Annotated in this window: 54 protein-coding genes, 1 tRNA gene and 3 pseudogenes; 35 read left to right on the forward strand and 23 right to left on the reverse strand. The window is 65.4% G+C overall.

Features of this window, described 5'->3' with window-relative positions:
- Positions 1–255: 255 nt before the first annotated feature.
- Positions 256–1,068, forward strand: coding sequence for a DUF72 domain-containing protein (locus AX750_RS04195; protein ID WP_066718619.1), 813 nt, complete (start codon positions 256–258; stop codon positions 1,066–1,068).
- Between the two features lie 6 nt (positions 1,069–1,074).
- On the opposite strand, the gene AX750_RS04200 is transcribed toward AX750_RS04195, so the two are convergent.
- From AX750_RS04200 to htpX, 6 genes are all read right to left on the reverse strand, one after another.
- Positions 1,075–1,554, reverse strand: a complete 480-nt coding sequence (locus tag AX750_RS04200; RefSeq protein WP_066718540.1) for a YbaK/EbsC family protein — start codon at positions 1,552–1,554, stop codon at positions 1,075–1,077.
- A gap of 4 nt (positions 1,555–1,558) precedes the next feature.
- Positions 1,559–1,825 carry a hypothetical protein gene (locus tag AX750_RS04205; RefSeq protein WP_066718543.1) on the reverse strand — a complete coding sequence of 89 codons (267 nt, stop codon included), beginning with the start codon at positions 1,823–1,825 and terminating at the stop codon, positions 1,559–1,561.
- A 27-nt stretch (positions 1,826–1,852) separates the two neighbouring features.
- The gene (purH, locus tag AX750_RS04210; RefSeq protein ID WP_066718545.1) at positions 1,853–3,445 is read right to left on the reverse strand and encodes a bifunctional phosphoribosylaminoimidazolecarboxamide formyltransferase/IMP cyclohydrolase; all 1,593 of its coding nucleotides are present in this window, start codon (positions 3,443–3,445) and stop codon (positions 1,853–1,855) included.
- 77 nt (positions 3,446–3,522) lie between these two features.
- Positions 3,523–5,265, reverse strand: coding sequence for a heparinase II/III family protein (locus AX750_RS04215; protein ID WP_156446466.1), 1,743 nt, complete (start codon positions 5,263–5,265; stop codon positions 3,523–3,525).
- 63 nt (positions 5,266–5,328) lie between these two features.
- A complete protein-coding gene (locus AX750_RS04220) occupies positions 5,329–6,699 on the reverse strand; it encodes an RsmB/NOP family class I SAM-dependent RNA methyltransferase (RefSeq protein WP_082734944.1) in 1,371 nt (456 codons plus the stop codon).
- Positions 6,700–6,703: 4 nt separating this feature from the next.
- Complete coding sequence (htpX, locus tag AX750_RS04225) at positions 6,704–7,630, reverse strand: zinc metalloprotease HtpX (RefSeq protein WP_066718622.1); 927 nt, start codon at positions 7,628–7,630, stop codon at positions 6,704–6,706.
- A gap of 120 nt (positions 7,631–7,750) precedes the next feature.
- Between htpX and AX750_RS04230 the strand changes: the two genes are divergently transcribed.
- The 10 genes from AX750_RS04230 to AX750_RS04275 all read left to right on the forward strand — a co-directional run bounded on the left by AX750_RS04230 (position 7,751) and on the right by AX750_RS04275 (position 16,238).
- A complete protein-coding gene (locus tag AX750_RS04230; RefSeq protein ID WP_066718547.1) occupies positions 7,751–7,981 on the forward strand; it encodes a DUF1674 domain-containing protein in 231 nt (76 codons plus the stop codon).
- Positions 7,982–8,065: 84 nt separating this feature from the next.
- Positions 8,066–8,794 carry a GntR family transcriptional regulator gene (locus AX750_RS04235; protein ID WP_066718555.1) on the forward strand — a complete coding sequence of 243 codons (729 nt, stop codon included), beginning with the start codon at positions 8,066–8,068 and terminating at the stop codon, positions 8,792–8,794.
- Positions 8,791–10,329, forward strand: a complete 1,539-nt coding sequence (locus AX750_RS04240) for an FGGY-family carbohydrate kinase (RefSeq protein ID WP_066718558.1) — start codon at positions 8,791–8,793, stop codon at positions 10,327–10,329. The genes AX750_RS04235 and AX750_RS04240 overlap by 4 nt, the downstream gene beginning before the upstream one ends.
- Positions 10,330–10,335: 6 nt before the next feature.
- Complete coding sequence (locus AX750_RS04245; RefSeq protein ID WP_066718563.1) at positions 10,336–11,148, forward strand: BtpA/SgcQ family protein; 813 nt, start codon at positions 10,336–10,338, stop codon at positions 11,146–11,148.
- A gap of 4 nt (positions 11,149–11,152) precedes the next feature.
- The gene (locus AX750_RS04250; protein WP_066718565.1) at positions 11,153–11,932 is read left to right on the forward strand and encodes an SDR family NAD(P)-dependent oxidoreductase; all 780 of its coding nucleotides are present in this window, start codon (positions 11,153–11,155) and stop codon (positions 11,930–11,932) included.
- Between the two features lie 4 nt (positions 11,933–11,936).
- Positions 11,937–12,893, forward strand: a complete 957-nt coding sequence (locus AX750_RS04255; RefSeq protein WP_066718566.1) for an ABC transporter permease — start codon at positions 11,937–11,939, stop codon at positions 12,891–12,893.
- 31 nt (positions 12,894–12,924) lie between these two features.
- Positions 12,925–13,866: a substrate-binding domain-containing protein gene (locus tag AX750_RS04260; RefSeq protein ID WP_066718567.1), complete on the forward strand. Its 942-nt coding sequence runs from the start codon at positions 12,925–12,927 to the stop codon at positions 13,864–13,866.
- Positions 13,867–14,001: 135 nt separating this feature from the next.
- A complete protein-coding gene (locus tag AX750_RS04265; RefSeq protein WP_066718569.1) occupies positions 14,002–14,766 on the forward strand; it encodes an ATP-binding cassette domain-containing protein in 765 nt (254 codons plus the stop codon).
- A gap of 4 nt (positions 14,767–14,770) precedes the next feature.
- Positions 14,771–15,706 (forward strand): nucleoside hydrolase, encoded by a 936-nt coding sequence (locus tag AX750_RS04270; protein WP_066718573.1) that lies wholly within the window; start codon positions 14,771–14,773, stop codon positions 15,704–15,706.
- 10 nt (positions 15,707–15,716) lie between these two features.
- Positions 15,717–16,238, forward strand: a complete 522-nt coding sequence (locus AX750_RS04275) for a hypothetical protein (RefSeq protein WP_066718576.1) — start codon at positions 15,717–15,719, stop codon at positions 16,236–16,238.
- 6 nt (positions 16,239–16,244) lie between these two features.
- Here the strand turns inward: AX750_RS04275 and AX750_RS04280 are convergent, their stop codons facing one another.
- The 8 genes from AX750_RS04280 to AX750_RS04315 are packed head-to-tail and all read right to left on the reverse strand — an operon-like array spanning position 16,245 to position 22,714.
- Positions 16,245–17,009, reverse strand: a complete 765-nt coding sequence (locus AX750_RS04280) for an ABC transporter ATP-binding protein (protein WP_066718579.1) — start codon at positions 17,007–17,009, stop codon at positions 16,245–16,247.
- A complete protein-coding gene (locus AX750_RS04285; protein ID WP_066718581.1) occupies positions 17,006–18,019 on the reverse strand; it encodes an iron ABC transporter permease in 1,014 nt (337 codons plus the stop codon). Before AX750_RS04285 ends, AX750_RS04280 begins: the two co-directional genes overlap by 4 nt.
- Before the next feature lie 33 nt (positions 18,020–18,052).
- Positions 18,053–19,084 carry an iron ABC transporter substrate-binding protein gene (locus AX750_RS04290; RefSeq protein ID WP_066718583.1) on the reverse strand — a complete coding sequence of 344 codons (1,032 nt, stop codon included), beginning with the start codon at positions 19,082–19,084 and terminating at the stop codon, positions 18,053–18,055.
- Positions 19,071–19,550 (reverse strand): SAM-dependent methyltransferase, encoded by a 480-nt coding sequence (locus tag AX750_RS04295; RefSeq protein ID WP_066718585.1) that lies wholly within the window; start codon positions 19,548–19,550, stop codon positions 19,071–19,073. Before AX750_RS04295 ends, AX750_RS04290 begins: the two co-directional genes overlap by 14 nt.
- A 12-nt stretch (positions 19,551–19,562) precedes the next feature.
- Complete coding sequence (locus AX750_RS04300) at positions 19,563–20,381, reverse strand: molybdate ABC transporter substrate-binding protein (RefSeq protein ID WP_066718587.1); 819 nt, start codon at positions 20,379–20,381, stop codon at positions 19,563–19,565.
- 4 nt (positions 20,382–20,385) lie between these two features.
- Positions 20,386–21,264: an extracellular solute-binding protein gene (locus AX750_RS04305; RefSeq protein ID WP_082734948.1), complete on the reverse strand. Its 879-nt coding sequence runs from the start codon at positions 21,262–21,264 to the stop codon at positions 20,386–20,388.
- Between the two features lie 35 nt (positions 21,265–21,299).
- Positions 21,300–22,022, reverse strand: coding sequence for an ATP-binding cassette domain-containing protein (locus tag AX750_RS04310; RefSeq protein ID WP_066718589.1), 723 nt, complete (start codon positions 22,020–22,022; stop codon positions 21,300–21,302).
- Positions 22,023–22,027: 5 nt separating this feature from the next.
- Positions 22,028–22,714 carry an ABC transporter permease gene (locus tag AX750_RS04315; protein WP_066718630.1) on the reverse strand — a complete coding sequence of 229 codons (687 nt, stop codon included), beginning with the start codon at positions 22,712–22,714 and terminating at the stop codon, positions 22,028–22,030.
- A 112-nt stretch (positions 22,715–22,826) separates the two neighbouring features.
- Between AX750_RS04315 and AX750_RS04320 the strand changes: the two genes are divergently transcribed.
- Positions 22,827–23,723, forward strand: coding sequence for a helix-turn-helix transcriptional regulator (locus AX750_RS04320; protein ID WP_245282303.1), 897 nt, complete (start codon positions 22,827–22,829; stop codon positions 23,721–23,723).
- 24 nt (positions 23,724–23,747) lie between these two features.
- On the opposite strand, the gene AX750_RS04325 is transcribed toward AX750_RS04320, so the two are convergent.
- Positions 23,748–24,884, reverse strand: coding sequence for a DSD1 family PLP-dependent enzyme (locus AX750_RS04325; protein WP_066718593.1), 1,137 nt, complete (start codon positions 24,882–24,884; stop codon positions 23,748–23,750).
- A 112-nt stretch (positions 24,885–24,996) separates the two neighbouring features.
- Here AX750_RS04325 and AX750_RS04330 point away from each other — a divergent pair, with 112 nt between their 5' ends.
- The 4 genes from AX750_RS04330 (at position 24,997) to AX750_RS04345 (ending at position 29,297) form a co-directional block, all read left to right on the forward strand.
- A complete protein-coding gene (locus AX750_RS04330; protein WP_066718596.1) occupies positions 24,997–26,817 on the forward strand; it encodes an ATP-binding cassette domain-containing protein in 1,821 nt (606 codons plus the stop codon).
- A 63-nt stretch (positions 26,818–26,880) separates the two neighbouring features.
- Entirely contained in the window at positions 26,881–27,255 is a 375-nt protein-coding gene (gene hisE, locus AX750_RS04335; RefSeq protein WP_066718598.1) for a phosphoribosyl-ATP diphosphatase, read from the forward strand.
- 126 nt (positions 27,256–27,381) lie between these two features.
- Positions 27,382–27,458, forward strand: a tRNA-Arg gene (locus AX750_RS04340).
- A 96-nt stretch (positions 27,459–27,554) separates the two neighbouring features.
- Entirely contained in the window at positions 27,555–29,297 is a 1,743-nt protein-coding gene (locus tag AX750_RS04345; RefSeq protein WP_156446467.1) for a DUF6538 domain-containing protein, read from the forward strand.
- Positions 29,298–29,687: 390 nt separating this feature from the next.
- Here the strand turns inward: AX750_RS04345 and AX750_RS04350 are convergent, their stop codons facing one another.
- Positions 29,688–30,200 carry a hypothetical protein gene (locus AX750_RS04350; RefSeq protein ID WP_066718604.1) on the reverse strand — a complete coding sequence of 171 codons (513 nt, stop codon included), beginning with the start codon at positions 30,198–30,200 and terminating at the stop codon, positions 29,688–29,690.
- Positions 30,201–30,514: 314 nt separating this feature from the next.
- On the opposite strand from AX750_RS04350, the gene AX750_RS04355 reads away from it, so the two are divergent.
- The gene (locus AX750_RS04355; RefSeq protein WP_066718606.1) at positions 30,515–32,167 is read left to right on the forward strand and encodes a type IV secretory system conjugative DNA transfer family protein; all 1,653 of its coding nucleotides are present in this window, start codon (positions 30,515–30,517) and stop codon (positions 32,165–32,167) included.
- Positions 32,168–32,293: 126 nt separating this feature from the next.
- Here the strand turns inward: AX750_RS04355 and AX750_RS04360 are convergent, their stop codons facing one another.
- From AX750_RS04360 to AX750_RS04370, 3 genes are read right to left on the reverse strand one after another with little or no spacing between them, the layout of a single operon-like run.
- A complete protein-coding gene (locus AX750_RS04360) occupies positions 32,294–32,866 on the reverse strand; it encodes a hypothetical protein (RefSeq protein ID WP_066718609.1) in 573 nt (190 codons plus the stop codon).
- A gap of 10 nt (positions 32,867–32,876) precedes the next feature.
- A complete protein-coding gene (locus AX750_RS04365) occupies positions 32,877–33,596 on the reverse strand; it encodes a hypothetical protein (RefSeq protein WP_066718615.1) in 720 nt (239 codons plus the stop codon).
- A gap of 6 nt (positions 33,597–33,602) precedes the next feature.
- Positions 33,603–34,067, reverse strand: a complete 465-nt coding sequence (locus AX750_RS04370; protein ID WP_156449771.1) for a hypothetical protein — start codon at positions 34,065–34,067, stop codon at positions 33,603–33,605.
- 261 nt (positions 34,068–34,328) lie between these two features.
- On the opposite strand from AX750_RS04370, the gene AX750_RS04380 reads away from it, so the two are divergent.
- From AX750_RS04380 to AX750_RS04390, 3 genes are all read left to right on the forward strand, one after another.
- Positions 34,329–34,607: a hypothetical protein gene (locus AX750_RS04380; protein ID WP_066721429.1), complete on the forward strand. Its 279-nt coding sequence runs from the start codon at positions 34,329–34,331 to the stop codon at positions 34,605–34,607.
- On the forward strand, positions 34,604–37,483 hold the full coding sequence (gene mobF, locus AX750_RS04385; protein ID WP_068077853.1) for a MobF family relaxase: 2,880 nt from the start codon (positions 34,604–34,606) through the stop codon (positions 37,481–37,483). The genes AX750_RS04380 and mobF overlap by 4 nt, the downstream gene beginning before the upstream one ends.
- Positions 37,484–38,187: 704 nt before the next feature.
- Positions 38,188–39,144: an IS630 family transposase gene (locus AX750_RS04390; protein ID WP_082734949.1), complete on the forward strand. Its 957-nt coding sequence runs from the start codon at positions 38,188–38,190 to the stop codon at positions 39,142–39,144.
- On the opposite strand, the gene AX750_RS04395 is transcribed toward AX750_RS04390, so the two are convergent.
- Positions 39,116–40,039: a LysR family transcriptional regulator gene (locus AX750_RS04395; RefSeq protein ID WP_066725744.1), complete on the reverse strand. Its 924-nt coding sequence runs from the start codon at positions 40,037–40,039 to the stop codon at positions 39,116–39,118. The genes AX750_RS04390 and AX750_RS04395 overlap by 29 nt on opposite strands.
- A gap of 116 nt (positions 40,040–40,155) precedes the next feature.
- Between AX750_RS04395 and AX750_RS04400 the strand changes: the two genes are divergently transcribed.
- Both AX750_RS04400 and AX750_RS04405 read left to right on the forward strand, forming a co-directional pair.
- Positions 40,156–41,007 carry a carbon-nitrogen hydrolase family protein gene (locus AX750_RS04400; protein ID WP_066725747.1) on the forward strand — a complete coding sequence of 284 codons (852 nt, stop codon included), beginning with the start codon at positions 40,156–40,158 and terminating at the stop codon, positions 41,005–41,007.
- 56 nt (positions 41,008–41,063) lie between these two features.
- Complete coding sequence (locus AX750_RS04405) at positions 41,064–42,413, forward strand: MFS transporter (RefSeq protein ID WP_197426719.1); 1,350 nt, start codon at positions 41,064–41,066, stop codon at positions 42,411–42,413.
- A gap of 428 nt (positions 42,414–42,841) precedes the next feature.
- Here AX750_RS04405 and AX750_RS04410 read toward each other — a convergent pair.
- Positions 42,842–43,275: pseudogene (locus AX750_RS04410) on the reverse strand (transposase); the annotation flags it as partial.
- 110 nt (positions 43,276–43,385) lie between these two features.
- On the opposite strand from AX750_RS04410, the gene AX750_RS25350 reads away from it, so the two are divergent.
- The 3 genes and pseudogenes from AX750_RS25350 to AX750_RS04420 all read left to right on the forward strand — a co-directional run bounded on the left by AX750_RS25350 (position 43,386) and on the right by AX750_RS04420 (position 45,585).
- Positions 43,386–43,781, forward strand: a complete 396-nt coding sequence (locus AX750_RS25350) for a transposase (RefSeq protein WP_068075387.1) — start codon at positions 43,386–43,388, stop codon at positions 43,779–43,781.
- Complete coding sequence (tnpB, locus tag AX750_RS04415) at positions 43,778–43,996, forward strand: IS66 family insertion sequence element accessory protein TnpB (protein ID WP_066725750.1); 219 nt, start codon at positions 43,778–43,780, stop codon at positions 43,994–43,996. The genes AX750_RS25350 and tnpB overlap by 4 nt, the downstream gene beginning before the upstream one ends.
- A 95-nt stretch (positions 43,997–44,091) precedes the next feature.
- Positions 44,092–45,585: pseudogene (locus tag AX750_RS04420) on the forward strand (IS66 family transposase).
- 347 nt (positions 45,586–45,932) lie between these two features.
- On the opposite strand, the gene AX750_RS04425 reads toward AX750_RS04420, so the two are convergent.
- Positions 45,933–46,397, reverse strand: a complete 465-nt coding sequence (locus AX750_RS04425) for a hypothetical protein (RefSeq protein ID WP_197426720.1) — start codon at positions 46,395–46,397, stop codon at positions 45,933–45,935.
- A gap of 254 nt (positions 46,398–46,651) precedes the next feature.
- Between AX750_RS04425 and AX750_RS25355 the strand changes: the two genes are divergently transcribed.
- The 4 genes from AX750_RS25355 to AX750_RS04430 all read left to right on the forward strand — a co-directional run bounded on the left by AX750_RS25355 (position 46,652) and on the right by AX750_RS04430 (position 49,003).
- Positions 46,652–47,062, forward strand: a complete 411-nt coding sequence (locus AX750_RS25355) for a GreA/GreB family elongation factor (RefSeq protein WP_082735135.1) — start codon at positions 46,652–46,654, stop codon at positions 47,060–47,062.
- Between the two features lie 106 nt (positions 47,063–47,168).
- A complete protein-coding gene (locus AX750_RS25360; protein ID WP_082735134.1) occupies positions 47,169–47,702 on the forward strand; it encodes a PTS sugar transporter subunit IIA in 534 nt (177 codons plus the stop codon).
- 195 nt (positions 47,703–47,897) lie between these two features.
- Complete coding sequence (locus AX750_RS26395; RefSeq protein WP_082735133.1) at positions 47,898–48,392, forward strand: NUDIX hydrolase; 495 nt, start codon at positions 47,898–47,900, stop codon at positions 48,390–48,392.
- 38 nt (positions 48,393–48,430) lie between these two features.
- The gene (locus AX750_RS04430; protein WP_066725753.1) at positions 48,431–49,003 is read left to right on the forward strand and encodes a TetR/AcrR family transcriptional regulator; all 573 of its coding nucleotides are present in this window, start codon (positions 48,431–48,433) and stop codon (positions 49,001–49,003) included.
- Positions 49,004–49,083: 80 nt separating this feature from the next.
- On the opposite strand, the gene AX750_RS04435 is transcribed toward AX750_RS04430, so the two are convergent.
- Positions 49,084–50,112: a LysR family transcriptional regulator gene (locus AX750_RS04435; RefSeq protein ID WP_245282304.1), complete on the reverse strand. Its 1,029-nt coding sequence runs from the start codon at positions 50,110–50,112 to the stop codon at positions 49,084–49,086.
- A gap of 66 nt (positions 50,113–50,178) precedes the next feature.
- Between AX750_RS04435 and ggt the strand changes: the two genes are divergently transcribed.
- The 6 genes and pseudogenes from ggt to AX750_RS04465 all read left to right on the forward strand — a co-directional run.
- Positions 50,179–51,792 carry a gamma-glutamyltransferase gene (ggt, locus tag AX750_RS04440; protein WP_066725755.1) on the forward strand — a complete coding sequence of 538 codons (1,614 nt, stop codon included), beginning with the start codon at positions 50,179–50,181 and terminating at the stop codon, positions 51,790–51,792.
- Positions 51,793–51,824: 32 nt separating this feature from the next.
- Positions 51,825–53,036, forward strand: coding sequence for an ABC transporter substrate-binding protein (locus AX750_RS04445; RefSeq protein ID WP_066725761.1), 1,212 nt, complete (start codon positions 51,825–51,827; stop codon positions 53,034–53,036).
- 110 nt (positions 53,037–53,146) lie between these two features.
- On the forward strand, positions 53,147–53,968 hold the full coding sequence (locus tag AX750_RS04450; RefSeq protein ID WP_066725764.1) for an ABC transporter ATP-binding protein: 822 nt from the start codon (positions 53,147–53,149) through the stop codon (positions 53,966–53,968).
- Positions 53,958–54,701: an ABC transporter ATP-binding protein gene (locus AX750_RS04455; RefSeq protein WP_066725767.1), complete on the forward strand. Its 744-nt coding sequence runs from the start codon at positions 53,958–53,960 to the stop codon at positions 54,699–54,701. The genes AX750_RS04450 and AX750_RS04455 overlap by 11 nt, the downstream gene beginning before the upstream one ends.
- A gap of 5 nt (positions 54,702–54,706) precedes the next feature.
- A complete protein-coding gene (locus tag AX750_RS04460; RefSeq protein ID WP_066725769.1) occupies positions 54,707–55,594 on the forward strand; it encodes a branched-chain amino acid ABC transporter permease in 888 nt (295 codons plus the stop codon).
- A gap of 57 nt (positions 55,595–55,651) precedes the next feature.
- Positions 55,652–56,109 (forward strand): annotated as a pseudogene (locus AX750_RS04465) (branched-chain amino acid ABC transporter permease); the annotation flags it as partial.

The raw sequence follows: 56,109 nt of genomic DNA on the forward strand, positions 1-56,109 counted from the left end.
TCGTCAGTTCAAATCTGGCCCCCGCAACCAAAATCAAACGATCAAAACGCCCGCACGCTGAAAAGCGGCGGGCGTTTGCGTTCAGATGGGCCTCATGCCAGGTGGGGCTGTGTAAGACTCGTGCCGCTGCTGACACAGCCTGGCGCACAGCGCCTTCGGACCAGGTCGAACGCCTGCTAGGGTCGGAGACAGTGCTGGGCCGGCTTCACAGCCGCGCTCGCATCGGACCGAGACCTTGCCACGCTGGAGATGACGATGACCAAGCCGCAGGGCACGATCCGGGTCGGTATCGGCGGCTGGGTGTTCGAACCCTGGCGCGGCACATTCTATCCCGAGGGCCTGCCGCAGAAGCGGGAGCTCGAGCACGCGGCCGCGCATCTGGGCACGATCGAAATCAACGGCACCTATTACGGCTCGCAGAAGCCTGAGAGTTTTGCCCGCTGGCGGGCGGAGACGCCGGACGGCTTCGTCTTTGCCGTCAAAGGTTCGCGCTACATCACCAATCGCCGGGTGCTGGCGGAAGCGGGCGCGTCGATCGAGAAGTTCTTCGGCAGCGGCGTGACGGAGCTGAAGGAAAAGCTCGGGCCCATCAACTGGCAGTTCATGCCGACCAAGGCCTTCGACCCGGCTGATTTCGAGGCCTTCCTGAAGCTTCTGCCGCACAACGTCGACGGCCTCGCGATCCGCCATGCCGTCGAGGTCCGCCATGACAGCTTTCGTACACCGGACTTCATCGCTCTCCTGCGGGAGTATGGCGTGGCGGCGATCACCGCGGCGGATTCGGATTATCCGCAGATCGCCGATGCGACGGCGCCCTTCGTTTGTGCCCGGATCATGGGAACGCGCGAGGAGGAGCCGGAGGGCTATCCGGACGCCGATCTCGACCGATGGGTGCAGCGTGCGCGGCAATGGTCGAAGGGAGAGGCTCCCGGCGATCTGGAGTGCGTCGCCACGGAGCCAGCGCCGACCGTGGCGCGCGACGTCTTTCTCTACGTGATCAGCGGCGCCAAAATCCGCAATCCCGCCGCTGCCATGGCGCTGACGGGCCGGTTGGCGGATTCCGGCTGAGGTCCGTCAGCCGTCCGAGGCGACGACATCCTGGCAAACATCGACCCAGTCCGCGCCGGTCAGCGCTGCGATGCGATCGGGCGCGATCCGCACCGCGCTGTGCGTCGAACCGGCGGCGGGCACGACCTCTTCGAAGGCCTTCAGCGAGATGTCGCAATAGACCGGCAGCGGCGTCGCGAGCCCGAAAGGGCAGACGCCGCCGACGGGATGGCCGGTCAGCGCCTCGACCTCGGCCAGATCGAGCATGCGCGGCTTGGCGCCGAACGCCGCCTTGGCCTTGCGGTTGTCGAGCCGGGCATCGCCGCGCGCCACCACCAGGACGACGCGCTCGCCGACCCGCAGCGACAGCGTCTTGGCGATCCGTGCGGGCTCCACGCCATGGGCGGCGGCGGCCAGCTGGACCGTCGCGCTGCTCTCGGGCGTGACGATGACCGGGATGTCGGGGGCATGGGCGGCGAAGAAGGCGCGGACGGAATCGAGGCTCATCGCATCACCTGAACTTCAGGAAGAGCAGGATCGCGAACGCTGCCGGCAGGCCGAAGACCAGCGAGAAGAACGGCATCTCCTGCAGCAGCGTGTAGCCGGCGCGGTTGACGCCGACCCAGAGATTGACCAGCGCAGCCACGAGCCAGAGCGGCAGGAAGAGCTTGACGGCGAAGCCGGTCGGATCGCCGCCGCCGAGCTTCAGCCGGCGCGCCAGGAAATGCAGCGCGCCGAGCAGGGCGAAACCGGCGGCGATGAGTTTCAGCGTGTGCATCCGGCAGCCCTCCCTGCGCGGTTGGGCTCAGTGGCGAAAATGGCGATGGCCGGTGAAGACCATGGCGAGTCCGGCCTCGTCGGCGGCCTTGATCACCTCGTCGTCGCGCATCGAGCCGCCGGGCTGGATCACGGCCGTCGCACCGGCCTCGGCCGCGGCCAGCAGGCCGTCGGCGAAGGGGAAGAAGGCGTCGGAGGCGACGACCGAGCCCTTCGCGAGCGTCTCCGGCAAGCCAGCGGCCTTGGCGGCTTCGGCCGCCTTCCACGCGGCGATGCGCGAGGAATCGACACGGCTCATCTGGCCGGCACCGATGCCGACGGTGGCGCCGTCCTTCACATAGACGATGGCGTTCGACTTGACGTGCTTGGCGACGCGGAAGGCGAAGCGCAGATCGGCCAGCTCCCGCTCGCTCGGCTGGCGCTTGGTCACGACCTTCAGTTCCATGTCGTCGACCACGGCGTTGTCGCGCGCCTGGGCGAGGAAGCCGCCCGAGACGGTGCGCAGCGAGAGGCCGGGCGCGCGCACATCCGGCAGGCCGCCGGTGAGCAGGAGGCGCAGGTTCTTCTTGGCGGCGATCAGGGCGATCGCATCCTCGTCCGCCTCGGGCGCGATGATCACCTCGGTGAAGATCTCGACGATTTTCCGCGCGGCCTCGGCGTCGAGCCGGCGGTTGAGCGCGACGATGCCGCCGAAGGCCGAGACCGGGTCGCAGGCCAGCGCGCGCTCATAGGCGGCGAGCAGCGAGGGGCCCGTGGCGACGCCGCAAGGGTTGGCGTGCTTGACGATGACGCAGGCGGCCGCCGTCGCGGGGTCGAACTCGGCGACGCATTCGAAGGCGGCGTCGGTGTCGTTGATGTTGTTGAAGGAGAGCTGCTTGCCCTGGGCCTGGCGGGCCGTGGCGACGCCGGGCCGGGTACCGGGCGTCCGGTAGAAGGCCGCCCATTGATGCGGGTTCTCACCATAGCGCATCGTCTCGGCGAGCTGGCCGCCGAGCGCGCGATAGGCCGGGGCGGTGTCGCCCAGCTCATTGGCGAACCAGTTCGAGATCGCGGCGTCATAGGCCGCCGTGCGGGCATAGGCCTTCTGCGCGAGCCGGCGGCGCAGCGTCAGCGTGGTCGCGCCCTTCTGCGCCTCGAGATCGGCGAGGACCGCTGCGTAATCCGAGGGTTCGACGACGACGGCGACGTCGTGATGGTTCTTCGCGGCGGCGCGGATCATCGCGGGGCCGCCGATATCGATGTTCTCGATGCAGTCGTCATAGGGCTTGCCGGCCGCGACCGTCGCCTCGAAGGGGTAGAGATTGACGACGAGCAGGTCGATCGGCGCGATGCCGTGGCCGAGCATCGAGGCCTGATGCTCGGGGTGGGAGCGGATCGCGAGCAGACCGCCATGAACCTTCGGGTGAAGCGTCTTGACGCGCCCGTCCATCATCTCCGGGAAGCCGGTGAGGTCCGACACGTCGGAGACGGGCAGGCCGGCCTCGGCCAGCGCCTTCGCCGTGCCGCCCGTCGAGACGAGGGCGATGCCCAGCCGGTTCAGGGCGCGCGCGAACTCGACCAGCCCGGTCTTGTCGGAGACGGAAAGGAGGGCGCGTTCGACGCGGCGGAGCTCGGTCGGCATCGGAAAGGGTCCAGCACAGGAGACGGTCGGGCGCGAGCTATCATGCTGCGGCGCGCAAAGCAAAGTGAGCCGACCGTTCAGGGTTCCGCGGGCGATTCCGGCGGGGTCTCCTCCGGTGGTGGAGGGCGGAAGCGCGCGGATGCGGGGCCGGCCGCGCCGACGCGGCTGAAGCGCCAGGCGATCCGGGGCGTCGCCACAGCATCGAAGGTGGCGCTGATCTGCTCGGTTCGTCGCCGGCCGTCGGCCGCGGCCAGGAAGATGCTTTCCTCGACCGAAAGCGGCAGTCCCTGCGCCTCGAAGGACCAGACCTCGCCATTCGGCAGAGCCAGCATCACGGCCTCGCCATCGCGCACGAGACTCGCCCTGACCGCCGGGTGGAGGTGGAAACGCGCCACCGCCGGCATGTTGGGCGGCGGCTCGCTCAGCGTGACCTCGTCTTCTCCCGACAGCGCGGCGCCGTCGCGCGCGAGCAGAATGCGGCGGGTGTGCACGGCGCCGAGGCCGCGGCGATAGCCATCATGGCTGCCGACCCATTCGGGGCCGGTTTCCGTGTCCTGCCGCGCGACGCGCACATCGGCGGGGCCGGCGATGACTCGCATCTCGCCCAGCACGCGGCCGAAGGTGGCGCTCGAGCGATCGGCGAGGGTCAGCGTGGAATGGGCGGCCGTGCTGCGCGCCGCCTGGCGCAGCTCGGCCGAGCCGTAGCGGCTGGTTCCGCAATTGACGACGATGCGCTGGGCGCCGCTCGAGAACTCGAAGGAGAGGCAGCCGGCATGGGCCTCGACGGAATAGGCGCCCCGTGGCGCAGCGCCGGCCTCGATCACGACGAGGGCGCGCTCCCCGGTCAGGCGGCTGTAGCCGGAATAGCCGGCCTGCTCGATCGGCCGCGCCCGGGCGTCGTCATAGGCTGCCAGTGTCGCCATCAGGTCCGGCGGCGTCGTACCCATGCCGTTGAACAGGGCCAGCGCCCCGTCGCCGTGCCGGAACAGGCGCAAATGCGGCATCATCCGCTCGATCGCCATCAGCATGCCGCGTGGCGGCTCGATGCCGCGCGCCATGAAGGTCTCGCGCAAGGGCAGAAGATCGAGAAGCAGTTCGATCAGAACGCGCGGATTGCGGCTGAGATGGCCGCCATCCGGCAGGATCTGATGGTCGAGTTCGTCGGACAGTAGGTGATCGAGGCGGCGCCGGCGGCCGTCCTGTCCGTCGAGGCAGATGGCCGCGAAGCTCACCGCGATCAGGCAGTTGAGGCGTGCGCCGCCCTCCACCGCTCCGGCCAGCTCCAAATGCAGGCGGTCGGCCAGGCGCCAGACATGGCGCAGGAAGCGGTCGTAGAAGACATGGTCGGCACCCTCCAGCAGCAGGGGCGAATGCGAGAGCAGCGAGATCAGCCGGCGTGCCGCCACGGCCGGGCGGCGCGCGATCTCGCCGCGCTCGCGCTTGCGGGCGATGAAGTCCTCGACGAGCGCCCGGGCATTGGCGCGGGCGAGCGCCGTATTGGCGGCGTGCATGTGGCGCAGCCAGCCGAAGCCGAACAGCGCCTCGGCCCAGGCCTCGCTCGGCGGCGCGCTGTCGAAGGGGGATTCGCCATGGGTGCGCAGGGTGCGGCCGGCGAAGGCGTAGTAGCCGGCGTAGATGTCGGCCGCTGTGGTCGGATCTGCGGTCCGCAGATCATGGGGCGCGAAGAGGAGGCGCGTCGCGGCGGATCGCCCGAACGGCCAGAGCCGGCGCGCGATGCCGAAGAGCTGACCACGGGTTCGCCGGGCCGCCCGTCCGATCGCGGCCTGCGCCAAACCCCTGCGCTCAGACCAGCCGTTCAATGCCCCGATATGCCCCGTACTCACGACCCAAGGCGTCGATCGCCCGTCCGATTCCCCAGGCTGTCATAGCCTGATCAGGCGGGTTGCGTAAAATCCGCTCCATCCCGAGAGACGTGGCGTCTCGTTGCGGAGCTGCTGCGGCAGGGTCCGCATGTCGCCATTGCGGTCGATCGCCTCGGTGAGGCCGCCGATTTCCGCGGGCTCGACGGGCTTGCGGACGAAATCGGCATGGGCCTTCAGGAAGGCCTCGATCTGCGCCTCGCCTTCCTGCGGCTCGAGCGAGCAGGTGCAATAGACCAGCCGGCCACCCGGCTTCGTCAGACGCGCCGCGGCTTCGAGCAGCCGTGCCTGCAGCGCGACGAGCTTGTCGCGATCCTCGGGCGATTTCGTCCAGGCGACGTCGGGGTGGCGGCGGATCGTGCCGGTGGCGCTGCAGGGGGCGTCGAGCAGCACGGCGTCGAAGGGCTCGGCCTGCCATTGAGCGGCATCGGCGGTGACGATCTCGGCCGTGAGGGCAAGCCGCTCCAGATTGGCGCGGAGCCGGCGCAGGCGCGGTCCTGAACGATCGACGGCCGTGACCTGCGCGCCCATCGCCGCGAGCTGCGCGGTCTTGCCGCCGGGCGCGGCGCAGAGATCGACGATGCGCTCGCCCGGCTTCGGCGCGAGCAGGCGCACGGGCAGCGCCGCGGCGGCGTCCTGCACCCACCAGGCGCCGTCGTCGAAGCCGGGCAGGCCGGTGATGCCGCCGCGCTCGCGCAGGCGGATCGAGCCCGTCGGCAGCAGGAGGCCGTCCAGCTTCTCCGCCCAGCCCTCGGGATCGGATTTCACCGAGATGTCGAGCGGCGGCTCGTCGCGATGGCTCTCGGCGATGGCGGCGGCGACATTCTCGCCATAGCTCTCCATCCAGCTCTCGGCGAGCCATTCCGGCGTGTCGAGGAAGGGGTCGACCGCCTCGGCGAGGATGGCCTCGCGTTCACGGGCCAGCCGCCGCAGCAGCGCATTGCCGAGCGAGACATAGCGCGAAGAGCGCGCATCTTCGTGGAGCTGGCGGATCGCCAGATCGACGGCGGCATGGTCCGGCACGTCGAGGAACAGAATCTGCGCGGCGGCCGCGACCATGATCGGCTCAAAGGGCCCGGAATTGCGCGGGCTGCCGCGCTCCAGACGCGCGTTGATCGCCTCCTGGATCGTGCCCAGGCGCCGGAAGGCGGTGATTGCGATGGCGCGCGCCAGGGCGCTGTCGGCGGCGTCGAGCCCGTAGGACGGCGCCAGCCGCTCATGGGTGTCGTCGAGCGAGAGCTTCGCCCGCAGCACCTCGTCGATCACGGCCGCGGCGAGCTTGCGAGCCGGCAGGCCCGGCGCCGTTCCGCTGTTGCCGTCCTCTGTCGGTCCTGCTTCGGTGTGGAGAGCGTCCGCCTTGCGTCCCTTCGCCACCGGATCAGCCCCAGGGACCCGGCGCCCGGCCGGACCCGCCGCTCCAGGGGCTCTGGATCGCCTGGCTCATGAAGCCGCCGCCGCTGCGGCCGACGCCCATGGCGCGGGCCTGCTCCATCAGCGCGGCGATGCGGTTGCCGGTATCGGGGTGGGTCGAGAACAGGGAATCCATGCCGCCAGCCGTGAGGGGATTGATGATGAACATGTGCGCCGTAGCAGGCTTCGCCTCCGCCGTCTCGTTCGGCGTGTGCGCGACGCCGCCGGCGATCTTGGCCAGGGCATTGGCGAGCCAGACCGGATTGCCGCAGATCTCCCCGCCCAGCTTGTCGGCCTCGTATTCGCGCGAGCGCGAGATCGCCATCTGGATGATCATCGCGGCCATCGGCGCCAGGATCGAGAGCAGGATCTGGACGATGAGGTTGGGCCGGTTCTCGCGCGAGCCGAACATCATGCCGAAGGTCACGAGCGAGGAGATCGCGCCCGCCATGGTGGCGGTGATCGTCATCGTCAGCGTGTCGTGGTTCTTGATGTGGGCCAGCTCATGCGCCATCACGCCCGCCAGCTCCTCATAGCTCAGAGTGCGCAGGATGCCGGTGGTGGCCGCAACCGCCGCATTCTCCGGGTTGCGGCCGGTGGCGAAAGCGTTGGGCTGGTCCTCGTCGATCAGGTAGACGCGCGGCATCGGCATGTTGGCCCTCGCCGCGAGGTCGCGCACCATGCCGTACAGCTCCGGCGCGCTCCGCTCGTCGACCTCATGGGCGTTGTGGGCGGCGAGCGCCAGCCGGTCCGAGTTCCAGTAGCTGAACAGGTTGGTGACGGCGGCGAAGCCGAGCGCCATCAGCATGCCGCCGCCGCCGCCGAGCAGATAGCCGACCGCGCCGAAGAGCGCGGTGAGACCGGCCATCAGCATGCCGGTGCGGACATAGTTCATCGTCATCCCCTTGCTTCGCGGCCCGGCTCGCGGCGACATGCCTCTCCCCGGATGCGGTTCAGGCCCTTATGTGGTGAAGCGGACGGCGATCCTGCAAGGACTTTGCGAGAGACCGAGGCGATGAGCGAGCCCCATGACGTGACCCCCGCCCCGGCGGATGGCGCGCAGACCGCACCGAAGACCCTGTCGCCGGCGGCGCAGCGCGCGCTGGCCGAGGCGCAGGCCAGACGGGCCGAGATCGATGCGCGCGCGGCCGATGTCGCCAGCCGCAAGGAGATCGACGGGCGCGGCGGGCTCGAGCCGGTGCGCTACAATGACTGGGAGGTGAAGGGCCTGACCAGCGACTTCTGATCGCTCTCGCCTCCGCGGCTCCACTCCGCTTGACTTGTATTGGATTTGTATCTTTCATGGTGGCTCCTCAGCCGGGGCCGCCGCGTGATCCGCTATCAGGACATCGCCCGAAGTCTGGAACGCGGCCTCGCGGCGGGCGGCGACACGTCCCGCGCGATCCCCTCCGAGCATGAGCTCTGCGAGCGCTACGGCGCCAGCCGCACCACCATCCGCGCGGCGCTGAAGCAGCTGCAGGATCAGGGCCTGATCGAGCGCCGGCAGGGGCGGGGCACCTTCTACCGTCCGCGGCACATCGCCAAGAATCTCGGCAGCATCGTCGATTTTCACACCGAGGCGCGGATGGCGGGGCGCGTGCCGACCACGCGCGTGATCGCGCTCGTCGCGCGGCCCGCCGCCGCGGAGGAAGCGGCGCTGTTCGGGCCGGCCGCGGCCGACGGCCTCGTCGAACTGACCCGCCTGCGCTGCCTCGACGATCAACCGGCGGTTCTGCAGCGTTCGCGCGTCGGGCTCGTGACGCTGGGTGAAACCACGGCCGCCGATCTCGAGAATGCCTCGCTCTATCGCTATCTCGCCGAATGCCGCGGCGTGCAGGTCGCTACCGTCGAGGAAACCCTGGAGCCTTGGTCCGTCAGCGCCGAGGAGGCCGAGCCGCTGGCGATCGCGCCGGGCACGGCGGTGTTCCGTTCCCAGCGCGTGGCGCGGGACGCGACCGGTGCGGTGGTCGAGGTCAGCGACAACCTGATCCGCGGCGACATCTACCGCTTCACGATCCATCGCGACGTCACGGACTCGGCCCCGGGAGCCACCGTATGAGCGTCGTCCTCGCCTGCGATCTCGGCGGCACCAGCTTCCGCGCCGCGCTGATCGACGAGACCGGCGTGACCCGCGCGCAGGCGATGATCCTCGGCCCGACCGCGATCGACCGCATGGGCTGGTCGGAGATCGACGCGACCGCCTGGTGGCGCATCCTCGTCGAGGCGGCCGGACAGCTCGCCGAGGCCGAGCCCGCCTTGTTCGACGCAATCGAGGCCGTCGCGATCTGCGGTGTCACCCGCACGCAGGTCTTCCTCGGTCGCGACGGGCGCCAGCTGCGCCCGGCCATGACCTGGAAGGATACGCGCTCGGAGGCTGCCGCGGGGCGGTTGCGCGCGCGGCTGGGCGAGCACCCCGAGGCGCAGCGCATCAACGCCTTCCATCCGCTGGCGCGCCTCGCCTGGCTGCGGGAGGAGGAAGAGGCCTGCTTCCGCGCGCTCGCCTGCGTGCTCGAGCCCAAGGACTATCTGAACGCCCGCCTCACCGGCCGCCAAGCCGGCGACCCCGTCTCGATGGCGCGGCTGCTGGCCTCCCGCGAAGCCGTCGACGGCGTCGATCCCTTCGCCGCGATCGGGCTTGCCGCCGGCATCCTGCCGCCCATGCTGGAGCCCTGCGAGACGGTCGGGCCGGTGCAGCCGGGCCTGCCCGCGCCGCTCGATCGGTTGGCCGGCGTACCCGTGTTCTGTTCGTCGAGCGACACCTGGGTCGCGGTGGCGGGCCTCGGCGCGCTGCGGCCGGGCTATGCCTACAATATTTCGGGCACCACGGAGGTGCTGGGCGCCGTCGGTCTGGAGCCGGTCGAGGCCGAGGGCCTGCTGACGGTCGACTGGCGCGGCCTCTGGCAGATCGGCGGGCCGAGCCAGAACGGGGCCGACACGGTGTCCTGGCTGCTTTCGCTGTTGGCGCGGGAAGGCGCTGACCAGGGCTCGACCGGCCAGCGCATCGACGCGCTGCTGACCGGGCGCCGGCATCCGCAGCCGCTCATCTTCCTGCCCTATCTCCAGGGCGAGCGCGTGCCCTACTGGAATCCCGCCCTGCGCGGGGCGATCCTCGGGCTCGGCCGCCAGCATGGCGCGACCGACCTCGCCTATGCGGTGCTGGAGGGCGTCGCCTTCCTGAACCGGATCGTGCTGGAGCGGGCCGAGGCCGCGCTGGGGGCGCCCGTCGGCGAAATCCGTTTCGGTGGCGGCGCGGCGGCCAATCCGGTCTGGAGCCAGATCAAGGCGGATATCTGCGGGCGGCCCGTGGTGGTCGGTGCTTCGAAAGAGCCGGGCCTGCTCGGTGCCGCGATCGTCGCCTGGACCGGGCTCGGGCGCTTCACCTCGCTGGCGGAGGCCCAGGAGGCGCTGGTGCGGCCGGCGCGACGCTTCACGCCGGAACCGGAGCGGAGACCGGCCTATGACGCGCTGTTTTCGCTCTACCGGCGCAGCGAAGCGGCGCTCGCCCCCCTCTCCGCCGACCTCGCCACGCTCTCGCGCAGCGCCGGCGCCCTGCCCGGCATCCACGCCGCGCCCCTGACCGCCAGCAAGGACTGACCGCCCATGAAGACCCTCGTCCAGACCGATTTCGGCCGCGACCATCTCCTCATCGGCTGCGTCCACACGCTCGCCCTGCCGGGAACGCCGCTCTACGACCGTGCCGGCGGCATGCGGAAGATCGTGAAGCAGGCGAAGGAGGAGGCGAAGATCCTCGAGGAGGCCGGCTTCCACGCGCTGCTCTACACCAATGAATCCGACATGCCCTATGAGGGCACCATGCCGATCGAGGTCGTCGCCGCGATGACCGAGGTGATCGCCGAATGCCAGGCGCAGACGACCTTGCCGCACGGCGTCAACATGCTGATCGACCCGCCGGCCTCGATCGCGGTCGCCCATGCGACGGGCGGGCGCTTCGTGCGCGCCTTCCTCACCGGCGGGCTCGTCGGCGACATTGGCATGATGACGCCGGACGGTGCGAGGGCGCTTCGCCTGCGCGCCAATCTCGGGGCCGAGAACATCCGCATCATCTGCAACGTCACGCCGGGCTTCTCGATCAACCTCGACAACCGCCCCGTCGAGCAGAAGGCCTCGGGCGCGGTCTTCATCGGGCTCGCCGACATCGTCTGCGTCGGTGGCCCGGCCGCCGGCAAGGAGGCCGACATCGCGGTGATCGAGAGCGTCGCCCGTCAGGTGCCCGATACGCCTGTCGCGGTCGGCACCGGCGTGGCGGAGGAGAACATCGCGCGGCTGGCCGAGGTCGCCGAGCTGTTCATCGTCGGCACCTCGATCAAATACGACCGTCAGACGCTGAACCCGGTCGAGCCGCGCCGCGCCCAGGCGCTGGTGCGCGCCTATGAAAACCGCAAGGCGGCCTGAAGCCATGGCGGGACCGGTCACCCTCGTCACGGGCGCTTCGGGCGGCATCGGCGGCGCACTCGCTGCGATGCTGGCGCAGCAGGGCCATCGTCTGGTGCTGTCGGGGCTCGACCAGAGCGGGCTCGACGCGCTGGCCCGGGACCTTGCCGCGCAGGGCGCCAGCGTCGCGACGCTGGCCGGCGATGTCCGCGAGCGGGATCTCGCCCAGGCCTGCGTCGATCTGGCGGTCGAGCGCTTCGGCCGGCTCGATCATCTCGTGACGGGGGCGGGCGCCTCGCGCCCCGTGCCGCTGGTCGAGATGGAGGATGACGAGTGGGACAGGCTCGTCGACATCAATCTCTCGGCCGTCTTTCGCATCTCGAAGGCGGCCGCGCGCCAGATGGTCGGCCAGGGCGAAGGCGGGTCCATCGTCCACATCTCCTCGATCGCCCATGCCAATGGCGGGGCCAATCTCGCCTATGGCTCGGCGAAGGGCGGCGTCGCGACCCTCACCTACGGCATGGCCCAGCAGCTCGGCCCGCATGGCATTCGCGTGAATGCGGTGGCGCCGGGGATCATCGATACGCCTATGGTGCGCGGCGGCTTCGCGCAGCAGTTCGATGCGCTGGTTGCCGGCGCCGCTGTGCGCACGCCGCTTGGACGTTTGGGACGACCCGAGGATGTCGCTGCCGTGATCGCCTTCCTGCTTTCGCCCTCGGCGGCCTTCGTGACCGGTGCGCTGATCCCGATCACCGGCGGCATCGAGATCCTCTCGCCGATCTCGACCATCGCGAAGGGGGCCTGAGGGCATGGCCGGGCTCGATGTTCGCGAGGTGATCGGGCGCTACGGCACGGCCATCGCCGGGCTCGTGCTGGTCGTCTTCTTCCTGCTCTTCGCGCCGAATTTCGCCAGCACGATGAACATCATCAATGTGCTGAAGGATACGAGCTTCCTCGCCATCCTGGCGCTGGGCTTCGCGCTCGCCTTCACGGTGGCGGAGCTCGACCTTTCGATCGCCGAGATGGCGAGCCTGGCGGCGGTGGTCTGCGGCTGGATGGTGCATTCGCAATATCCGCCAGCGGTCGCCTTCGGGGCCGCGCTCGCGATCGGCATCGTGCTCGGCAGCCTGAACGGCTATGGCGTCACGGTGCTGCGCATCCCCTCGCTGATCATGACTCTGGGGACAGCGGCCATCGCCAAGGGGCTGGCCTTCATGATCACCCAAGGCGTCGCTTTCACCGGGCGCTGGCCGGTGAGCTTCACCGGGCTGGCGCGCGGCTACAGCTTCGGCATCCCCAATCTCGTGCTCTGGATGACCGGCGCGACGCTCTTCGCCTGGGTCCTGGTGAAATGGACGCGCACCGGCGCGCATATGGTCGCGACCGGCGAGGCGGACGAGGCGGCGCGGCTCGCCGGCATCGCCACGGCGCGGATGAAGCGCATCGGCCTGCTGCTGGCGGGCGTCTTCGCCGGGCTGATGGCGGCGCTGCTGGCCGCGAACCTGTCCTCGGCGGCGCCCAACATGGCGGGCGACTATCTGCTCTACGCCATCGCCGCCGTGCTGCTCGGCATGACCATGTTCGAGCCCGGCAAGCCCAACATCGCCGGCACGGTGTTCGCGGCGCTGGTGCTGAAGGTGCTCGGCAACGGCTTGGTCCTGCTCGGCGCGCCCTATTACATCCAGGACATCGTGCTCGGCGTCATTATCATCGGCTCGGTCGCGTTCTCGGCCAGCGCGATGAAGAAGGCGGCCTTCAAGGTCTGAGAACCACCACAAGAACGAGGGGAGAGGTCACATGTTCGGATTGAGGAAGATGCTGCTGGCGGCGGCCGCGATGGTCGCGCTGGGTTCGCAGGCGCAGGCCTTCGAGGTCGGGATCATCGGCTTCCAGTTCTCGTCGGAGACGCATGCCCGCGTCGCAAACGCCGCCGCCGCCGCCGCCAAGGCGAAAGGCTGGGGCGTGACACTGCTGAACTCGGAGGGCGCGCTGCCCAAGCATGCCGAGCAGTTCGACGCGCTGATCGCCAAGAAGGTCGACGCCATCATCATCGCCATGGGCAAGCCGGTCGAGGCCGACGCCCAGTTCAAGGCGGCCAAGGACGCGAAGATCCCCGTCGTCACCGTGCAGTCGGGGTCGAGCCCGCATGCGCTCTTCGACATCCAGACCAACGAGTACAAGGTCGGCGCGGATGCCGCGCTCTACCTGCTCGGTCAGCTCGGCTACCAGGGCAACATCGTCACCGCCCGCTTCGACCTCAACGTCGCCTCGCGCATCCGCGGCCGCATCCTCGATGCGGTGCTGGCCGAGAACCAGGCGGTGAAGGAACTCGGCAAGTTCTCGATGGCGCGCACCCAGAGCTGGCGCGACGACGTCCGGGCCGGCATGCAGGCGCTGCTGCTGCAGAACCAGGGCAAGATCAACGGCATCTGGGCCTCCTTCGACGGGCAGGCCTACATCATCGATGATCTGCTGCAGGCGCAGGGCGTCAAGAAGGGCCAGATCCCGCTCGTCTCGGTCGATGGCGGCAAGGAAACCTATGCCCGCATCGCCGACCCCGCCTCGACCTTCCTCGCGACCGTCGCCATTCCCTTCGAGGCGATGGGCAAGCAGGCGGTCGACGCGATCCAGACCATCGTCGTCGAGAAGAAGCCGAAGGAGACCGTCACCAGCGGGCCCTATCTCTTCACGGACGCCGTGCTGGTCGACAAGACGAACGTGCAGCAGTTCCTGAAGTGAAGCCCTGCGCGTCATGCTCGGGCGAAGACCCGAGCATCTCGGAAACCAGCGCCTTCCCGGCATGAGATTCTCGGGTCGGAGCTTCGCTCCGCCCGAGAATGACGCCGCGTGGCCCCGTAGCCGGACGGACAGAGCATGACCGATCCCACCCCCCTTCTCTCGCTGCGCGGCATCGGCAAAGCCTACGGCCCGGTCGTCGCCGTGCGCGAGGTCGATCTCGATATCTTTCCCGGCGAGGTCGTCGCGATCTGCGGCGATAACGGCGCCGGCAAGTCGAGCCTGATCAAGGTGATTTCGGGCGCCGAAGAGCCGAGTTCGGGGTCGATCAGCATGCGCGGCCAGCCGGTGGCCTTCGGCTCGCCGCATGACGCGCTGGAGCATGGCGTCGCCACGATCTACCAGGATCTGGCGCTCGCGCCGCGGCTCTCCATCGCCCAGAACGTGTTCATGGGCTCGGAGCTGACCCGGCCCCTGCTGCTGCCCTTCCTGCGCGTGCTCGACAAGAAGCGCATGATCGCCGAATCGCAGCGCTATCTCTCGCAGCTGTCGGCGGCGGTGACGGACATGACCCGCCCCGTGGAGCGGCTCTCCGGCGGCCAGCGCCAGGCGGTCGCGATCTCGCGCGCCCTGCGCTGGAATGCCGAGATCATCATCATGGACGAGCCGACGGCGGCGCTCGGCGTCAAGGAAAGCGCGCTGGTGCTCGACCTGATCCGCAAGCTCAAGGCCGACGGGCGCACCGTCATCCTGATCAGCCACAACATGCGCGACGTGGTGGCACTCGCCGACCGGGTGGTGATCATGGGCGCGGGCCGCAAATATGTCGACCAACCCATCGGCGATCTCAAGGCTGACGACATCGCCCATCTGATCATGGCCGGCAACGCGAAGGCGGCGTGAGCCGATGCGCGAAGCCGTCCTCATCGACACGGACCCCGGCCAGGACGACGCCGTCGCGCTGCTGCTCGCCTTCGCGTCGCGCGACCGGCTCGATCTGCGCGCCATCACCACGGTCGCCGGCAATGTCCCGGTGGCGCAGACCACCGCCAACGCCCTGCGCATCCGCGATCTCGCCGGGGCGGAGGCGGCGGCCGTCCCCGTCCATGCCGGCACTGAGGGGCCGCTGCTGTTCCCTCTGGAGACGGCGGAATTCGTCTGCGGGCCGGATGGGCTCGCCGGGGCCGACCTGCCTCCGCCGGCGCGCGAAGCCAGCCCCGGTCACGCCGTCGAGGCGATCATCGCGCTCTGCCGCGCCGCGCCCGCAGACGGCATCACGCTCTGCCCGCTCGGGCCGCTGACCAATCTGGCGCTCGCGGTCCGGCTGGCGCCGGACATCCTGCCCAAGGTGAAGCGTATCGTGCTGATGGGCGGGGCGTTGGGGCTCGGCAACATGACGCCGGCGGCCGAGTTCAACGTTCATGTGGATCCTCACGCCGCTGCGATCGTCTTCGGTTGCGGCCGGCCGATCGTGATGATGGGGCTCGGCGTCACGCTGCAGGCGATCGCCAGCCATGAGCAGGTCGCGCGGATCGGCGCGCTCGGCACGGCAACAGGCAGGGCGATCCACGGCATGCTGACTCGCCCGCGCCCGGGCGGGCTCGGCACGGCCGGGCATCCGATGCACGACCCCTGCGTCATCGCCTTCCTGCTCTGGCCGGAGCTGTTCGCGGGGCGCGATTGTTTCGTCGAGATCGAGACCGGCGCAGGCTCCCTGCGCGGCCGCACGACGATCGACTGGAACGGCCGGCTGAAGCGCGAAACCAATGCCCATGTCGTCGCGACCGTCGAGGCGACGACGCTGTTCGAGCGGATGATCGAACGCCTGGCCACTTTGCCCTGAGAGAACCGAGATGCCCCATCTGGTCGAGGAATTGCGCGCCGAGGCGGAGGCCGCCATCGCCGCGATGCGCGAGGCAGCGCTGGCCGCCCGCCATCTCCACGCGCGGGCCGAGTTGATGCGCCACATGCTGACGACGGCGCGCAAGGTGAAGGACAGGCCCAAGGCGGACGCCGTCGAGACCGTGGTGCGCGAATGGATGGACGCCTGGAATCTCGACCGGCACGACTGGCCGCAGCTGGCGCAGGAGATGGAGGCCTTCACCGCCGCCTTCCACGACTATGCCAACGCGCCCTCGGACACGCATGATGCGCGGCTGCGCGAGGCTTGCGCGGCGCTCGATGCGGCGCTGGCGAAGCAGGACAGCTCGATTTCGGAGCAGATGGCCTTCCGCTCGCAATGCGCTCATCGCTGGTGGGAGCTGGTGGCGCCGACGCCGGCCGATCTGCCCGGCGCCAAGCCGCGCCCCTCGATGCCGGAGCTGCGCCGCGATGCCCCGTTCTGGGAATCGGGCTGCGCCGATTTCTGCCGGTAGGGCCTCTCAGCCGGGCAGGAAGGCGATGCGGCCGTCTCCGTCCTGTACCGTTTCGATCGGCACGCCGTACAGCTGTTCCAGCCGCTCGGGCGTGAGCAGATCCGCAGCTGCCCCGCTGGCGATGGCCTGTCCGTCGCGGATCATCATGACGCGGTCGGCATGGCGCAGCGCCTGGTTGGGATCATGCGTCGTGAACAGCACGCCGAGCCCTTCCGCCGCCAGCCGGCGGATCTCCTGCATCACCCGGCCCTGATTGCCGAAATCGAGGCTGGCGGTCGGTTCGTCGAGCACGACATAGGCCGGCTCTTGCGCGAGCGCACGGGCGATGAGCACGAGCTGGCGCTCGCCGCCGGAAATCTCCGTATAGGGCCGCTGCGCCAGCCGGGCGATGCCGAGGCGCTCCAGCATGGCCGCAGTGACCGCATGGTCGCGGGGCGAGGGCGCCGCGAAGAGCCCGGCATGGGCGCTGCGGCCCATCAGCACCACGGTCTCGATGGTGAAGGCGAAGGTGCCGGCATGGGCCTGCGGGACATAACCGAGCGCCCGCGCCCGTTCCGGCGGCGAGAGCGCGGCGAGGGGGCGGTCGTCCAGCAGCAGCGTCCCGCCGCGGGCCGGCAGCAGCCCGAGCAGGGTCTTCAGCAGCGTGGTCTTGCCGCTGCCATTGGGGCCGAGCAGGGCCAGAACCTCGCCGCGGGCAAGCGACAAGGCGATGTCGCGGCCGATGATGCGCTCGTGATAGCCGTAGACCAGATCGAAGGCGGCGAGGCTCACGACCAGCCTCCGCGGGCCGAGGCGAGCAGCCAGATGAAGAAAGGCGTGCCGATCACGGCGGTGAGGATGCCGAGCGGCGTCTCGACCGGGCCGGCCGTGCGCGCCAACGTGTCGATGACGAGCAGATAGCCGCCGCCGAGCACGGCCGCCGTCGGCAGCAGACGGCTGAAGTCCGGGCCGACGAGGAAGCGGGCGAGGTGGGGCACGACGAGCCCGACCCAGCCGATGATGCCGGCGGCTGCGACGCTCGCTGCCGTGACCAGCGTCGCGGCGGCGACGATGGCGAGGCGCAAGGGCCCCGTGCGCAGGCCGAGCGCGCGCGCCTCCTCCTCCGGCAGCGACATCGCGTTCATGCGCCAGCGCAACGCGATCAGCACCGCCGAGCCCGCCAGGACCGGGCCGAGCAGCGGCACGAGATCGCTGCGGTCCGTGCCAGCGAGGCTGCCGAGCAGCCAGAAGGTCATGGCCGGCAGCTGGTTGTAGGGGTCGGCCCAGTATTTGATCAGCCCGATGCCGGCGCCGAGAAGCGAGCCGATGACGACCCCGGTCAGGACGAGGACGAGGACCGGGTCGCCGCGCCGGATCGTCGAGCCGACCGCATAAACGGCCCCCACCGCCAGCAGCCCACCGGCGAAGGCGGCGAGCTGGATCGCGAAGAGCCCGAGCGAGAGATAGATGCCGAGGACCGCTCCCAGTGCAGCCCCCGAGGAGGCGCCGAGGATGTCCGGCGAGACCAGCGGGTTGCGGAACAGGCCCTGGAAGGCGGTGCCCGCCACCGCCAGCGCGGCGCCGCAGAGCAGCGCGGCCAGCACGCGCGGGCCGCGGATGTTCCAGATCACCGTCTCGACCTGCGGCGACAGGCCGGAAGGCTGGCTGCTCAGGCCCGCCCAGAGGATGCGCGCGAGATCGCCGGGAGCGACCGGGAAGCGCCCGACCCCGAAGGCGAGCAGGATGGCGAGGCCGAGCAGGGTGAGCGCGATGGCGTTGCCGCGCAGGAGCGAGGGGCGCATCGGGTCAGGGCCGCCCTGACGGTGTCATGGCGCTCACCCCCGCCCCGCGAGGATGCGGTCGAGCTGCGGCTCGCTCGGCGTGACCTGATAGAACAGCGTGTGGAAGTCGCGCGCGATGGCCCGGATGTCTTCCGGGAAAGCTTGCGGATAGAGCAGCTTCGCCAGCCACCAGAGCCCGACCATGCGGTTGACCGAGGGCGGGAAATCGACCCAGCCGAAGGGGATCTTGGGCGAGAGATGGACGCGGCCGGCCTTCACCGCCCGGACACCGGCCCAGGCAGGATCGCGGCGCACACTTTCCGAGAAGGCGAGGTCGATGGTGACGATCACCTCCGGATCCCAGGCCAGGATCTGTTCGAGCGAGACCTGCGCCAGCCCGCTGCCCGGCTGGTCGGCGACGTTGCGGGCGCCGAGGAAGGAGAGCGTCTCGACATTGATCGAGCCGCCCAGCCCCGTCTCGAGGCCGCGCGGCCCACGGGCGTAGTAGACGGAGGGACGCTGGTCCGCAGGAATGCCGGCGATGCGGCCGCGGATCGTCGTCATTGCCGTCTCGCACCAGGTTGCGAGCGTCTCGGCGCGTTCGCTGCGGCCGGTCAGCCGGCCGAGGATGCGATAGCTCTCGGGAATCGCGCTGAAACGCCCGTCGAGCAGCGCATAGGGGATGCCGGTCTGGCCCTGCACCCGCTCGGCGAGTTCGACATAGGTGCGCCCCGTGGAGCCGGCATCGACGATCAAATCGGGCTTGAGCTGGAGCACGGCTTCGAGATTGGCGCTGTTGCCGCGCCCGGTGATGCGGCCGATCTCGGGCCGGTCGCCGATGCCGGGCAGCAGGAATTCCCGCTCCTCGGGGCGGTTGGCGCGGGGCCAGCCCAGCAGCAGATCGGGCGCGAGCGTGTAGAGCTGGATCGCGGCGGGCGGCCCGGCGGGAAAGACACGCGTGACCGTGGCGGGCACGGCGACGTCGCGGCCCGCACCGTCGCGCACGCTCGCCGCCTGAGCTGCGCGGGGCCACGCCGCGAGGGCGGCGAGGCCGGTCAGCAGGGCGCGGCGGTCAGGACGGGGCATGGCCGGGCTCCGTTGGCGGGCTGTGCCGGCAGCGATGCGGCTTGATGTCGAGCAGCGGCGTGCCGTCGAGGCAGTCGAGCCCGCGCACCAGCAGCGCGCCGTCCTCGACGCCGAGCAGCCGCACCCGCGAAAGCGCGATCGGATTGGGCCGAACGGGCGAGCGCAGCGCGAAGGTGCCAAGAGGTGCGCCGCCGCGCGGCGTCTGGGTGACGAGGTCGCGCCGGGCCTGATGCATCCAGTAGAGCAGGTCGAGCCAGGCGAAGTCTTCGATCCCGGCGAGCGCGGCGCGCCAGGGTTCGTCGATCTCGGCGCGGCAAACCGGGCCGGCTTCGGCGTCGCCCTGGCGCGGGCACTGGTCGCGGGTCGCGAAGGGCGTTCGCAGGCGGCCGATGAAAACGAGATGCGCATCCTGCCGGTCGGGCAGGTTTGCGCTGGTCTCGCCCGGTCGCGTCGCCTGCCAGTCCATGGGGGTCTCCGGTCAACCGCCTTCGCGCGGGAGCGTCGGCGCGGTGAAGCCGTGCCGGGCCAGGATCGCCTGCCCCTCCTGCGCGAGGATGAACATGGCGAGGCGTCCCGCATTTGGCGAGGCCCCGTTCATCAGGGTCAGGCCGTAATCCGCCCCGACCGCGAGCTCCGGCGGGAGCTTCACCATGCGGATCCCCGGCTGCTCCTTCGCGATCGGCGCCGCATTGGTGCAATAGGCGAGGAAGATGTCGGCCGCGCCGCTGGCGAGGTTGTGACCGTAGACGTTGAGGCCGTCCGGCGCCGGGGCGCTGCCGGGCCCGCCGGTCAGCTGCAGCGCCTTGGCCTCCAGCGCCGCCCGGGAGCCGGGTTTCACCGCCTCGGCCCGCGCGAAGACCTGGAAGGCATAGTCGCCGGAGGGGTCGGCGCGCGGCGTCGAGGTGCCGAGCTTGAGGCCCGTGTCCAGCATGCGCTCCAGCAGCGTCTCCGGCGTCGCGGCGACGCCGGGACGGACGAAGGCGCAGAGTTCGTTGCGGGCGAAGAGCACAACCGGGCCGCTGCGCCCCTCCTTCGCCAGAGTGCGGGGGTTGCCGAGATCGGCGGAGGCGAAGACCTCCGCCGCCTCGCCCTTGGCGATGCGCTCGCGCAGCAGGCCCGAAGCGCCGAAGGCCGGCTTCACGGGAAGCCCGCTCTGCGCGGTGAAGGCCTGCGTCACCTCCGTGAGCGCGGCCCGCAGGCTGCCCGCCGCATGCAGGAGAACCGGCTCCTGCGCGCGAACAGGCGACGTCGCGAGACCGGCCATCAGCACGAGGCCTGCGATGAACGAGCCGCGCATGGGGTCACGCGCCCGCCTGCGTCGCGTTCGGGAAGAAGAGCTGCTGCCCCTCGATCTTGTAGTCGGCGATCGCCTTCTGACCCTCGGGGCCGACCAGCCAGTTCACGAAGGCCTGCCCGTCATTGATCTTCACATGGGGGTGCTTGGCGGGGTTCACCGCGATCACGCCGTACTGGTTGAACAGGCGGCGATCGCCCTCGACCGCGATGCCGAGGTCGCCGCGGTTCTTGAAGGAGATCCAGGTGCCGCGGTCGGCCAGCACATAGGCGCCCATGCCGCCGGCGGTGTTGAGGGCGGCCCCCATGCCTTGGCCGATCTCGCGATACCAGGCGCCCTTCTTGGCTTCGAGATCGACGCCCGCGACCTTCCAAAGCGCGAGTTCGGCGGAATGCGTGCCGGACTTGTCGCCGCGCGAGACGAAGGGCGCGCCCTTCTCGGCGATCTTCACCAACGCGGCGGCGATGTCCTTGGTCCCGGCGATGCCGGCCGGGTCCGCCTTCGGGCCGATCAGGACGAAGTCGTTATACATCACGGGCTTGCGCTCGAGGCCGAAGCCGTCGGCGACGAATTTCTCCTCCTGCGCCCTGGCATGGACGAAGACGACATCGGCATCGCCGCGCCGGCCGGTGTCGAGCGCCTGGCCCGTGCCCTGCGAGACGACCCGGACCTCGATGCCGGTCTTCGCCTTGAACAGCGGCAGGATGTGGCCGAACAGCCCGGAATCCTGGGTCGAGGTGGTCGAGGAGACCGTGATGAAGCGTGTCCCCGCCGCGGCCGGGGCGGAAGCCGCTGGCGGCGTGGCGGTCGTGGTCTGGGCCAGCGCAAGGCCGGTCAGCGCGGCGCTGAAACCAGTGGCCAGAAGCAGGCGTCGGGTCATCGTCATGGTCGTCTCCTCGGTTGGTTTTCGGATTGGGGTCGTCACCAGATCAGGTCGCCGGCCAGAAAGGCCCGCGCCTCGGATGTGGCGGGGGCGGCGAAGAAATCGGTGGCGCAGGCGTCCTCGACCAGACGGCCGCGATGCAGGAAGAGCACGCGCGAGGCGAGCCGCCGCGCCTGGCCGAGATCATGGGTCGACATCATCACGGTGATGCCCTCCGCCACGAGGCCGGTAAGCAGCGTTTCGATCTGGCGGGTGGCGGCAGGGTCGAGCTGCGAGGTCGGCTCGTCCAGGAAGAGCAGTTCCGGGCGCAGGGCCCAGGCCCGGGCGATGGCGAGGCGCTGCTGTTCGCCGCCGGAGAGCAGCCGCGCTGCCTGATCGGCCCGGTCGGCGAGGCCGAAGCGTTCGAGCGCGGTGCGGCAGCGCTCGCGGCGCTCGGGGCCGGCGACACCCGCCGCCGCCAGCGCGTGCAGCACATTGGCCTCGACCGAGCGACGCAGCATGATCGGCTTCTGGAAGACCATGGCGTGCCTGCGGGTGCCGCCATCGGCGCCGGGTGCCCAGGCGATCTGGCCCTCGCTCGGGGTGAGCAGGCCGTGGCAGAGGCGCAGCGTCAGGGACTTGCCGGCGCCGTTGGGGCCGAGCAGCACGGTCAGCCCGCCGGCCGGCAGCCGAAAGCTGACCCCGTCGACGAGGCGACGCCCATCGCCATGGAAGACGACGGAGCGAACGTCGAGCGGCAGGATCGAGCTGCGGTCACGCATGGCGCTCATCCCGCATAGCGCGCGCCGATGCGGCTGGCGCCGAAGGCGACGGCGTTGATCGCGAGCGTGAGCGCGATCAGGACGAGGCCGAGGCCGAGCGCCAGCGGCAGGTCGCCCTTGGAAGTCTCCAGCGTGATCGTCGTCGTCATGGTGCGGGTGTAGCCGGCGATGTTGCCGCCGACGATCAGCACGGCGCCGACCTCGGCGCTGGCGCGGCCGAACCCGGCGAGCAGGGCGGTGGCGAGCGCGAAACGGCCGTCGAACAGCAGGGTCGGGATGGCGCGCAGGCCTTCGAGCCCGACCGAGCGGAGATGGTCGCGATACTCGCCCCAGAGATCCTCGACCGTCTGGCGCGTGAGGGCGATCACGATCGGCAGGACGAGCAGGACCTGCGCGATGATCATCGCCGTCGGCGTGAAGAGGAGACCCAGCGGCCCGAGCGGCCCGGAGCGCGACAGCATCAGGAAGACGATCAGCCCGGCGACGACCGGTGGCAGCCCCATCAGGGCGTTGAGCAGGACGATCACGGCAGCGCGGCCGGGAAAGCGCGCCAGAGCCAATGCGGCACCGAGCGGCAGTCCGATGAGGGCTGCGATCAGCACGGCGGTCAGCGTCACGCGCAGCGACAGCCCCACGATCGCCAGAAAGGCGGGATCGAGCCCGATCACGAGGGCGAAGGCCGCCGAGAAGATCGCCGAGAAGTCCAATGCCGCTCCTTGTTGGTTCCGGACATCTGCAAAGACTTGTCTTTGGTAGCTTTCAATGCGACCAAATGCCAATTCAGGAGGAAATGCAGGTCAGTGCATGTCTATGCAGGAACAGGCTTATCTGACGACGGAGGAGGCGGCCGGCTATCTGCGGCTGGGGGAGCGCAAGCTCTATGAGCTGGTCGCCAGCGGCGGCGTGCCCTGCACCAAGGTCAGCGGGAAGTGGCTGTTCCCGCGCGCGGCGCTCGACCGCTGGCTCGAGGCCGGGCTGGCCCGGCCGGACGGGCTGCGGCTGGCCGAGCCGCCGCCAATCATCGGCGGCAGCCAGGATTCGCTGCTGGAGGTGGCCGTGCGCGACTCGCACTGCGGGCTGGCGCTGCTGGCGGAGGGCTCGCAGGCAGGGCTCGACCGGCTGGTGCGGGGCGAGGTCTCTATCGCCGCGATCCATCTCCATGCGACGCCGGACGATGACGGCGCCAATCCCGCGGCCGTTCGGGCGGAGCCGGGGCTCCATGACGCCGTTGTGATCGGTTTCGCGCGGCGCGAGCAGGGTCTGCTGGTTGCGCCGGGCAACCCGCTCGGGCTGTCCGGCCTCGTTTCGGCCGTCGAGCGACGGGCCCGCTTCGCCCGCCGCCAGAAGGGGGCGGGCGCGCAGCTTTTGCTCGAGAGCCTGATCGCGCGGGAGGGGGTACCGGCCCCGTCGCTGACCCTCGCCGAAGGCATCTGCGCCACGGGGCAGGATCTCGCGCTCGCGATCCGGACCGGGCGCGCCGATTGCGGCATCGCCTCACGCGCCATCGCCGGTGCTTTCGGTCTCGAATTCCTCCCGCTGGTCTGGGAGCATGTCGACCTGGCGATGCGCCGGCGCAGCTATTTCGAGCCGGCGACGCAGAGGCTGCTGGCCTGGATGCGCGGGCCGGCGATGGCGGCGCGGGCGCGCGAACTCGGCGGCTACGACCTCTCGCAGAGCGGAGCCGTGAGGCTCAATCGCTGAGGTCGCGTTTCGTCAGCGCCTGCGTCAGGTCAGGGCGCCGCGCGCCGCGATCGGCCAGAGCGACTCGACATGGGCGTCCGGCGTGTGGAGCCCGCGCACACCGACATACCAGTCGTGCAGGTTCACGGTGGGGTCGCAATGACCCGGGATCAGCAGCAGCCGGTCGCCGCGATGCGGCAGCGCGATCGGGTCGCCCGTCAGCACGCCATGCTCGTCGGAAGGCTTTGTGTAGATCACGCCCTCGCGCCGGAACGGCATCGGCATGCCGGAATCGACCGAAGCGGTCTTGTGCCCGGCATCGACGACCGCGCGGTCCGGCACCGGCTTGCTCATCACGGCCGTCAGGATGAAGAGCGCGTGCTCGAAGGTGCGGAAGGGCGTGCCGTCGGCCTGGCGGTTGCGCGCGTAATCGGCGTCCATGAAGATGTAGGAGCCGGCCTGGATCTCGTTCCAGATGCCGGACTGGCTCTCGATCTCGAAGGTGCCGGTACCGGCCCCGCCGACCACGGCGCAGGCGAGGCCTGCCTGGTGCAGCCGCTCCACCGTGTTGCGGGTGCCCAGCGCGGCGCGCTCGATCGCCTCGCGGCGCTCGTCGATCGAGCGCATGTGCTGGGCGGTGCCGTGATAGGCCTGCAGGCCGCCGAAGCGCAGGGTATTGCTGCGCGCCACCGCTTCCGCCAGCCGGACCGCCGTCTCGCCGGGCGCGACGCCGCAGCGGCGGCCGCCGACATCGATCTCGACGAGCACGTCGAGCACGACATCGTGGCGGGCGGCGGCCTCGGCCGCCTCGCGGATGCCGTCGAGATGATCGACGCAGAGTCCGATCCTGGCCTGGCGGGCGAGCTTCGCCAGCCGGTCGAGCTTGGCCGCGCCCGCGACCTCGTTGCTGACGAGCACGTCGGTCACACCGCCCTCGACCAGGATCTCCGCCTCGGAGACCTTCTGGACGCACTGGCCGACCGCGCCATGGGCGATCTGGCGCAGCGCAATCTCGGGGCTCTTATGGGTCTTGGCGTGGGGCCGCAGCCGGACGCCATGTCCCTGCGTATAGGCCGCCATGGTGACGAGATTGCGCTCGAAGGCGTCGAGGTCGAGGATCAGGGCCGGCGTGTCGATCTCGACGAAACTCTGGCCGGGCTGGGCCGGCGGGGGGAGGGGCATGGGCGCTCGCGCTTTCCTGAATCGGTCGCCCGCATGGGACGCCAGCTTCTTGTCCGGAGCAAGACCCGGCCTCCCGTAGCGCTCACTGCGCCGCCGTGATAGGTCGCGCGCCATGAAGATCGGCCGCGTCACCGACGACACCTTTGCGCTGCTGCTCCGCGTCTGGCGCGAGCAGGTCCGGGCCTATCTGCCGCAGATGGCAATGATCCTCGGCCTCGTCGTGGTGATCGCGGCGACGACGAGCTTCTACCCGCTGCTGATCAAGGCGGCCTTCGATGCCTTCGCCGATCCGCTAACGGCGGAATCGACGGGTTTCGTCCGGCGGATGGAGCGGCTGGTCTCGAAATCGATCGGCTTCGAGATCGGCGTCGTCAACGCGGTCGCCGTCGTCGTCGTCATCGTCACGGCGGTGAAGGGATTTTCGCTGCTGGCCCAGACGGTGATGACCAACAGCGTCGTCAGCCGGATCGAGGCCGACATGCAGACGGCGCTCTACACCCATCTGATCCGGGCCGATCTCGCGCAGTTGCAGCGCGAGAATCCGGCCTCGCTGACCCAGCGCTTCACCACCGACTTCACCTTCGTCAAGGAGGCGCTGACAAGGCTGATCAACATCGCCGTGCGCGACGTGCTGACCGCGCTCGCCCTCGTCGGAGCAATGTTCTGGATCGACTGGCAGATGACGCTCATCGTCATGCTGGTGGCGCCGATCGTGGCGCATCCGATCGGCAAGATCGGCCGGAAGCTGCGCCGCATGGCGACCTCGCAGCAGGAGCAGACGGGCCTGATGGCGAGCCTCGTCACCGAGAGCCTGCAGGGTGCGCGCGCCGCCAAGACCGACACGCTCGAGCCCTATCTCGAGCGGCGGGCGGCGGCGGCCTTCGAGACGATCCGCTCGCTCAAGATGAAGGCGGCGAATGCGCGCGGCCGGCTCGATCCGCTGCTCGAGGTCGGCGGCGGCATGGCGGTCGCGGGCGTGCTGGCGGCGATCGGCGTGCGCATCACCAGCGGCGGCTCTACCGTGGGCGACTTCACCGGCTATGTCTCGGCGCTGCTGCTGGCGGCGCAGCCGATGCGCTCGCTCGGCAATCTCAACGCCATCGTCCAGGAGGCCGGGGCCTCGCTGAAGCGCTATTACGCGCTGCTCGACGAGAAGCCGCAGATCGTCGATCCGCCGGATGGCCAGCCGCTGCGGGTCGGCGCCGGCGAGGTTGCCTTCCAGAATCTGCGCTTCCGCTACCGCGACGACCAGCGCGCGCTGGAGGGCATCGACCTCGTCGCCGAGGGCGGCAGGACGACCGCGCTGGTGGGGCGCTCGGGCTCTGGCAAATCCACGCTGCTCGCGCTGGTGCCGCGGCTCTACGACCCGACCGAGGGTCGCATCGAGATCGACGGACAGGATCTGCGCGGGCTGACGCTGGCCTCGCTGCGAGCCCAGATCGGCGTCGTCAGCCAGGATGTCGTGCTCTTCGACGACACGGTGCGCGCCAACATCGCCTTCGGACGGCCCGGCGCCAGCGACGAGGAGATTGTCGCCGCCGCGAAGGCGGCCGCCGCGCATGATTTCATCATGGCGATGCCGGACGGCTACGATTCGTCCGTCGGCGAGCGCGGCCAGAAGCTCTCCGGCGGCGAGCGCCAGCGAATTGCCATCGCCCGTGCGATCCTGAAGGATGCGCCGATCCTGCTTCTCGACGAGGCGACGAGCGCGCTCGACGCGGAATCGGAGCGTCTCGTCCAGCAGGCGCTGGCCCGGCTGATGAAGAACCGCACCACGCTGGTCATCGCCCATCGCCTGTCGACGGTGCGCGAGGCGGATCTGATCGTCGTCATGGAAGAGGGCAGAATCGTCGAGACCGGCAGCCATGACGTGCTGCTCGCCCGCGACGGCGCCTATGCGCGGCTGCACCGGCTGCAGGTCATCGCCGACTGAGCGCCGCAGCCCTGCCTGGGCCGCTGTCATCAAACCCTCATCCGCGGCAGGGATTCTGCCGCGATGGCAGATTCGATCCAGCGTCTCCATGCCGCCGTCCTCGCGGCGCGCCACGCCGACCCCGCCCTGTCGCGGACGGCCCGGCTCGCCGGCGAGGGCCTACCGAAGATGGCCAAGAAGCTGGCCGAGGAGGCCTTCGAGGTCGGGCTCGAAGCGGTGCAGGGCGAGCGCCATCGGACGATCCAGGAAAGCGCCGACCTGCTCTACAATCTGGTCGTGCTGTGGAGCGAAATGGGCATCGCCCCCGCGGATGTCTGGCATGAGATGGATCGGCGCGAGCAGCTCTACGGCATCGCCGAGAAGCTGCCGAAGGAGCGGCGCAAGGCGCAGGCGCGCCGGATCGCGGCCGCCGCGCCGCTGCTGCGGGCGGGCGGCTGAGGGACCCGCCAGCGGCCCGGCCCCGGCAAAACTTTTGCCGCGCCGCGACATTGAGGGTTGCCAAGCGCAGGGAGAGCGGCTATTTCGCCCCCATCGGAACGACGGCGCCACGCCGCTGCCCGATACGCGCCCGTAGCTCAGCTGGATAGAGCATCAGACTACGAATCTGAGGGTCAGAGGTTCGAATCCTTTCGGGCGCGCCATTCGGCCTTCGGGCCACTCCATCGCATTGATTTTCAACGTCGATAAGCCCTTTGGGCGGGTTGCACCCTGTCCGAATGCATAACATCGTGCATAACATGGCTGACGACGACGTGCCCATCACGAACCATCTCACCACCCGAAACGGCGTGTGCCAGTATGTACGCCGCGTGCCTGAAGATTTGCGCGATGCCTTTCCATTTGCGCGCGTTCAGGTGTCTCTGCGGACACGGGATCAGCGCGCAGCGAGGCAGGCAGCGATTGCTCTCGATCAGGATTGGGACCGTCAGTTTGCTCAGGCCCGCCAGCAGCGTGGGCTTGTAAGCGAGGTAGACGGACCAGCCCCAATCGATACCGGCAGCTGGAGTTGGGAAGAATGGGAGGCTTTGGCGCGCTGGTTCGGCACGTCGCTTCAGGAAGAGGACTGGCGCGCACGGCTGAAAGAGATGCCCGGCGCGGTTCTGGCAGCCAGTCCTGATCTGCGCGCGCTGCCCCGGCGCAGCAATGGCGACGTCAAGCAGCACATCGCGCTTGAGGTCTCGCTCAAAACGATGACCGTCGTCGACTATGCAGGGAGCCGGGCAAGCTTCGTTCAAGGTTATGTCCGTCGGATCGGTATCTCGCTAAGCAAGACCTCCTCGCATCACGACCGCTTCATGGCGGCCTGCCTCGCTGCCGAACTTACCTATCTCGACGTGTTTCGGCAGCGTGAAACGAGGACGGGCGGGATCAGCATGCCGCACCCGGACTCCATCGCCGGCCCCTGGCGGCGCGTCGTTGAGGTCCCTCCCAGCGTCGCATCCTTCCCCGCCGCCCCTCTATCGACCCGCAAGATCGGCAAGACGCTGAGCGACTGCGCGCTCAAATGGCAGGAAAACCGGCGCGCGGTGAAGAAGCAGGTGCGCGCCGAATATCTCCGCGAGATGGATCATACCATTGCGGATTTTGCGGCACATTCGGGCCTGAGCGATATCGGGGAGATTGGCCGCAAGCAGGTGCTCGCCTATCGCGATCATCTCGGCTCGACCAAGGGCTATGCGATTCAGACGATCAACAAGAAGGTCGGCTTTCTTTCCTCCTTGATGGCGACAGCGCTCAACGCCGGCTGGATCGAGACCGCGCTTGGCGGCGAGATCTTCCTTGAGATTCCCGAGGACGAGGATCGTCGCGAGCCCTATAGCGAGGCCGAGCTCAAACGCATCTTTGCCCATTCGATCTTCACAGAGGGCAAGCGCTTTACCCAAGCGAAGGCCTGCAGCGAGTTGCAGTTCTGGTTGCCTCTGATCGCTTGCCTGCACGGCATGATCAGCTCCGAGATTATCCAGCTCGGCCCGGACACGGTCGCCCCACACCCCGATGCGCCCGAGATCCTCTGCTTCGTCGTGACCAATGCGGGCGACCGCCGGGTCAAAGCCTTTGCCAGGCGGCGATGGGTGCCGATCCGAAAGGAACTTTTGGATCTCGGACTGACTGACCTCGTCGCGACAGCGCGCACCGAGAACCGACGCTTTCTTTGGTCCTCCATGGCCGCACATGGCGATGACGTCACGCGTGTGTCGGGTTATTTCTCATCGTTCTGGACAAATTTCTCCCGCAAGGATCTCAAGATCGAGTCAGAAGGCACGACGCTGTATTCGTTCCGCCATGCTTTTCAGGACGAACTCAGCCGTGCCGGCCATCCCGACGAAATCAAGAAGGCTTTGATGGGACATTCCGAGGGCGGAATGACGGGGCGATACGGGACGAAGCGCAAGCCCCGCGTCGTCAACATCGCCGAACTCGACGAGGCGGTGCAGGGTGCCAGCTGGCCCTTCCTGACAGCCATCAAGGCAATGCGCTGATGCGCGTGCAACATGCGCGACGATCATTCGTGACAAACGCGTTCCTCGTCACCTTTGCTGGATTACTGATCACCGGTCGGAGTCGCGCGGTCTCCCGTCATTGGCGTTCAGATCGCGACAGCCCGGTGCCTTGTTTGTGCGGCCACTGGGAAAAGAAGGAATGCTCAGAAGGACGGGATGCAGATCGCGGTCTGAACGCCAGTGACGGGAGACTGTGAGATGGCGATCGCCACCTTCGATGACGGTCACGTTAGCAAACCGGCTCTCACCTCAGCGCTTCCTTGGTCTGGCGTAATTGTCCAAGCTTCAACGCGTGTCAAAAGAGCAAAAGAGCGCCCCGCCACCCAGCGGGACGCTCTTGAACCGATGATGAGGGTGGGTCAGCGGCATTCAGAACGTTGTCTTTTCTCCTGGCCTGGGCGGCGCGATCTGGTATCTGCCATCAAGCTTCGGAGTCGTTTCCAGAGCTGCTATGCGGCGCAGCTCTGCATAGCTGAAGCCCAGCTTTGCCTCGAAGACCGCATAGGCCAACAAGGCAACCAGCATGACCGACAACACCTGGGCTGCCATGCTGAGGCCGCGACGCACTCTTCGCTCCTGAACGACAGCACGCTTGCCGTGGTCATTCCACGAGCTCCAGATCCAGGTCAGGATCATCAGCAAACAGGTGAGCACGATCAGGTCGACGACGATCCTGAGGATGCTGAACTCGACCAGGCCGGCAATTTTGGCGAATGCGGTTGTGAATGAGGGCGCTTCCATCGCGAGCAAGGTGATATCGATCATACTCACTCGCGTGATGCTCTCTCCGATGGTGACCCTCTGCCCGGCAATGGCGCAGCTGTAGACGAGCGCCCCCAATGCGAGGAGAACAAGATCGCGCATGGTGATACGATTGAACATGTGTGCGTTGGCTCCGTTGTGAACGCGCGGGAAGACGCGCCTGGAGCCAGGCTGCATGCGGCCGGAGCGATGTAAAGCTCAGGTTGAAATTAACCTAAATATAGCGATAGATAGCTCAATAATGATCCAGATAATACCGACTTGCAAGGCCCTATTCGATCTATAGTTAACACTTCGCTTTGGATATCACTTCAGAAACGCTTCGGATAACCGCAGCAAGCGCCGTGCAAATGTTTCAATTTTAGATGTCTTGAGGCCAAGATATTCTTCCTCTCCGGGCAAGATAGTTCACCATCATCCATTGGCCCGGATTTATGAGAGCCCTCCTTGTCGTCACCCTTGCACTTGTGTGCGTCTATCCTGCTGCGCTTGCTCTGCAGCACGGCATCGATCCGGATTTATGGCCGGCCGGGATGCCGTCATGGGCGACGATCCTGCGCGACCTGGATATACTGAGCATCGCGGCGGCTTATGGCGGCGTGGCGAGCGGTCGTTCGCCCTGGCTTGCCGGTGGGGGCTGGAGCTGGCCGATACTGCTGGCTCTGGCGCCCACAATCCTGGTTCTGGTGTATCGCTTTGCACCTGGCCGGCCCAAGCCGCCACGCGACGTCTCCGGGCTGTTTGGCGATGCTCAGTTTGCCTCGATGGAGGACCTCGCCGGTCTGTCGCGCGGGCTGGAGCTCGGCCGTGACCCGGAGACCGGCCGGGTCGTGCGCGTTCAGGTTCAGGGAACGCTGGCGACGATCGCCCCTCCCCGCAAGGGCAAGACCAGCGGGTTGCTGATTCCGAATCTGGCCTTTCCAGAGCCTTCGAGTTGGGGAGGGCCGGCGGTGGTGATCGACCCCAAGGGGGAGGTCTACCGGGCGACGGCCGCCCGTCGCCGCACGCTGGGCCGCCGGGTCGTCTGTCTCGACCCGCTCGGGCTGGTCGGGGGCGAAGATGCCTGGAACCCGCTCGCCAGCCGCGACGCGAACGATATCCTGTACCTGCAGCAAACCGCTCTGGCTCTCCTTCCGGCGGCAACGAGCGACGGCGAAGCCTCAGCCTATTTTCGCAATCGTGCCGTCGATCTGATCGTCGGCGCGATGCTGGTGGCCTTACGCCACGACCGGCGCACCGTTCCTGCGGTGCAGTTCCTGCTGAGCCAGGAGGACAAGCTCATCGCGCAGTTGAAGGCGCTCGGGAAAGCTCCTGCCGCGCTGGCGGCGCTCGAATTGCTCGAGGCCGATCCGAAGACCAAGGACCCGGTCAAGTCGACCGCATTGCAAGCGTTCCAGTGGCTGGCCGACGAGCGGCTGCGTACGATGGTCTCCACGTCAACCTTCGATCTGGCTGAGCTTAGCTCGGGAGAATGCGACGTCTTCGTGGTCGTCCCGCCCGAATACAAGGCTATCCTGGCGCCGCTCCTGCGCTGGTTCCTCAGCGACCTGTTCACCAGCGTGCGGCGCAACCGGCCCGTGCAGAGGATCATGGTGTTTATCGACGAGGCTGCGGCACTGGGCCGGTTCGACGAGATCCTGACGGCGTCCGGCGAACTTCCAGGCTATGGCGCCAGCCTCTGGACGATGTGGCAGGATCGCTCCCAGATCGTCGGGCTCTATGGTCAGGCCGGTGCCGACACGATTCTGAACACCGCGGAGATCGTTACCTTGTTCGACGTGCCGGCCGTCGACCCCTACGAAGCGGAGCGCTGGTCGAAGGCGATCGGCCAGTATACCGCGCGGGTCGAAAGCCTGAGCCGTCCCGCCGAGGGGCCCGGAGTGCGGTCGGTCTCGGCCTCGATCCAGGCCGCGCCCCTGATCAGCGCACACGCCTTGACCAGCTTGCGCTCGAACGAACTGATCGTCATCCCCAATAGCGGCGCCATGTCGAAGAAGCCGATGAAGCTGCACAAGATCGTGGCTCACGCAGATCCGCGATTTGCTCGTCTGATCAAACAGGTTCCCCCGGTCGGTGTGGCGAGCTGACGGGTAGACAACGAAAACCTCGTGGCTCTCGCCACGAGGTTTTCTGGTCCCGCCACATCGGAGGCAGCCGTTGGCCTCAACCGCACCGGAAACCCGACGCCTGGTCTGGACCGGTAACGACGTCTCCTATGGCAGCCGTCTCAACCAGTCGGTCGGAACCGTCGCAACCGCATAGCCCTGCGACGGGACCCAGAGCCGCAGCCGGGTCTGCCCGGCGTTTTCCTCCACCGCGACATAGGGCGTCTTCGGCTCAAGCCGGTCTGCGACGATGATTCCGGCAGGGGTCCTGAACTGCGCCGCGATCGGTTGATCGGTAGCGATCATCACCGCGTGACTCGGCGTATTCCGCGCCGCGATCACGACAGCGGTCAACACTGTCGCGACCACAACGACGCTTACCGCGATCGCACCAACGCGATAAGGCAGCAGCGACCGCCAGATCGCAATGCGACTCGCGGTATCTCCCGCCGTTCCGGGACGTTCCGGTGCCTCGGCATCCTTGATGCTTTTGAGCAGAGCCCGGCGATCGGTCGGCGTCAGGCTCCTGGCCTCGCCCTCGAATGCGGCAAAGCGCTTCTCGATCGATTGGCCGAGGAGTTTGGCGAGCAGCGCCTTGCTCGCCCTGGCGTTGGCGGCATCGGCGGCTTGCGCGTCGGCGCGTGCCTGCGCGATCCGGCCAGCCGGTCCGCTCTCGCTCATGGGCATAGGATCAGCCGACAAGCCATTCGGCGGCGGGCCTGACGGCTTCCATCGCCTCCAGCCGGAAACGAGCCAGGTCACGGCGGATACGCGACCCGAGGGCAAGCCCATGCTTGTCGTTGAGCTTGCCGGCATCAAGCCGGGGAATGCTGGCGAGCCCGCCAGCCTGATAGAGGGCGACAGCCTGCTCTTCCATGACATGCTCGGCGAGGGCGGTGACGGCGGCACCATCGGCAATCTTGCCGATCACCTTGCCGTCCACCTCCCCGCGCAGGCGGTTCTCGATCAGGAAGCGGGCCGAGGCGAAGGGCTTCGCCAACTGCATCAGGCGCGGCGCCTCGGCAAGCGCTCCGGCTTCCGCCGTGGCGATGACGACGATGCCAATCTCGACACCTGCCGCCTTCAGATCCGGAGCGAGTTCGGCGAGAAGGGCGAGCAGGCTTCCCGAGGTATTGGCGCCGACATCGACGATGGTCGGCAGGCTCGCCTGCGTCATCCCGGTGATCAACCCGTCGAACTCGGCGCGAGCGGCACGCCCGCCACTCTTCTCGATCGCGGCACGATCGGCCCGCATCGGGAAGAAGGTGACGCGATCTTCCAATTCGACCAGCCGGCGGCTGGCGTCGACCTCGATCACCGGCGCCTCGGGCGCGGCCTCGGCAAGGGCGCGGCTGATCAGCGACTTGCCGACGCCGCCCTTGTCCTGGGTGACGAGCAGAATACGAGCCATGAATGATCAATCCTTCTTGAACAGGCCTTGGAGGGAAGCGAGCCTCTCGCGCCGGAGTTCTTCCTCGGCTCGGGCAGGATCGGATGGAAAGGCCTGGGGCGGCGGCGCCAGATCAGACGCCAGCGCAAGCTTGCGCGCGAGCGGCTTCGGCAGGTCCGCACGGGCGGCGCGTTTGGCTGCCTTCACTTCCCGACGCTGCTCCTGGCGGCGCACGCTGGCGATGAGGGCAGTGAGCTGGCGGCCGGTCAGAGCCTCGCCGTCACCGCGCCGGATACCCTGCGCCGACAAGCTGGCGGCGATATCGACCCAGCTCGCCCCGGCGGCATACAGGGCTTCCAACTGGGCGAGGTTCTCGCGCACGACGGCCATCGCACCCGAGACAGCCCGCCCGCCCGGACCCGAGCCCTCGGGGCGATCACGGCGGCGACGTTCGAGGTCGCGGGAGAGTTTGCTGAGATCGAGCTTCGGCACGGGCGCCATCTAGCATGCGAGGGATTGCCGGATGATCAACCGGACCCATCGAATGCGATGGAGTACAACAGCGGGCCGCTAAGGGCTGCAAGCGGCAACAGGAAAGACAACCGGAAGGCAACAAGGATAGGGATATCACACCCCACGCACTGAAGTTGCTTCCCGGTAACCATGGCGCCCGAAACGCCTCTCAAAGCCTTGCCGAGCGTCATCGGCGCGCTCACCGTAGCTAGCATTCCTTCGTGTCAGGATTCGTCGCCGATGGCCAGCCCGCCCTTCTCGCTCACCCTCTCTCTCCCGCCCGAAGTCGCTGCTGCACTTTCGGCAGCCGCCTCCCAACGCGGGTGGACGCCGGAGAGCCTGGCGGCCGACTGCATCGCCCAGTCGTTGGAGGTTGCGACCCGGCATCGTGTCGCGCTGGAGCGGATCGATAAGGTCGATGCCGCCCTGCTCGAGCTGGCCAAGGCCGTGTCAGCCGTCGAGGAGGCCAGCACCCCGATCGAACTCTCGGAGTTCTGCCGCTACCGGCACGGCGGATGACCGCTTCGCCTCATCGGCTCGGGGCTGGACCGGAAGCCGGCAACTACTACACCAACGACAGCGCCCGCGAGGCCCGACCGGATCGCCGCGACGAGTATTACGCGAAAGACGGTGATGGCGTCTGGTGGTCGACGGGTGAGACGATCGTGCGCAGTGGCGCGGCCATTGATCGTCAGTCCTTCCGCGACCTCTGCGCCGGGATTGACCCACGGACCGGCAACGCGCTGGTGAGAGGTGCGGGCGCTTCCCATAACGCCGGAACCGATATCGCGATGACTCCGGGCAAGAGCGTGTCCGTCCTGTGGATGGCCGGCTATCCACGGCAACGTGAGATCATCGAGTCGGCGCATCGCAAGGCGGTTTCGCGCGCGCTGCAACTGATCGTCGACGAGGAGATGGTCGTCGTCCGCTCCGGCGCCGGCGGAACTATCAGGCACAACCCGGCCGATCTGATCGTCGGCCGGTTCGACCATTTTACGACCCGCGAGGGAGATCCCAATCTCCATACACATTGCGTCGTGATGAATGTGGCGGGGGCGCCCGCCGAGGCGCTTTCGGGGCGCTATCGCTACAAGCACCTCACGACGGACCCCGAGCAAGTCTTCAAGCTCCAGCGCTTGATCGGGGCGGCCTATCGAGCCGAGCTGGCAGCGGAACTCGCGCAGCATCTGAGCGTGGGGTTTCGCGAAGCCGGCCAGGGACAGTGGGAGATCGCCGGAATCAGCCAGGAGCTTCTGGACCGCTTCTCCAAACGATCGGCGCAGATCGAAGACTATGCTGGATTGGGAGCCAGTCCAGCCCAGCGCGAGATTGCGGCGCTCGCCACCCGCAAGGGCAAGGAGCAGGTTCCAACCGGCGACGAACTGGAGGCACGCTGGCGAGCGGAGCTTGCTGCCCCCGCTGTCGATCCCTGGCAGCAGGTGCGGGCTCCCACCAGCGAAATCGAGCGCATCGCCACCGAGCCGGAGATCGACCCACTGGCATTCCCCGGAGAGGGGCCTGTCGCCCGCGCCGCATCCGAGTTGTTCCGCCACGAGAGCGTGATCGAGCGAAAGGATCTCCTTCAACGCGCCCTTGAACTGGCGGGGCTGGCGGGACTCAGTCCTGATACCGTCGCGGCCGAGCTTGTCGCGTTGCAGGATGACGGCAGGCTATTGCGGCTCGATGACGAGGCTCGGCCGCGACGCTGGACTACGCCGGCAATCGCAGCCTGCGAGGCCGCGATGCTGCGCGCGGCCGAGCGGCCGGACGAACGCGACTGGCTCGCCGAGGCGGCCGTCGATGCCGCTCTGGAGGCTGCCCCTCACCTCTCCGGCGAACAACGCGACGCGGTTCGTTCGGCCGCGACCCGTGACGGGGTTGTCCTGATCGAAGCCGGAGCGGGAACCGGCAAGACGACCACGGCACAGGCTCTGGTCGACGCTGCCCATCGTTCGGGCCTGAAGGTCGTTGGCCTCTCGCCATCCTGGGTTGCCGCCGATGAACTTGCGGCATCCACCGGTATCGCGGCGCAGGCCATCGCGCGCTGGCGTCATGATCGGGCTCATGATGGAGGTGCCCCGCTCGACGACCGGACGTTGGTGATTCTCGACGAGGCTGGCATGGTCGGCACGCGCGACATGGAAGCCGTGCTGACGGCGGCGCGCGATGCCGGTTCCAAGGTCGCGCTGGTTGGTGATCGTCGGCAGCTTGCCTCTGTGGCTGGGGCAAGCGCCCTCAGGGCCGTCGCGGATATGATCTCCCGCTCCGCCGCGATGACGGAGGTTCGACGCCAGGAGGTGGATTGGCAGAAGGCTGCAACCGTCGTGATGGCGCGTGGAGATTCAGAAGCAGGCCTGCGCGCCTACGCGATGCATGATCGGCTGGAACTGGTCTCCGGCAGCGAGGCCGCGCAGCAACGCACGATCGCGGCATGGCGCGAACTTCGGCAGGTCCATGGCGATGACGTGCTGATCGTGACCCGGCGCAATGATGATGCTGCCGATCTCAACCGGAAGGCACGGGAAGTGCTGAAGCTGGATGGGCGGCTTGGGCCGGACGCCATCGCGTTGCCGTCGATCGACCGCGCCGACAAGCCGGTGAATCTCGCGCTCGCAATCGGCGACCGGCTCCGGTTCGGCGAGACCCTGCCGCAGCACGGCATCCGCAACGGCAACCGCGCGACGGTGCGGGCGATCGTCCTGACGGAATCGGAAACGCCCCGCGTCACGCTCGATCTCGATGACGGTCGCAGGGTTGAAGGGAAGTGGCACGAGCTGGCGCGCGAGCCCCGCTATGGGCGCAAGCGCACGCCACCACGGATCGTTCATTCTTATGCGGGGACGGCACATTCGGTGCAGGGGCGCTCGGCGGCGGCATCGGTCGTCCACATCGCTCGTGAAACCGATGCGCGCGAGGTCTATGTCAGCCTCAGCAGGCACCGGCACGACACCCGCATTATCGTCGAGCGCGACAGGCTCGATGCGCTTTGCCGGCAGCGCCAGGCCGATCCGCGCCTGCCGGCCAGCGATGTGGCGATTCAGGAAAGGCTGTTTGCAGAGGCGGCACGCTATCGCGACAAGGCCAATGTGATCGAACATGTTGCCGACAGGGAGGCATTCCTGCGCCGTGGAGATCTTCGGCTGTTACGGGAGGAGCGCAGCCGTATGACCGGTGCACTCACGGCGGCTCGCCTTTTGCGTGACGCCCTGCGCTGGCTCAGAGGAGCTTCCCAAAGCCTGTCACGGCTTGGAATGGCGCTCTCCGTTCAGCGTGACGACGCGGTTCAAGCGAAAACGGGGAAGGCGCTGGTGCGGCGGATTGAAGGCATATTACGGCCAGATCGACGACGCGATCGGCTCGCTCAAACCGAGCGGGTTCAATCGCCCCAATGGTGACATTATTGGCGCCACTGCGACCGCGCGCCATCCAATCCTAGAAGCGGTGTTGTCGCCCGCCTCCTTCGCTATGCCGTGGCAATCACCATCTGCAACGGCTGGCACCGGAGGTTGAATGCAAAAACACGACAATTGGCGAAAGTGCAGTGCATTACCAACCTATTTAAATTAGGTTTTAAAGACGGTCTTTTCAATTTAAACTCCGCTTTGGAACGCGCTCAGCACACAAATCAGCGACTTCGAAAATAAATTTCTTTGCGGAGATCACGCGCTGCCGAGCCTGAATTATCTTACAATACTGCAGAAGCAAAAATAGAGATATAACATGCTTCAATAATATATTTAATTACCGATTTCCTCAACAAAATCGTAGTGTATTTCGCTAATTTTAATTCTACTAAGAAACATTATTAACTTGATCGAGATATGAATTATGTATGTCAAAATAAATTTTTGCATATGGAGATTTGATTTTGCTTTCGAGCAAAATCTCACTGCCGCGCAATTGGGACACTTTTGCCTTGCAGCCTAAAATCTGCTGGCAGCGGCCCGTTGACTATCTCCACTCGCCCGATGAGTAACGTCTCATCAGGTTGATGAGGTGATATGTAGCGACATAATCCGCACTCTAGAGCGCTTCCGGCATGGGTTGAATCGATTGTGATGTGACGCGGGTCTCGCCGCCTGATTCAACGTGACCGCTGATGACGTGGGCGACGGCACGAGCATTGAGCGACGATCTTCGCGGACGCGTTTTGAAGGCCTCGGCGGCCGGTTTGTCCGCGCGTCAGACGGCGGCGCGGTTCGGGGTCGGGATCTCGACAGCAATCCGGTGGAATGCGCGGGCACGGACCGGCGAGACAACCGCGCCACTTCAGGGCCGTCGGCGGGTTTCACGCCTCGATGTGCATGAGGCCTTGCTCGTGAGGCTGATCGAGGAGCGCAAGGACATCGCACTAAACGAGATAATGGCTCGCTTGGTTGCCGAGCGGGCGGTCATCATCGGTCATAGCGCGCTGAGTTCCTGGCTTCGGACGCATGGCTGGAGATTCAAAAAAAGGACCGCCCATGCGCAGGAGCAGGATCGCCTCGATGTCCTGAAGCGGCGGCAGGATTGGTTCGAGGCCCAGCCCGACCTCGATCCGGAGCGCCTCGTATTCATCGACGAGACCGGCCTGTCGACCAAGATGGCCCACTTGCGCGGTCGGGCTCCACGCGGCGAACGCTGCCGGGCCGGTGTGCCACATGGGCACTGGAAGACGACGACATTCGTCGGAGGCTTGCGCCGCTCGGGCATGACCGCGCCCTTCGTCTACGATGGCGCCATGAACGGCGTAGTCTTCCTCGCCTATATGGAACAGGTGCGACTTCCCACGCTCAAGCCCGGCGACATCCTCGTCATGGACAACCCGCCGGCTTACAAGCCCGCGGGCATGCGCGAGGCGATCGAACGGGTCGGCGCCACCCTCGCGTCCCTGCCGCCCTATAGCCCCGACTTTGATCCGTTCGAGAACGCATTCGCCAAGCTGAAGGCCATCCTCCGGGCCAGGCCCGAGCGCAGCATCGGCGCTCTTTGGGACGCCGTCGGCGCTATCGTCGAACTCTTCTCTCCAAACGAGTGCGCCAACTACCTCAAGGCAGCCGGCTATGACCCGGATTAAGCCGGAACTGCTCTAGCTCACGGGCGACTTCCAGAAAGCGTCGGGCGGCGGGCGATAGATCGTCCGCGCGCCAAGCAAGACTGACATCGACGCTCATATCGGCATCCTCGATTTCGAAGGTCTGAACCCCCGATGGCAGCGTCGCAATAAAGGAAGCGTCGAGAATTGTGCAGCCAAACCCCGAGCGCACAAGTTGAAGAAGAACCGGGAGGTCATCCGCCTCCTCACTGACGTGGAGCGTCAGGCTCTGGCGCGCAAACAGCGAATCCAAGAGTGGGCGGAAGCCCTTCCAACGTTGAGCTGTGCCTGCGACGACTCTAGTCTGGGCTACCTCCCGCAGCGATATGGACTTCCTCCCCGACCAGGGATGCTGCAACGGCGCAACAATGATCATCCTCTCACTGGAGATAGCGATTGTTTCAAGTGGTGGGTTGCATGCATTCGAAAGAATGAAGCCAAAATCAAGGGACCGATTGGCGAACCCTTCCCACTGCTCCGGAGACGCCATGAGGCGAAGGTTGACCGTTACATCCGGATAGCGATTGCGAAATTCGATGATGATGTCCGACATAGAGCCGTTCGCCGCGAACGTGGTGTAACCGACGGTCATCTTGCCGGCTGCGCCGTTGGCAACTCGCTTCGCATTCTCACATGCCCTCGTGAGGCCGGACATCGCGGTCTCGCCCTCTCGATAGAGCGCTTCTCCCGCGTCGGTGAGGCTTACCCGCCGGGTGGAACGTTCAAGAAGCTTAAAGCCGAGCTGATCCTCAAGCTGCGCTATGCTCCGACTTAGGGAGGGCTGCGCCAGCCCAAGGCGCTCGGCAGCCCGCCGAAAGTTCAGCGTTTCCGCCAAAGCGAGGAAGACTTGGATCTTTGCGAGCGGGAGGAGAGGCATGAACCGTTATCGCGATTGATAGCTATAGGACATCATTAGGCCTAGAATTGATATTGGACAATCCTTGTTGAGTTCCGTAAACACGGCAAACCAAGCTGTTGGCGGACGGAGATCAAATGACTGCTGCAACGCAGGATAAGGATCGATCGATCACTGTGTCGGTCATCCAGTTCAATCCACAGGATGACGACAAGGAAGCAAACGTCGCGAAGGTCGAAAGACTTCTGAGTATTGCCGGGCAGCGAGGCTCGGATCTGTGCGTTCTGCCAGAGGTCTTTACTGGAACAGCGCTTGCGTTGGGAAATTCGTCGGAGTTGGCCGAGGCAATTCCTGGCCCGACGACAGACCGCCTGCGCGCAGTGGCGCAAAGGTACGGAATGTACATCGTCGGCTCCCTTTACGAGGAGGCGGCAGGAAGCATTTACAATACGGCACCAGTGATCGGCCGTGACGGGTCCATTCTGGCTGCCTATCGGAAAAGTCACCTTTTCGACCCGGGAACACGGCCCGATCTCCCGGCCTATCGCGAGTCCGACAAGGTGAAGCCGGGTCACAGCCTGCGTGTGGTCGAGGCGGATTTCGGTCGCATCGGGATCGCCATCTGCTCGGATATCAGGTTTCCGGAAATATTCCGCAATCATGCGTTGGAGGGAGCGGAGATCGTGGTCCTCCCGTCGGCGTTTCCCGCGCGCCTCGACCACTGGGAGTTCTTGAACCGCAGTCGCGCGGCAGACAACCAACTCTTCATGGTCTCATCTGGCATGGTCGGTAAGTTGAAGGACAGCTCGATTAACTTCGTTGGCCGATCCATGATCGTCGATCCCTGGGGGGTCATCATCGCACAAGCGTCGGATTGCGAAATGGTTCTGACGAGCGTTGTCGATCTTAGCGCAGTGAAGCTCGTCCGTTCTTGGTGGGATCTCAATAGCCAGCGAAGGCCGGAGCTTTATACGGCGCTGGGCCGATAGCTCGCACGAGCCATCAAAACCGGTAGACTAGCGAAAAAATTAGGCGGGGAGGCACCGTGACCTACAACGGCAATACACAGACTAGACCAGACCATGCGAGCATCGACAGCCGCGATAGCGTCGAACTGAAGCGTGTCGTGTCATCAGCTGCCCTCGGGCAGTTTGTCGAGTGGTACGATTTCGTCATCTACGCATATAGCGCAACGGTGATCGCGGGACTTTTCTTCCCGTCTGCCGATCCGACTGCCGCGCTCCTTTCGGCTCTTGCGGTATACGGGGTGGGGTTCTTGATGCGTCCGCTCGGGGGCGTCGTGTTCGGTTACCTCGGCGACAGTATTGGGCGACGTAACACACTCTCCGTCATCATTTTGTTGATGGGCGGTGCAACGGTCGCGATTGGCCTACTGCCGACTTACGAACAAATCGGCATTCTCGCGCCTATATTGCTGGTCATATGCCGCCTTGTCCAAGGGCTATCGGCGGCGGGCGAGGCGACTGGTTCAAATTCGTTCGTCGCGGAGCATGCGCCGCCGAATAGGCGTGGCTTCCTGGTTGCCTTTACTTATGCATTCGCAAACCTGCCACCGATCGTAGCCGCGCTGCTCGTCCTGTTCATCACCAACGTACTGACGCCCGAGGATTATAAGAGCTGGGGCTGGCGCATTCCCTTCCTTCTGGGTGCGCCCCTCGCGCTCGTTGGTTTATATATCCGCCGTCGAACAGAAGAGTCTCCTGCCTTCAGGAAAATGCGTGCTACCAAAGGTGTCGAGGCTATGCCGTTGAGGATGGCATTCAGAGATTACAAAAAGGCGATGGGTTTCTCTTTTGCTCTTGCTGCACTTTCTAGTCTTGGATTTTATACTTTGACGGGGTATTTTGTAACATATCTTACGGTGACCGTTGGGCTCAACAGGAACGATGCCCTAATCTCGAACAGTGTGGCATTACTAATCGCATTTTTTGCGATGTTGTTGGGTGGGCACCTGTCTGATAAAATTGGCCGCAGGACGACAATTTTGCTTGGCGCGGCAATTAGCGCGCTCATCTGCATCCCCGCTTATATGTTAGCGGGGGAGGGGAGCCTCGCTAACGCCATTTTGGGGCAGGCTCTGCTCGCGTGTGCTCTCGGTGTATTCTTCGGACCGGTCGGTATTGCTTTCCTGGAATTGTTCCCGACGCGCATTCGGCTGAGCGGCGCAGGGGTCAGTTACAACGTCGCCTATACGGTCTTCGGCGGCACCGCGCCGCTTTTGAGCGCCTTTCTCGTACTGCAGACCGGTAACAAACTCGCACCCGCCTTCTATATGGCTGCGGTTTCGGTCGCAGTCCTTATCGTTGCTCTCTATTTGCCGGAAACCTACCAAAGATCGCTTGTTCACCCTGAGGATGAGATCCAGACTCCTTGATGGCAAGCTCTCGTCGTTCAGTCCTGCTGTTCGCAGACTGGCGCAGCTTGGAGCACGTTGGTAATTGCTCAGTGCACAAGATCGAGTCCGCCCCTCTGCGACCTAGTCATCGCGCAGGGGGGAGGTGCAGCCTAAAGCACGTCGGGGATCAAGCTTTGGTTTGCGGGGGCTTGGTTCCGCATACTGCCTTAGTCGATTGTCGGCTGCGCCGATATAGACGATACCGCTCTCGCTCGCGCTTGTGAGCAGACAGGCCACCGGTGCTCTATGCGCCGTGGCCGAGCCGCTTGGCGAGCGCGGTGTCAGCACCAACTTTCTCTCGCCATTCCGGACTTTTCAGAAGAGGGCGCCCGTGATCCCGAGAAACTGCGCGGTGAGGTGATGCGCCCCGCCGAGAGGTGCGGGTTGAATGTTCGAGCGTTTTCGGTTTAGTCCGGCTCATACCCTGCTGCGGCGAACAAGTTTGCGGCTTCACTTGGGCTGACGAGATCGATGAGGCGCCCGATGGCGTCCCACAGGGCTTGGATGGATCGCTCTGCGGCTTTTCGCAGGAGAGCTTTCAGCTTGGAGAAGGCCATCTCGATCGGGTTGAAGTCGGGACTGTAGGACGGCAGGTAGAGCAGTGTCGCGCCAACCGCCTCGATCATCTCGCGGACCCTCGGGCCCTTGTGCTGGAGAGTTTGTCCATGACGACGACGTCGCCCGCCGCCAGTTGCGGAACCAGCAGCTTGGCGACGTAGGTCCCGAAGGCGTTGCGGTCGATCGAGCCGTCGAGCACGAAGGGCGCGGCGATACCGGTTAGGCCGGCGGTGGTCGTTTTCCAATGGCCGTGGGGCACGCCCGAGCGCAGCCGATCGCCCCTCGATGATCGTATCCCTCCGGCGTTGGCCGCCTTGTTTGATCTAAAGTTGCTGTCCAGCCTGCCGTCACGCTGATTGGCCTCTATGCCAGCAGTGGTGCTGGAGAACGGCCGTGGGCGACGAGACCTATGTACGGCGTAGGCATTGGAACTGGGACGAGAAGCGTGCCGTCGTCGAGGAGGCCGCAACCAGCGGTAACGTCATCGCGACAGCGAAGCGCCATGGCATCCAGGCTCAACAGATCTATCGCTGGCGAGACCGGCTGCTTGGACGGCAAGCGCCGCCGGGGTTTGCGGCCGTATCGATCATTCCTGATCCGCCGGCGGCGCTTCCGGCACCAGTGCCGGATATCGATCGTCCGGATGGCTGTCCAGCTTTGGCAGCCGTGCCAGAGGACGATCGGATCGAGATCGCGATCGACGGGGGCGTGACAGTCCGACTGCCCGGCGACACACCGACAGACCGCGTCATCGCGATTGCCGGCGGGCTGTCGAGGCCTCGGCGATGAACCCGGTCCCGAGTGGGGTTCGGGTGTGGTTGGCGACGGGCCATACGGATATGCGCAAGGGCTTTGCCGGCCTGGCGCTCCAGGTCCAGGAGGTGCTGCGTCGCGATCCGCATGGCGGCCACCTCTTCGTCTTCCGCGGCCGGCGCGGCGACCTGCTTGAAGGCATCGACTGGCGGATGCCGCAAAGAACCTGGCGGCCGACTGCAACAGTATGAGGATTTGCGCTTGCGGTTGGCGATGGATGTGATTCCATCGCCCTGTGACGAACGCCTCCGATGCCCTTCCGAGCGACCTCGCCGCGGCCCATGCGATGATCCTGGCGGAGCGCGCAGCACGTCTGGAGGCCGAAGCAGCCGCCGCCCGGGAACGGGCTGCAAGCAGCAGCACGGACGCACTCATCGGGCGGCTGAAGCTGGAGATCGAGAAGCTCAGGCGCGAGCTCTACGGCACGCACTCGGAGCGCAAGGCCCGGCTCCTCGATCAGATGGAGATGCAGCTCGAGGATCTGGAGGCCGACGCCACCGAGGACGAACTGGCCGCGGAGGCTGCGGCGCGGGCAACCAACGTTGCCGCTTTCCAGCGCAAGCGCCCTGCGCGCCGGCCGTTCCCGGATCACCTGCCGCGCAAGCGCATCGTCGTCGCCGCGCCGGAGAGCTGCGCGCGCTGCGGCTCGTTGAAGCTGGTCAAGCTCGGCGAGGACGTCACCGAGACGCTGGAGGTTGTCCCCCCGCCAGTGGAAGGTGATCCAGACGGTGCGGGAGCGCTTCTCCTGCCGCGAGTGTGAGGCGATCACCCAGCCGCCGGCGCCATTCCACGTCATCCCACGTGGTCATGCCGGACCGAACCTGCTGGCGATGGTGCTGTTCGAGAAGTATGGCCAGCACCAGCCGCTGAACCGGCAGAGCGAGCGCTATGCGCGCGAAGGCATCGATCTGCCGCTGTCGACGCTGGCCGACCATGTGGGCGCCTGCGCCGCGGCCTTGCAGCCAGTCCATGCCCTGATCGAGCGCCACGTCATGGCGGCAGAACGGCTCCATGGCGACGACACGCCGGTGCTGTTCCGGGCTTCGCGAGACCGCTCGGGCGATCACCCCGATGAGCACCTGCGTAGCTTCACAGGCATCCTACAGGCCGATGCCTATGCCGGTTACAACCGGCTCCTAGCGCCCGACCGTCAGCCCGGGCCGATCGTCGAGGCCTTGTCCTGGGCTCACGCTCGCCGCAAGTTCTTCGAACTTGCCGATATCGCTACGAGTCGCCGGCGCGGGCGCAACGCCGCGCCGATCTCGCCGATCGCCTTCGAGGCGGTCACCCGCATCGACGCGCTTTTCGACATTGAGCGCGAGATCAACGGCATCGCGGCAGAGCAGCGCCTGGCTGTTCGCCGGGAGCGCAGCGCTCTACTCGTTGCCGATCTCGAAGCATGGATGCGCGAGCATCGTGCAAAGCTCTCGCGGCATGCGCCCGTCGCTCAGGCCATGGACTACATGCTCCGGCGATGGGATGGCTTCGCCCGCTTCCTCGGCGATGGCCGAATCTGCCTCACGAACAATGCCGCGGAACGAAGCCTGAGAGGGCTGGCCTCGGCCGCAAAGCCTGGCTCTTCGCCGGATCGGACCGCGGCGCCGAGCGGGCCGCCGTCATCTACAGCCTCATCGGCACCGCTAAACTCAACGACATCGACCCGCAGGCCTGGCTCGCCGACGTCCTCATGCGCATCGCCGACGCCCCGCAGAACCGCCTCCAAGAACTTCTGCCATGGAACTGGCGGCCAGAGCGCGACGCTCATCTCAAAGCGGCCTGACCGTGGCCCTCGGCGGAGGGGTACCGATGATCCCCCGGATCCGGACTGTAGGCGCGCGACATGATCCAACTCCCTCGCTCCGAAAGCGAAAGAATCTGACATGCCGCGATTTGGATATCCCGCCGCGAACCCGATAAGGCAGAAACCGCTCTAAGACCGATCTGACCAACGCCAGGGATTAGGTGCTCAGTTCGAACCTGTAAGGCGGCAGGTTTCCCTGCCCCGGGGCGCTGCGGACAAACGCGCCGTCCTTCGGGATGAGGCCTACAAGCGCCAAATAGGTCACGACGGATATCCCATGCAGGTGCCCATAGCGATTTGGCTCTCGGCGAGATTGCCGTCATGATTTAGCTTCCGTCCCTGAGCACCTCGTCCGCTAGACGTTCGAGATGAGCGACGAAGTTGGGATCGTCGCCACGCAGCAAACGCGGCAGCCGAATGCGGAAGTCTTCGCGCCGGCACCATTGACGCATGTGGTTGTCCCAGGATCCCCATCGACGAGCCTGCGCCATCGTCATCTGTTCGGAGTAAGTCAGCAGGTAGGCGCGCTCGAACAACGACGCCAACAAGCGGAAGAGCACGATAAGGCGCTCCTCCTGCTCGTCGGACAATTCCCTCGATGCTTCCTTTGTCCATAGCTTCAAATCCGGATTCTGCAGGACCAGCCTTAGGAACTCGTCGTAGCTTGATGATAGGCTTTCGTAGATCACACGCTCCTTGTTCTCACGTTCATTGTTACGTTGAACCCAGAACGACAGGATCGCAGCGGGCAGAGCGCAGGCGGTGACAACGTCATTAATGAAGGCAGCCAACTGATATGGATCCACGATACTCACCCAGCCAGTTCGAGCTTCGCTCTCAGGGAAAGGCTGGCCCTGCTTGACAAAAAAACAATATGGATGGATTGTTAGCTCATGAACCCTCTTGAGCACAAGTGCTTCTTACGAAGCACGCAGTCAGCATAGCTCTCGGCTCGGCGCCCCGAGTCGCGGGCGAACTGTACATTCCAGCATTCTTTTGACTTGTCCGCCTTCGCGACGCTAAGGCGTCCGTTCGGAGTCGATCCATGAGTACGCGCAAGGCGACATCCAGAATAATTCTGCATCGGCGGGATCATGAGCGATTGACGCAGCTCACCACCCGATGGCTGTCCATCAGACCAGAGCTCGCAGACGCGCTTCTACTGAAGCTAGGCCGTGCAAAGCTTGCGGATCAATCTGACTGTACGGTCCAGATTGGATCGACGCTTGTCTATGACTCCGAAGGCGGGCCGAGGAGAAAAGTGACGCTTGTTTATCCCGAGCAGGCGGACATCTCCATTGGAGCGGTATCCGTATTGACGCCGGTCGGTGCCGCCTTGCTGGGCCTTACGACAGGGGACAGGGTTGAGGTCCAGGGCAATGATGGCCGAATGCGATGGCTGGCTGTCGTCGAAGTTGCTCGACGCGAGGGCGCTGTCGACCTTGAAGCCCCCTGACGACAGCGTCCCAACGGACGCGCCACTTGCTGAATTAAAATCCATATAGATGGATTGATGTTATCTCAAGCGGCAACGCCGCCGCTTTTACCTCTGAGACGCTGAAATGAAACGGAACGCTCGAATTTCGGACTATCTTTCTCCAAGAAATATAGACATCCAGGTTGATAGTTCCAGCAAGCTTATGTTGCTAGACTATCTTTCTAGCAAGGCTTCTACTGATATAAAAATTGATAAAGACGTCATACTTACTGGTCTTTTGAGAAGAGAAGCTTTGGGGTCGACCGGAGTAGGGGGAATCGCAATGCCGCACTCGGGCGGGGGCTTAGCAAAAGCGGACATCTCTTGCGGTGAGCAGGGCGGTCTGACGCGCCCATACATGCGCTTGGCCCAGCTGTCGCGTCCCATCGATTACAACGCACTAGACAATCTGCCAGTGGATATTGTGCTCATGATACTGACCCCCAAAGAAAGCGGCAGTTTCTCACTGCGCCTCCTTTCCAATGCCGCACGGCTATTGCGATCCCTTCCCTTTTGCGCGGCCGTACGAGGAGCGTCGACGGGTGCGCAGGTTTATGCGGCGCTGATCAGCGAGGAGATATTTTCGCCTCCTTCCGGAGACTTCGGGAGGGCCGCATGAAATCGCGGGTACCGAGCGTCGTTTGCCTTTCGTGCCAAGCACGACTGCCCATAACAGCCATACGCTGCATTTGGTGCCGGGCACGCGTCCAGCCAATCAGCCCCGTCTCGTCATCACTAAGAGCACAGCAAGGCCGCCAGAATGCGTCGAACAGGGCCAGTCAAGATCTGGAGGCAGATATTCAAGGGTATTCCAATGCGTAGAGCCTTCGTTGCCAGCGGACAATTGCATGACGCCTCGGAGCCGCAGCCCGTGGTCGAACAGTACGGCGCTCTCGCTTGGCGCAGGAGCCCGACCAAGGGGCTGCGAATCTTGCTTGTCACCTCCCGTGAGCGGAAGCTCTGGATCGTCCCAAAGGGATGGCCCATAGCTGGGTATTGTCCGCATCGGACCGCTGCCAGGGAAGCTCTAGAGGAGGCGGGCGTGTTTGGGGCGGTCAGTTCAAAGCCCTGCGGCAGCTACAGTTACACAAAAGTGCTAGCTGACGAGCAGGCGGTCCCCTGCCGCGTCACCGTCTATCCACTCCGTGTGAAAGCTACACTGGTCGACTGGTCCGAGAGCAAACAGCGCCGCCGCAGGTGGTTCAGCCTTGCTGAAGCAACCGACGCAGTTTCAGAGCCGAGCCTGGCGCGGCTGCTGTCGAAGGTTGCGGTCGAATGGAGTGGGGAGGGCGGACCTCATGGGCTATAAGTGAGAATAAACAATCCGTAGAAATGGAATGGAATGGAATGTCTGTGGCTCACCGCCGAAAAAAACAGCCCGAGCTTGTGCGTTCGCAGCTCTTACAATCTGCGGCGGATATCGCCATCGAGCAAGGCGTCCAGGCTGTTACAATGGACTCGGTTTCGCAGCATGCTGGAGTGAGCAAGGGCGCTTTGCAGTACCATTTCCCCAGCAAGCTAAAGCTGCTGGACGCTGTGTTCGATGAAGTGTCCGAAGCAACAGCCAATGCTCTGAACAAAGTGATTGCGAACGATCCCCAGGGCTATGGTAGGCAGGCTCGCGCCTATCTGAAGGTAACCGCCACTGAGGCGAGCGAGACGCGGTACCAGAGCATTTGGCGTGCCTTGTTGGCCGCGATGGTGGCGGAGCCGAAAATCAGAGAGCGGTGGGCGCGGCAGTTGCAGAGAATGAACCAGCCGGATCCGCTCCCCGTGGCCGAAGCTGCGAGGCTCATGATTTGCCGGCTGGCGGCGGAAGGAATCTGGATCACCGAACTTCTCGGGTCGGTTGAAATGAATTCCGAGCTAAAGGCAGAAGTAATTCAGCAACTAGAAAAGATGACAACCGAAAGCTCATAGACATATGTACCCCACTTTCGTGGCAAGTGTCGCCTCCGATAGGGGGGGCGTACCTGCTGGGATCTCTTTCATAAAGCTCGCTAATCTGCAGCGATCTGCACACCGGCTGCAAGCAGTTGGACATGGCTCCGCGCCTCGGTAAGAAAGTGAGAAACAAGTGGGGAGGCATGGCTTTGCTGACAAGCCAGGACAATATCCAACGTCTCCGTTGTATCTTCGATCTCTAATGCTCTAATTCCCGGCGGAAGGGTTGCGACGAACGATGCATCGAGGATCGAGCATCCAAATCCAGAGCGGACGAACTGGAGTAGAACTGGGAGGTCATCAGCCTCCTCGACAATGGTTAAACTCAAGCCCGCAGACCGCATCATGTTGTCGACGAGCAACCTAAAGCCACGCCATCGTACCTCCGTCCCTATTACGATTGGAACAGAGGTCAGCCGTCGAAGCGGGATCGATTTTGAAGTCGCGAACGCGTGGTCGGACGGAACAAGGGCAATTAAGCGCTCCCGGGAAATCGGCATCCTCAGAGCCGAATTTGTTGGGACATTCGACATCATGAACCCTAGATCTAAGGTTCCATCTTCGATTGCGGTTGCTTGCTCGGGTGAGGCGAGAAGGCGCAGGCCGACGCGGGCGCTCGGATAGCGCCGCCGGAACGCGATAATGATGTCCGACATCGGGCCATTCGCTGCGAATGTGGAATAACCAACCATCACCGTACCGCTGAGGCCCTGCGCGGCCTGTGCAGCGCGTGCACAAGCTCGATCAAGTCGATTCATCGCGTCTGCAGCCTCTCGGAACAGAACCTGCCCGGCCGGGGTGAGCGCCATGTGCCGTGTAGACCGTTCGAGTAATACGAAGCCGAGATGGTCTTCGAGTTGGCGCACGCTTCTACTTAACGCCGGCTGGGCGATGCCGAGCCGCGCAGCGGCCTTCCGAAAACTCATCGCGTCAGCCACGGCAAGAAAGTAGCGAATCTTGGTTTGAAGCGACGGATGGATCATGGAGAGGATTATACCTGATACCGCACTGGCATCAATATCGACATAATTGGTATTGGACGGGCATGAATGCAGCGTGCCAAAACGCAACAGGATCCAGCGCAAGACGCTGTGATGCGGCGCGGGGTGAGTTCGTTCCCTGCGGAGCCAACTTAATAAGCGAGGCACTCCATGCCAGTACCCAAGGCCATGATCGTCGCAGCGCAGGTAGAGGCTGCGGAGGCTGGCGCCATCCTTTTGGAAGCTGGCGGGAATGCAGTAGACGCGGCGATCGGCTGCGCCCTAGTTCAAGGGGTAGTCGATCCGCTGATGACTGGTATCGCGGGCTTTGGCAGCGCCGGTATATACTTTCCGGCAAGCGGATTTCACCAGTATCTCGATTTTCATGCACCTGCGCCTGCTCAAGCTCATGCCAGCATGTGGCAGGACCGTATCGAGGGCGAAGCCCGTGATGGCTACGGATTTATTCTTAAAGACAGAGTCAATGAGCTCGGTTACCAGGCGATTTGCGTCCCGGCTTCGCTGAGGGGGTATTTCGAAGCTCATTCGCGGCTAGGAATCCTGCCCTGGAAGACCGTGGTCGCTCCCGCTATCGAGTGGGCACAGCGCGGTTGGAGTGTTCGTCCTCACGTTGAACTCTTCTGGTCTGACCCCGGCACAATGGGGCGGGCGTCGGTAAGTGCGAGGCTTTCATTCTCGTCAACGGGGCGCGCTCTATATTGCCGCGAAGACGGAACGCCAAAGCGCGTCGGAGACCTCGTTCGGAATCCCGATTATGCCGCGACTCTTGAAATGATCGCCGATCGCGGAGCGGACGTATTCTACGAAGGCGAGCTGGCAAGGCGTATCGTTCGCGATATGGAAGAGCAGGGTGGCTTGATCAGCCTCAACGATCTTGCGTCCTATCGTCCTCGATGGAATTCACCTCTGCGAGCCACATACCGTGACTACGAGGTCACGACCAACGGCCCGCCGGGAGGGGGGCTTATGTTGGTCCAAATGCTCAACATGCTCGAAAATTTCGATCTCGAAGCTCTCGGACACAACAGCGCTGCTTATCTGCGCGTCGTTGGCGAGGCTATGAAAAGAGCCACCATCGATAAGGATCGCCTCATTGGAGATCCCGCATTCGTAGACGTTCCCATTGGGCATCTCAGCTCGAAGGAGTACGCGAAATCGATGGCGAGCGAAATTACCGCTGGTGTTGTCGCCCACGTGCCGCGTCTGAACTCCGGCTTCGAGTCGAAAGACACAACGCACGTCTCCGTCGTCGATCGAGACGGGAACTGTGTCACAATGACCCATTCTCTAGGAATGCCATCAGGCGTCATCACTGACGGTCTCGGCTTTCTCTACAATGGCTGCATGGGTGTTTTTGATCCGCGACCAGGACGCACCGGCAGCATCGAACCCGGCAAGTCGCGATTCACATCAGTTTGCCCCTCGATCATCTTCCGCGATGGACGCCCTCGACTGGTCATTGGAGCGCCAGGCGCCACTCAGATTGCGATGGGCGTCCTGCAGGCAACTCTGAATGTGCTTGATTTCGGTATGACCATGACGGAGGCGGTGAGCGCACCACGGTTCTCCGCCACCGGCAACGTGATCGATGTTTCCAATCGTATTACTTACCGCACTACGCGACAATTGGAAGCTGAAGGTTACGAAGTCATTCGGAGCCCGTACACTTTCGGCTTTGCGGCAGTTCACGGCATTCGCATTGAGGGCGAGCGACTGGACGGCGGGGCCGACCCTGGCCACGACGGCATCGCCATCGCCGTCTGAGGCGCGACAAGATAAACTCAAGGGAGGTTGATATGAAATCGAGCGTTGCAGGGCTGTCCATAGCAGCTCTCTTGGCCACATGCCCTCCAGCGGTTGGGCAGATTTCCGGCGATGGAGTCAAGATCGGAGTTCTAACGGATCATTCTGGCGGTTTCGCCCATCTGGTTGGAAAGCACTCGGTAACCGCCGCTCAGATGGCGATAGATGATTTCGGCGGTACAGTCTTAGGTAAGCCGATTACGTTGATAACGGCTGACCATCAAAACAAGGCTGACATCGCTGCGTCCTTGGCTCGTAAGTGGTTCGATGTTGACGGTGTCGACACGATCACTGACGTTGCTGGCTCCGCCGTCGCGCTCGCGACGCAGGAAATCGCGCGTTCGCGAAACAAGGTCTTGCTTGTCTCGGGGGCCGGCACGACCGAGCTTACAGGCAAATCTTGCTCCGCTACGACCTCTCAGTGGAGCTACGATACCTATTCTTTTGCGAAAGGGACAGCGAGTCAGCTGACACGACAAGGGGGCGATTCCTGGTACTTCATTACCAGCGACTATGCATTTGGCCATTCGCTTCAGGCGGAGGCGAGCCGTTTCGTCAACGCAAATGGAGGAAAAGTCGCCGGCGCCGTCCGCTTCCCCTTCGGGTCCGCTGACTACTCTTCATTTCTTCTGCAGGCCCAAGCATCTAAGGCTAAGGTGGTCGGGCTTGCCACGTCAGGAATGGACCTGCTGAACGTAGTCAAGCAGGCTCGCGAGTTTGGTGTCGTACAGTCGGGACAAAATTTGGCGAGCTTGGTCGTCTACATCAACGATATCGAGAGCCTTGGGCTGGACAACGCGGAGGGGATTACTCTCACCACGTCGTTCTATTGGGACAAGGATGAGGATACTAGAAAGTGGGCAAAGCGCTTCATGGAACGCTCTGGTGGCTTTATCCCAAACCTAATTACCGCAGGAACTTATGCCTCAGTGCTTCATTATCTCAAAGCTGTTTCGGCTTCAGGCACTGATGAAGGAAAGACAGTCGCTGCTAAAATGCGTGAAATGCCTGTAAATGATTTCTATAATAAAGACGTTGAAATCCGGGAAGACGGAAGAGTTATGCATAAGACGTATCTTATGCGCGTGAAAGCGCAAAAGGATTCCAAATACAGGGGCGATTTTTACCAGACATTGGCAGAAATCTCGGGTGAAGAATCCTACCGTCCGTTAGCCGAAAGCGAGTGCCCCTTGTTGAAGAAATAGTGTTCTCAAGAAGACTCGAGAGGGCAAATTTCCCGCGAGTCTTCTTATCAACCTGATGCGGCAGACGTCATGATGCTGCAATTCAACTGAATTGATCAGAAAATCTGAAAATGAACGCGGTGCAACAGGAGCAAAAATTGCGGCGACACGCTTCTGCACATGATGGTTGCTCTTACGATACTATCCTTCATACACGTGGGTTGACGAAAGAATTCGCCGGCTTCACAGCAGTCAATGGGGTCGATCTCAGCGTCAGACGCGGCACGATCCACGCGCTGATCGGGCCGAACGGCGCCGGGAAGACGACCTGCTTCAATCTCCTGACCAAGTTTCTCGCGCCGACGCGCGGGTCGATCGTCTATAACGGGCGCGACATCACGCGGCAGAAGCCGGCAGAGATCGCACGGCTCGGCCTGGTGCGCTCGTTCCAGATCTCGGCGGTGTTCCCGCAGCTCAGCGTGATGAACAATGTCCGCATCGCGCTGCAGCGCAAGCGCGGCGACTCCTTCGACTTCTGGCGCTCCGAGCGCGTGCTCAAGAAGCTCGACGACGAGGCAAAGGCTCTCGTCGACGCCGTTGGGCTCACCCCGTTTGTGTCGCTGACCGCCGTCGAGCTCTCCTATGGCCGCAAGCGTGCGCTGGAGATCGCGACAACGCTAGCGCTCGATCCGGAGATGTTGCTGCTCGACGAGCCGATGGCCGGCATGGGCCGCGAGGACATCGACCGGATCGCGACGCTGATCCGCAAGGTCTCGAAGAACCGCACCATCCTGATGGTCGAGCACAACCTCTCGGTCGTGGCGTCGCTGTCGGACCGCATCACCGTGCTCGCCCGCGGCCAGGTCCTTGCCGAAGGCGACTACGCCACCGTCTCGAAGGATCCGCGCGTGATCGAGGCCTATATCGGATCGGGAGTCGGCCATGGCCATTGAAGCTGTGCTGGAGCGCAAGGCGCAGGCCGGAACAAGGCCCCTGCTGCGCGTGCGCGGCCTCGAGGCCTGGTATGGCGAAAGCCATGTCCTGCACGGCATCGATCTCGAGGTCGGCGAGGGCGAGGTGGTGACGCTGCTCGGGCGCAACGGCGCCGGCAAGACCACGACACTGAAGTCGATCATGGGCGTGATCGGCAAGCGCAAGGGCTCGGTCAGCTTCGGCGGCCAGGAGACGATCTCGCTGCCCTCGCGCACCATCGCAAGGCTCGGCCTCGGCTATGTCCCGGAGGAGCGCGGCATCTACTCGACGCTCTCGGTCGAGGAGAACCTGATGCTGCCGCCGCAGGTGAAGCCGGGCGGGCTTTCGGTCGCGCAGATCTTCGAACTCTTCCCCAACATCAAGGAGCGGCTGAAGAGCCAGGGCACCAAGCTCTCCGGCGGCGAGCAGCAGATGCTGGCGATCGGCCGCATCCTGCGCACCGGCGCCAACCTCCTTTTGCTCGACGAGCCGACCGAGGGCCTCGCGCCTGTCATCATCGACCAGATCGGCGCGACCATCCGGATGCTCAAGCAGAAGGGCTTCACCATTGTCCTGGTCGAGCAGAACTTCCGCTTCGCCCAGACCGTCGCCGACCGGCACTATATCGTCGAGCAGGGCAAGGTGATCGACATGATCCCCAATGAGCAGCTCGACGCCGACATCGACAAGCTGCACGGCTATCTCGGGGTTTGACCGGCATGACTGAAATCTTCGGCATTCCGCCGCAAGCCCTGTTCGGCCAGCTTCTGCTGGGCCTGATCAATGGCTCGTTCTACGCCATCCTCAGCCTCGGGCTGGCGGTGATCTTCGGCCTCCTCAACATCATCAATTTCACCCATGGTGCGCAGTACATGATGGGCGCCTTCGTCGCCTGGATGTGCCTGAACTATCTCGGCGTGAACTATTGGGCGGCCCTCTTGCTGGCGCCGGTGATCGTCGGCTTCACCGGGGTGATCATCGAGCGATTATTCCTGTCGCGGATCGCCCATCTCGACCATCTCTACGGGCTCCTGCTGACCTTCGGCCTCGCCCTGATCATCCAGGGCCTGTTCCGCAACCAGTACGGTGCGTCCGGCCTGCCCTACCAGATTCCCCACACGCTGCGCGGCGGCTACAATCTCGGCTTCATGTTCCTGCCGACCTATCGCGCCTGGGTGGTCGTCGCCTCGCTCGCGGTCTGCCTCGCGACCTGGTTCATGATCGAGAAGACCAGGCTCGGCGCCTATCTGCGTGCCGCCACCGAGAACGCGACGCTGACCCAGGCCTTCGGCATCAACGTGCCGCTGCTGGTGACGCTGACCTATGGCTTCGGCGTGGCGCTCGCCGCCTTCGCCGGCGTGCTCGCCGCACCGATCTACTCGGTCAACCCCAACATGGGCGCCGACCTGATCATCGTCGTCTTCGCGGTCGTGGTGATCGGCGGCATGGGCTCGATCATGGGCGCCATCGTCACCGGCTTCAGCCTCGGGCTGGTCGAGGGCCTGACCAAGGTGTTCTACCCGGAGGCCTCCGCCACCGTCATCTTCATCATCATGGTGCTGGTGCTGCTGGTGAAGCCGGCCGGCCTGTTCGGGCGCGCCACCTGATGCACGCGCCTCTCGTCATCACGGCCTCGCTGCCGCTTCGCTTCGAAGGAGCCGCTCATGGCTGAAGTCCTCCCCGCCGATGGCTCCGTGGCGCACGCCGCTGCCGAGCGCAGCACGGCGAGCCTGCACCGCAACGTCATGATCGGTATCGCGATCGCGCTGGTGATCGCACCCTTCGTGGCCTACCCCGTCTTCGTCATGAAGGTGCTGTGCTTTGCGCTGTTCGCGCTCGCCTTCAACCTCCTGCTCGGCTATGGCGGCCTGCTCTCCTTCGGTCACGCCGCTTATTTCGGCATGGCGAGCTATGTCTGCGCCTATGCGGCCAAGCATTGGGGCTTCAACCCGGAATTCGCGATCCTGGCCGGCACCTGCGTCGCCGCGTTGCTCGGCCTCGTCTTCGGCTCGCTCGCCATCCGCCGGCAGGGCATCTATTTCGCGATGATCACCCTGGCGCTGGCCCAGATGGTGTTCTTCTTCTCGCTGCAGACGCCGCGCTTCACCGGCGGCGAGGACGG

Source organism: Methylobacterium sp. CCH7-A2, from assembly GCF_001557075.1.
Lineage (GTDB): Bacteria > Pseudomonadota > Alphaproteobacteria > Rhizobiales > Beijerinckiaceae > Allobosea > Allobosea massiliensis.

Excerpts from the sequence above, each read along its gene's own strand:
- AX750_RS04195 (WP_066718619.1), top strand. The coding sequence starts at position 256 with ATGACCAAGCCGCAGGGCACGATCCGGGTCGGTATCGGCGGCTGGGTG.
- AX750_RS04200 (WP_066718540.1), bottom strand. The coding sequence starts at position 1,554 with ATGAGCCTCGATTCCGTCCGCGCCTTCTTCGCCGCCCATGCCCCCGAC.
- AX750_RS04205 (WP_066718543.1), bottom strand. The coding sequence starts at position 1,825 with ATGCACACGCTGAAACTCATCGCCGCCGGTTTCGCCCTGCTCGGCGCG.
- purH (WP_066718545.1), bottom strand. The coding sequence starts at position 3,445 with ATGCCGACCGAGCTCCGCCGCGTCGAACGCGCCCTCCTTTCCGTCTCC.
- htpX (WP_066718622.1), bottom strand. The coding sequence starts at position 7,630 with ATGAACTATGTCCGCACCGGCATGCTGATGGCCGGTCTCACCGCGCTC.
- AX750_RS04230 (WP_066718547.1), top strand. The coding sequence starts at position 7,751 with ATGAGCGAGCCCCATGACGTGACCCCCGCCCCGGCGGATGGCGCGCAG.
- AX750_RS04240 (WP_066718558.1), top strand. The coding sequence starts at position 8,791 with ATGAGCGTCGTCCTCGCCTGCGATCTCGGCGGCACCAGCTTCCGCGCC.
- AX750_RS04245 (WP_066718563.1), top strand. The coding sequence starts at position 10,336 with ATGAAGACCCTCGTCCAGACCGATTTCGGCCGCGACCATCTCCTCATC.
- AX750_RS04250 (WP_066718565.1), top strand. The coding sequence starts at position 11,153 with ATGGCGGGACCGGTCACCCTCGTCACGGGCGCTTCGGGCGGCATCGGC.
- AX750_RS04255 (WP_066718566.1), top strand. The coding sequence starts at position 11,937 with ATGGCCGGGCTCGATGTTCGCGAGGTGATCGGGCGCTACGGCACGGCC.
- AX750_RS04260 (WP_066718567.1), top strand. The coding sequence starts at position 12,925 with ATGTTCGGATTGAGGAAGATGCTGCTGGCGGCGGCCGCGATGGTCGCG.
- AX750_RS04265 (WP_066718569.1), top strand. The coding sequence starts at position 14,002 with ATGACCGATCCCACCCCCCTTCTCTCGCTGCGCGGCATCGGCAAAGCC.
- AX750_RS04270 (WP_066718573.1), top strand. The coding sequence starts at position 14,771 with ATGCGCGAAGCCGTCCTCATCGACACGGACCCCGGCCAGGACGACGCC.
- AX750_RS04275 (WP_066718576.1), top strand. The coding sequence starts at position 15,717 with ATGCCCCATCTGGTCGAGGAATTGCGCGCCGAGGCGGAGGCCGCCATC.
- AX750_RS04285 (WP_066718581.1), bottom strand. The coding sequence starts at position 18,019 with ATGCGCCCCTCGCTCCTGCGCGGCAACGCCATCGCGCTCACCCTGCTC.
- AX750_RS04290 (WP_066718583.1), bottom strand. The coding sequence starts at position 19,084 with ATGCCCCGTCCTGACCGCCGCGCCCTGCTGACCGGCCTCGCCGCCCTC.
- AX750_RS04295 (WP_066718585.1), bottom strand. The coding sequence starts at position 19,550 with ATGGACTGGCAGGCGACGCGACCGGGCGAGACCAGCGCAAACCTGCCC.
- AX750_RS04300 (WP_066718587.1), bottom strand. The coding sequence starts at position 20,381 with ATGCGCGGCTCGTTCATCGCAGGCCTCGTGCTGATGGCCGGTCTCGCG.
- AX750_RS04305 (WP_082734948.1), bottom strand. The coding sequence starts at position 21,264 with ATGACGATGACCCGACGCCTGCTTCTGGCCACTGGTTTCAGCGCCGCG.
- AX750_RS04310 (WP_066718589.1), bottom strand. The coding sequence starts at position 22,022 with ATGCGTGACCGCAGCTCGATCCTGCCGCTCGACGTTCGCTCCGTCGTC.
- AX750_RS04320 (WP_245282303.1), top strand. The coding sequence starts at position 22,827 with ATGTCTATGCAGGAACAGGCTTATCTGACGACGGAGGAGGCGGCCGGC.
- AX750_RS04325 (WP_066718593.1), bottom strand. The coding sequence starts at position 24,884 with ATGCCCCTCCCCCCGCCGGCCCAGCCCGGCCAGAGTTTCGTCGAGATC.
- AX750_RS04330 (WP_066718596.1), top strand. The coding sequence starts at position 24,997 with ATGAAGATCGGCCGCGTCACCGACGACACCTTTGCGCTGCTGCTCCGC.
- hisE (WP_066718598.1), top strand. The coding sequence starts at position 26,881 with ATGGCAGATTCGATCCAGCGTCTCCATGCCGCCGTCCTCGCGGCGCGC.
- AX750_RS04345 (WP_156446467.1), top strand. The coding sequence starts at position 27,555 with ATGGCTGACGACGACGTGCCCATCACGAACCATCTCACCACCCGAAAC.
- AX750_RS04350 (WP_066718604.1), bottom strand. The coding sequence starts at position 30,200 with ATGTTCAATCGTATCACCATGCGCGATCTTGTTCTCCTCGCATTGGGG.
- AX750_RS04355 (WP_066718606.1), top strand. The coding sequence starts at position 30,515 with ATGAGAGCCCTCCTTGTCGTCACCCTTGCACTTGTGTGCGTCTATCCT.
- AX750_RS04360 (WP_066718609.1), bottom strand. The coding sequence starts at position 32,866 with ATGAGCGAGAGCGGACCGGCTGGCCGGATCGCGCAGGCACGCGCCGAC.
- AX750_RS04365 (WP_066718615.1), bottom strand. The coding sequence starts at position 33,596 with ATGGCTCGTATTCTGCTCGTCACCCAGGACAAGGGCGGCGTCGGCAAG.
- AX750_RS04380 (WP_066721429.1), top strand. The coding sequence starts at position 34,329 with ATGGCCAGCCCGCCCTTCTCGCTCACCCTCTCTCTCCCGCCCGAAGTC.
- mobF (WP_068077853.1), top strand. The coding sequence starts at position 34,604 with ATGACCGCTTCGCCTCATCGGCTCGGGGCTGGACCGGAAGCCGGCAAC.
- AX750_RS04390 (WP_082734949.1), top strand. The coding sequence starts at position 38,188 with ATGACGTGGGCGACGGCACGAGCATTGAGCGACGATCTTCGCGGACGC.
- AX750_RS04395 (WP_066725744.1), bottom strand. The coding sequence starts at position 40,039 with ATGCCTCTCCTCCCGCTCGCAAAGATCCAAGTCTTCCTCGCTTTGGCG.
- AX750_RS04400 (WP_066725747.1), top strand. The coding sequence starts at position 40,156 with ATGACTGCTGCAACGCAGGATAAGGATCGATCGATCACTGTGTCGGTC.
- tnpB (WP_066725750.1), top strand. The coding sequence starts at position 43,778 with ATGAACCCGGTCCCGAGTGGGGTTCGGGTGTGGTTGGCGACGGGCCAT.
- AX750_RS25355 (WP_082735135.1), top strand. The coding sequence starts at position 46,652 with ATGAGTACGCGCAAGGCGACATCCAGAATAATTCTGCATCGGCGGGAT.
- AX750_RS25360 (WP_082735134.1), top strand. The coding sequence starts at position 47,169 with ATGAAACGGAACGCTCGAATTTCGGACTATCTTTCTCCAAGAAATATA.
- AX750_RS26395 (WP_082735133.1), top strand. The coding sequence starts at position 47,898 with ATGCGTAGAGCCTTCGTTGCCAGCGGACAATTGCATGACGCCTCGGAG.
- AX750_RS04430 (WP_066725753.1), top strand. The coding sequence starts at position 48,431 with ATGTCTGTGGCTCACCGCCGAAAAAAACAGCCCGAGCTTGTGCGTTCG.
- ggt (WP_066725755.1), top strand. The coding sequence starts at position 50,179 with ATGCCAGTACCCAAGGCCATGATCGTCGCAGCGCAGGTAGAGGCTGCG.
- AX750_RS04445 (WP_066725761.1), top strand. The coding sequence starts at position 51,825 with ATGAAATCGAGCGTTGCAGGGCTGTCCATAGCAGCTCTCTTGGCCACA.
- AX750_RS04450 (WP_066725764.1), top strand. The coding sequence starts at position 53,147 with ATGAACGCGGTGCAACAGGAGCAAAAATTGCGGCGACACGCTTCTGCA.
- AX750_RS04455 (WP_066725767.1), top strand. The coding sequence starts at position 53,958 with ATGGCCATTGAAGCTGTGCTGGAGCGCAAGGCGCAGGCCGGAACAAGG.
- AX750_RS04460 (WP_066725769.1), top strand. The coding sequence starts at position 54,707 with ATGACTGAAATCTTCGGCATTCCGCCGCAAGCCCTGTTCGGCCAGCTT.